51 protein-coding genes (2 of these 51 cut by a window edge) are annotated in these 56313 nt (G+C 63.3%); 34 read left to right on the top strand and 17 right to left on the bottom strand.

The window, feature by feature from the left end; all coding sequences use genetic code 11:
• The 8 genes from AC04SH_RS06380 to AC04SH_RS06345 all read left to right on the top strand — a co-directional run.
• Nucleotides 1–379: the 3' portion of an MATE family efflux transporter gene (locus tag AC04SH_RS06380; protein ID WP_488574388.1), read on the top strand. 1025 nt of this gene lie to the left of the window's left edge; the window shows 379 of its 1404 coding nt (coding positions 1026–1404); its start codon lies beyond the left edge, outside the window; its stop codon occupies nucleotides 377–379.
• A gap of 140 nt (nucleotides 380–519) precedes the next feature.
• Nucleotides 520–2319, top strand: a complete 1800-nt coding sequence (locus AC04SH_RS06375; RefSeq protein ID WP_488574387.1) for a winged helix-turn-helix domain-containing protein — start codon at nucleotides 520–522, stop codon at nucleotides 2317–2319.
• A gap of 176 nt (nucleotides 2320–2495) precedes the next feature.
• Nucleotides 2496–2792, top strand: a complete 297-nt coding sequence (locus tag AC04SH_RS06370) for a nickel-binding protein (RefSeq protein WP_352562000.1) — start codon at nucleotides 2496–2498, stop codon at nucleotides 2790–2792.
• 129 nt (nucleotides 2793–2921) lie between these two features.
• Nucleotides 2922–3080, top strand: coding sequence for a DUF1127 domain-containing protein (locus AC04SH_RS06365; protein WP_112560041.1), 159 nt, complete (start codon nucleotides 2922–2924; stop codon nucleotides 3078–3080).
• A 29-nt stretch (nucleotides 3081–3109) separates the two neighbouring features.
• Nucleotides 3110–3331: a hypothetical protein gene (locus tag AC04SH_RS06360; RefSeq protein ID WP_112560017.1), complete on the top strand. Its 222-nt coding sequence runs from the start codon at nucleotides 3110–3112 to the stop codon at nucleotides 3329–3331.
• Nucleotides 3332–3524: 193 nt separating this feature from the next.
• The gene (locus tag AC04SH_RS06355) at nucleotides 3525–4205 is read left to right on the top strand and encodes an outer membrane protein (protein WP_488574386.1); all 681 of its coding nucleotides are present in this window, start codon (nucleotides 3525–3527) and stop codon (nucleotides 4203–4205) included.
• A 99-nt stretch (nucleotides 4206–4304) separates the two neighbouring features.
• Nucleotides 4305–5894, top strand: a complete 1590-nt coding sequence (locus AC04SH_RS06350; RefSeq protein WP_488574385.1) for a tetratricopeptide repeat-containing sulfotransferase family protein — start codon at nucleotides 4305–4307, stop codon at nucleotides 5892–5894.
• Nucleotides 5895–6040: 146 nt separating this feature from the next.
• Nucleotides 6041–7699: an adenylate/guanylate cyclase domain-containing protein gene (locus tag AC04SH_RS06345; protein WP_488574384.1), complete on the top strand. Its 1659-nt coding sequence runs from the start codon at nucleotides 6041–6043 to the stop codon at nucleotides 7697–7699.
• A gap of 46 nt (nucleotides 7700–7745) precedes the next feature.
• Here the strand turns inward: AC04SH_RS06345 and AC04SH_RS06340 are convergent, their stop codons facing one another.
• The 8 genes from AC04SH_RS06340 to speB all read right to left on the bottom strand — a co-directional run bounded on the left by AC04SH_RS06340 (nucleotide 7746) and on the right by speB (nucleotide 14917).
• Complete coding sequence (locus tag AC04SH_RS06340) at nucleotides 7746–8549, bottom strand: ABC transporter permease (protein WP_488574383.1); 804 nt, start codon at nucleotides 8547–8549, stop codon at nucleotides 7746–7748.
• A complete protein-coding gene (locus AC04SH_RS06335) occupies nucleotides 8546–9400 on the bottom strand; it encodes an ABC transporter permease (RefSeq protein ID WP_192255206.1) in 855 nt (284 codons plus the stop codon). Before AC04SH_RS06335 ends, AC04SH_RS06340 begins: the two co-directional genes overlap by 4 nt.
• On the bottom strand, nucleotides 9397–10434 hold the full coding sequence (locus tag AC04SH_RS06330) for an ABC transporter ATP-binding protein (protein ID WP_488574382.1): 1038 nt from the start codon (nucleotides 10432–10434) through the stop codon (nucleotides 9397–9399). Before AC04SH_RS06330 ends, AC04SH_RS06335 begins: the two co-directional genes overlap by 4 nt.
• Nucleotides 10435–10515: 81 nt before the next feature.
• Nucleotides 10516–11604 carry an ABC transporter substrate-binding protein gene (locus AC04SH_RS06325; protein WP_488574381.1) on the bottom strand — a complete coding sequence of 363 codons (1089 nt, stop codon included), beginning with the start codon at nucleotides 11602–11604 and terminating at the stop codon, nucleotides 10516–10518.
• Nucleotides 11605–11649: 45 nt separating this feature from the next.
• On the bottom strand, nucleotides 11650–12321 hold the full coding sequence (locus AC04SH_RS06320) for an amino acid ABC transporter permease (RefSeq protein ID WP_488574380.1): 672 nt from the start codon (nucleotides 12319–12321) through the stop codon (nucleotides 11650–11652).
• A complete protein-coding gene (locus AC04SH_RS06315; protein ID WP_488574379.1) occupies nucleotides 12318–12974 on the bottom strand; it encodes an amino acid ABC transporter permease in 657 nt (218 codons plus the stop codon). Before AC04SH_RS06315 ends, AC04SH_RS06320 begins: the two co-directional genes overlap by 4 nt.
• Nucleotides 12975–12980: 6 nt before the next feature.
• Nucleotides 12981–13775, bottom strand: a complete 795-nt coding sequence (locus tag AC04SH_RS06310) for a transporter substrate-binding domain-containing protein (protein WP_488574378.1) — start codon at nucleotides 13773–13775, stop codon at nucleotides 12981–12983.
• 80 nt (nucleotides 13776–13855) lie between these two features.
• Complete coding sequence (speB, locus tag AC04SH_RS06305; RefSeq protein WP_488574377.1) at nucleotides 13856–14917, bottom strand: agmatinase; 1062 nt, start codon at nucleotides 14915–14917, stop codon at nucleotides 13856–13858.
• A gap of 212 nt (nucleotides 14918–15129) precedes the next feature.
• On the opposite strand from speB, the gene gcvA reads away from it, so the two are divergent.
• The 8 genes from gcvA to AC04SH_RS06265 all read left to right on the top strand — a co-directional run bounded on the left by gcvA (nucleotide 15130) and on the right by AC04SH_RS06265 (nucleotide 24106).
• Entirely contained in the window at nucleotides 15130–16098 is a 969-nt protein-coding gene (gene gcvA, locus AC04SH_RS06300; protein ID WP_488574376.1) for a transcriptional regulator GcvA, read from the top strand.
• Nucleotides 16099–16267: 169 nt separating this feature from the next.
• A complete protein-coding gene (gene pncB / locus AC04SH_RS06295) occupies nucleotides 16268–17572 on the top strand; it encodes a nicotinate phosphoribosyltransferase (RefSeq protein WP_488574375.1) in 1305 nt (434 codons plus the stop codon).
• A 196-nt stretch (nucleotides 17573–17768) separates the two neighbouring features.
• Nucleotides 17769–19211, top strand: a complete 1443-nt coding sequence (locus tag AC04SH_RS06290) for a hypothetical protein (RefSeq protein ID WP_488574374.1) — start codon at nucleotides 17769–17771, stop codon at nucleotides 19209–19211.
• Between the two features lie 151 nt (nucleotides 19212–19362).
• Nucleotides 19363–20667 (top strand): ABC transporter substrate-binding protein, encoded by a 1305-nt coding sequence (locus AC04SH_RS06285; RefSeq protein ID WP_477232052.1) that lies wholly within the window; start codon nucleotides 19363–19365, stop codon nucleotides 20665–20667.
• A 157-nt stretch (nucleotides 20668–20824) separates the two neighbouring features.
• The gene (locus AC04SH_RS06280) at nucleotides 20825–21706 is read left to right on the top strand and encodes a branched-chain amino acid ABC transporter permease (protein ID WP_488574373.1); all 882 of its coding nucleotides are present in this window, start codon (nucleotides 20825–20827) and stop codon (nucleotides 21704–21706) included.
• Entirely contained in the window at nucleotides 21703–22665 is a 963-nt protein-coding gene (locus tag AC04SH_RS06275) for a branched-chain amino acid ABC transporter permease (RefSeq protein WP_488574372.1), read from the top strand. Before AC04SH_RS06280 ends, AC04SH_RS06275 begins: the two co-directional genes overlap by 4 nt.
• Nucleotides 22662–23387 (top strand): ABC transporter ATP-binding protein, encoded by a 726-nt coding sequence (locus tag AC04SH_RS06270; RefSeq protein WP_477232049.1) that lies wholly within the window; start codon nucleotides 22662–22664, stop codon nucleotides 23385–23387. The genes AC04SH_RS06275 and AC04SH_RS06270 overlap by 4 nt, the downstream gene beginning before the upstream one ends.
• Nucleotides 23384–24106 carry an ABC transporter ATP-binding protein gene (locus tag AC04SH_RS06265; protein ID WP_488574371.1) on the top strand — a complete coding sequence of 241 codons (723 nt, stop codon included), beginning with the start codon at nucleotides 23384–23386 and terminating at the stop codon, nucleotides 24104–24106. The genes AC04SH_RS06270 and AC04SH_RS06265 overlap by 4 nt, the downstream gene beginning before the upstream one ends.
• 22 nt (nucleotides 24107–24128) lie before the next feature.
• Here AC04SH_RS06265 and AC04SH_RS06260 read toward each other — a convergent pair whose 3' ends face one another.
• The 3 genes from AC04SH_RS06260 to pncA all read right to left on the bottom strand — a co-directional run bounded on the left by AC04SH_RS06260 (nucleotide 24129) and on the right by pncA (nucleotide 27323).
• A complete protein-coding gene (locus AC04SH_RS06260; RefSeq protein WP_488574370.1) occupies nucleotides 24129–25091 on the bottom strand; it encodes an ornithine cyclodeaminase family protein in 963 nt (320 codons plus the stop codon).
• A 163-nt stretch (nucleotides 25092–25254) separates the two neighbouring features.
• A complete protein-coding gene (locus AC04SH_RS06255; protein ID WP_488574624.1) occupies nucleotides 25255–26580 on the bottom strand; it encodes a sodium:proton antiporter in 1326 nt (441 codons plus the stop codon).
• 128 nt (nucleotides 26581–26708) lie between these two features.
• Nucleotides 26709–27323, bottom strand: coding sequence for a bifunctional nicotinamidase/pyrazinamidase (gene pncA, locus AC04SH_RS06250; RefSeq protein ID WP_488574369.1), 615 nt, complete (start codon nucleotides 27321–27323; stop codon nucleotides 26709–26711).
• A gap of 271 nt (nucleotides 27324–27594) precedes the next feature.
• Here pncA and AC04SH_RS06245 point away from each other — a divergent pair, with 271 nt between their 5' ends.
• Genes AC04SH_RS06245 through AC04SH_RS06220 form a run of 6 tightly spaced genes read left to right on the top strand, consistent with a single transcriptional unit; the run spans nucleotide 27595 to nucleotide 34731 of the window.
• The gene (locus AC04SH_RS06245; protein WP_488574368.1) at nucleotides 27595–28458 is read left to right on the top strand and encodes an FAD binding domain-containing protein; all 864 of its coding nucleotides are present in this window, start codon (nucleotides 27595–27597) and stop codon (nucleotides 28456–28458) included.
• Nucleotides 28455–31280: a molybdopterin-dependent oxidoreductase gene (locus AC04SH_RS06240; RefSeq protein WP_488574367.1), complete on the top strand. Its 2826-nt coding sequence runs from the start codon at nucleotides 28455–28457 to the stop codon at nucleotides 31278–31280. The genes AC04SH_RS06245 and AC04SH_RS06240 overlap by 4 nt, the downstream gene beginning before the upstream one ends.
• Nucleotides 31277–32818: a 6-hydroxynicotinate reductase gene (locus AC04SH_RS06235; RefSeq protein WP_488574366.1), complete on the top strand. Its 1542-nt coding sequence runs from the start codon at nucleotides 31277–31279 to the stop codon at nucleotides 32816–32818. Before AC04SH_RS06240 ends, AC04SH_RS06235 begins: the two co-directional genes overlap by 4 nt.
• Nucleotides 32818–33702, top strand: coding sequence for a UPF0280 family protein (locus tag AC04SH_RS06230; protein WP_488574365.1), 885 nt, complete (start codon nucleotides 32818–32820; stop codon nucleotides 33700–33702). Before AC04SH_RS06235 ends, AC04SH_RS06230 begins: the two co-directional genes overlap by 1 nt.
• Nucleotides 33695–34279: an amino acid synthesis family protein gene (locus AC04SH_RS06225; RefSeq protein WP_112563662.1), complete on the top strand. Its 585-nt coding sequence runs from the start codon at nucleotides 33695–33697 to the stop codon at nucleotides 34277–34279. The genes AC04SH_RS06230 and AC04SH_RS06225 overlap by 8 nt, the downstream gene beginning before the upstream one ends.
• The gene (locus AC04SH_RS06220) at nucleotides 34276–34731 is read left to right on the top strand and encodes a MarR family winged helix-turn-helix transcriptional regulator (protein ID WP_488574364.1); all 456 of its coding nucleotides are present in this window, start codon (nucleotides 34276–34278) and stop codon (nucleotides 34729–34731) included. Before AC04SH_RS06225 ends, AC04SH_RS06220 begins: the two co-directional genes overlap by 4 nt.
• A gap of 84 nt (nucleotides 34732–34815) precedes the next feature.
• Here AC04SH_RS06220 and AC04SH_RS06215 read toward each other — a convergent pair whose 3' ends face one another.
• Together AC04SH_RS06215 and AC04SH_RS06210 are read right to left on the bottom strand one after the other, a co-directional pair.
• Nucleotides 34816–35931, bottom strand: coding sequence for an aminomethyl transferase family protein (locus AC04SH_RS06215; protein ID WP_488574363.1), 1116 nt, complete (start codon nucleotides 35929–35931; stop codon nucleotides 34816–34818).
• Nucleotides 35932–36000: 69 nt separating this feature from the next.
• Complete coding sequence (locus AC04SH_RS06210; protein WP_488574362.1) at nucleotides 36001–36771, bottom strand: ABC transporter substrate-binding protein; 771 nt, start codon at nucleotides 36769–36771, stop codon at nucleotides 36001–36003.
• Nucleotides 36772–37024: 253 nt separating this feature from the next.
• Between AC04SH_RS06210 and AC04SH_RS06205 the strand changes: the two genes are divergently transcribed.
• Nucleotides 37025–37915 (top strand): SGNH/GDSL hydrolase family protein, encoded by an 891-nt coding sequence (locus tag AC04SH_RS06205; RefSeq protein ID WP_488574361.1) that lies wholly within the window; start codon nucleotides 37025–37027, stop codon nucleotides 37913–37915.
• A 39-nt stretch (nucleotides 37916–37954) separates the two neighbouring features.
• Here the strand turns inward: AC04SH_RS06205 and AC04SH_RS06200 are convergent, their stop codons facing one another.
• Nucleotides 37955–39640 carry a hydantoinase B/oxoprolinase family protein gene (locus tag AC04SH_RS06200; RefSeq protein ID WP_488574360.1) on the bottom strand — a complete coding sequence of 562 codons (1686 nt, stop codon included), beginning with the start codon at nucleotides 39638–39640 and terminating at the stop codon, nucleotides 37955–37957.
• Nucleotide 39641: 1 nt separating this feature from the next.
• Complete coding sequence (locus AC04SH_RS06195) at nucleotides 39642–41726, bottom strand: hydantoinase/oxoprolinase family protein (protein ID WP_488574359.1); 2085 nt, start codon at nucleotides 41724–41726, stop codon at nucleotides 39642–39644.
• Between the two features lie 222 nt (nucleotides 41727–41948).
• Between AC04SH_RS06195 and AC04SH_RS06190 the strand changes: the two genes are divergently transcribed.
• From AC04SH_RS06190 to AC04SH_RS06170, 5 genes are all read left to right on the top strand, one after another.
• Nucleotides 41949–42776: a ferredoxin--NADP reductase gene (locus tag AC04SH_RS06190; protein WP_488574358.1), complete on the top strand. Its 828-nt coding sequence runs from the start codon at nucleotides 41949–41951 to the stop codon at nucleotides 42774–42776.
• A gap of 219 nt (nucleotides 42777–42995) precedes the next feature.
• Nucleotides 42996–44045: a deoxyribose-phosphate aldolase gene (gene deoC / locus AC04SH_RS06185; protein WP_488574357.1), complete on the top strand. Its 1050-nt coding sequence runs from the start codon at nucleotides 42996–42998 to the stop codon at nucleotides 44043–44045.
• Between the two features lie 166 nt (nucleotides 44046–44211).
• Complete coding sequence (locus tag AC04SH_RS06180) at nucleotides 44212–46584, top strand: aldehyde dehydrogenase family protein (RefSeq protein WP_488574356.1); 2373 nt, start codon at nucleotides 44212–44214, stop codon at nucleotides 46582–46584.
• A 305-nt stretch (nucleotides 46585–46889) separates the two neighbouring features.
• Nucleotides 46890–47621, top strand: coding sequence for an SDR family oxidoreductase (locus tag AC04SH_RS06175; protein WP_488574355.1), 732 nt, complete (start codon nucleotides 46890–46892; stop codon nucleotides 47619–47621).
• Between the two features lie 151 nt (nucleotides 47622–47772).
• Entirely contained in the window at nucleotides 47773–48618 is an 846-nt protein-coding gene (locus AC04SH_RS06170; protein ID WP_488574354.1) for a fumarylacetoacetate hydrolase family protein, read from the top strand.
• A gap of 169 nt (nucleotides 48619–48787) precedes the next feature.
• Here AC04SH_RS06170 and AC04SH_RS06165 read toward each other — a convergent pair whose 3' ends face one another.
• Nucleotides 48788–49807: an LLM class flavin-dependent oxidoreductase gene (locus AC04SH_RS06165; protein WP_488574353.1), complete on the bottom strand. Its 1020-nt coding sequence runs from the start codon at nucleotides 49805–49807 to the stop codon at nucleotides 48788–48790.
• A gap of 331 nt (nucleotides 49808–50138) precedes the next feature.
• Here AC04SH_RS06165 and msuE point away from each other — a divergent pair, with 331 nt between their 5' ends.
• From msuE to AC04SH_RS06140, 5 genes are read left to right on the top strand one after another with little or no spacing between them, the layout of a single operon-like run.
• Entirely contained in the window at nucleotides 50139–50696 is a 558-nt protein-coding gene (gene msuE, locus AC04SH_RS06160) for an FMN reductase (RefSeq protein ID WP_488574352.1), read from the top strand.
• A gap of 46 nt (nucleotides 50697–50742) precedes the next feature.
• Nucleotides 50743–52119 (top strand): LLM class flavin-dependent oxidoreductase, encoded by a 1377-nt coding sequence (locus AC04SH_RS06155; protein WP_488574351.1) that lies wholly within the window; start codon nucleotides 50743–50745, stop codon nucleotides 52117–52119.
• Nucleotides 52120–52144: 25 nt separating this feature from the next.
• Nucleotides 52145–52993 (top strand): ABC transporter permease, encoded by an 849-nt coding sequence (locus AC04SH_RS06150; RefSeq protein ID WP_488574350.1) that lies wholly within the window; start codon nucleotides 52145–52147, stop codon nucleotides 52991–52993.
• A gap of 39 nt (nucleotides 52994–53032) precedes the next feature.
• On the top strand, nucleotides 53033–54031 hold the full coding sequence (locus AC04SH_RS06145; protein ID WP_488574349.1) for an ABC transporter substrate-binding protein: 999 nt from the start codon (nucleotides 53033–53035) through the stop codon (nucleotides 54029–54031).
• A 24-nt stretch (nucleotides 54032–54055) separates the two neighbouring features.
• Complete coding sequence (locus AC04SH_RS06140; RefSeq protein WP_488574348.1) at nucleotides 54056–54820, top strand: ABC transporter ATP-binding protein; 765 nt, start codon at nucleotides 54056–54058, stop codon at nucleotides 54818–54820.
• A gap of 48 nt (nucleotides 54821–54868) precedes the next feature.
• Here the strand turns inward: AC04SH_RS06140 and AC04SH_RS06135 are convergent, their stop codons facing one another.
• Nucleotides 54869–55255 carry a hypothetical protein gene (locus tag AC04SH_RS06135; RefSeq protein ID WP_488574347.1) on the bottom strand — a complete coding sequence of 129 codons (387 nt, stop codon included), beginning with the start codon at nucleotides 55253–55255 and terminating at the stop codon, nucleotides 54869–54871.
• A 308-nt stretch (nucleotides 55256–55563) separates the two neighbouring features.
• Between AC04SH_RS06135 and AC04SH_RS06130 the strand changes: the two genes are divergently transcribed.
• On the top strand, nucleotides 55564–56313 hold the 5' portion of the coding sequence (locus AC04SH_RS06130) for a site-specific integrase (RefSeq protein ID WP_488574346.1). The gene runs 591 nt beyond the window's last position; only the first 750 of its 1341 coding nucleotides appear in the window; its start codon is at nucleotides 55564–55566; its stop codon lies beyond the right edge, outside the window.

Genomic DNA, 56313 nt, shown 5'->3' with positions numbered 1-56313 from the left:
GCTGGTGATGGTGCTGTGGCCGCATCTTTTGATCAGCGCCTTCATCGACATAACCGATCCGGTCAACGCCAGGGTGATCGCGCTTGCCGTGTCGTTCCTGGCCTTTGCCGCGCTGTTCCAGATCTTCGACGGTGCGCAGGCCGTTGCCGCCGGCATGCTGCGCGGCCTGCACGACACCAAGGTGCCGATGATCTATGCCGCGATCGGCTATTGGGGCATAGGCCTGCCGCTCGGCGTGCTGCTCGCCTTCCATTTCGGCCTGCACGGCGTCGGCATCTGGATCGGCCTGGCGTCCGGTCTGGCGGTGGTGGCGGTGCTCCTCCTGGCCCGCTGGCTGCGGCGAGACCGCATCGCGCCGCCGCTCGTCTTCAGCCATTGATGGCGCACCAATCGGCCCGCCAGTTGCTGTCGCTAAAGCTGCCGTTGGCTACCGATCCAACCTAAGCCTGGCTATCGTTCGGCCCAGGCCTCTCCCCTAGTCAAAGCTGATAAGGTAGATTGTCGCATCGGGATGAGGCGATGCGACACTCATTTGGACAATTCGAACTGGATGAAGCTGCGCGCAAACTGTCGCTAGGCGGCGTTGGGCAGAAGATCCAGCCGCTCGTCTTTGACCTGCTGCTGTACCTGGTGCGCAATGCCGGCAGGGTGGTCCCCAAAGACGAATTGATGGACGCTCTTTGGCCGGATGTCATCGTGACGGAAGCATCGCTTCAGCGCGTGGTCAGCCTCACCCGAAAGGCGCTTGCAGCCGGCGGCCTGCAGGACGCGATACACAGCTACGTTCGTCACGGCTATCGCTTCGCCATCGATGAACCGGGGCTGGGATATGTCCGTCCCGCCTCGCTCCAGGGGGACGACATGCTTGCCGAGGCCCGCAGGCTGGCTGCCCTGCGCGATTGGAGCGCGGCTGCAAAACTTTTCGCGCATTTGGCGGACAGTGAGGGTCTCTCTCCTGCTGATGTCGATCTCTGGGCTCTGGTCGTCGAATGTGGTGGGCGACCGACCGAGGCGATCCCAGTGCTGGCCCGCGCGGTGGCGGCTCATATCGAGGCCGGTGATTTCGCGCGCGCCGCCAGATCCGCTGTCACGCTCGCAAAGATCCAGGCCGAACGCGGATCGGGTGCCGTTGCAGAGGGATGGCTGGAACGTGCTGCTTCGCTTCTGTCTCAGTCACCGGACGATGCTACGCAAGCATATCTGCTGTGGATGAGGTCGCGCCTGGCTTCCTCGGGCGGCCGTCCCGAGGAAGCGCTGCAACTGGCATCAGCCGCTTACGCGATAGCCGAAAATTGCGATGATCCCGGCCTGCGGGCTCTGACTTTGACATACAAGGGGTTTTTCAATCTCGCCCTCGGCAAGATCGAGGAGGGCAGCGAGCAGCAAAACCATGCGGCGGCGATCGCTTTGTCGAGCCAGGTCGACCCGATCACCGGCAGCCTGGTTTACTGCAATATCCTCTGGAGCTGCAGGACATACGCCGATTGGCCCCGTGCTCGCCAGTGGAGCGAAGGTTTTGAAAGCTGGTGCACCGCAAGTTTCGCGCAGACCTCAGGCGCGTGTGACCTTCATCGTGCCGAAGTGGTCGCGGCGCAGCAGATATTGCCTGAAGCCCTGACCTGCATAAACGACGCGCTTCCCAAACTCTCAGCGGAGGAATCCTGGTCGCTCGGGGAAGGCTTCCGCGTTCGCGGCGATATCTTTGCCATGATCGGCGACCTGACATCGGCGCGCGCCGACTACGACCAGGCTTATGCACTGGGCTGGGACGCGGAGCCGGGCAATGCCGTGCTTTTGTTCGAAACAGGCGATCTGGACGGGGCGCTTGCCGCGCTCGATCGGGCTCTGCAAGGGATGTCGTGGTTCCACCTGCAGCGGCGCGGAAACCTGCTGGTGAACGCAGCCTGCATTGCGGCGCGCGGCGGGCGCTCAGCCCAGGCGTCAATCTACCTCAACGAAATCGATGCGCAGCCAGAGCGCTGGCGGCAACCGGCAACGCAGGCCTTGATAGCCGAAACCAAGGCGGCGCTTTGCGAGCCAGACGACCCGAACGGCAATCGGCTTCTGCTGTTGGCCCGGCAGCTCTGGACCAGTGCAGGCGTCGATTATCACGCGGCAAGGGTTCGGCTGCGGCTCGCCAGCGCTTTGTTGAGTTCGGGCGACGTCAGTGGGGCGAAAGTGGAGATCACAGCGGCAGAGAGATCGGCCCGCCATCTGGGATCGCGGCGCCTGGAAGAGGAAGCTGCAATGCTTCGCCATAGCTTTTCGCGCGAGAGCCAGCCGCCCGGCGAAGGCTCCATGCAAGAACTCACCCTCTGATTCTGCCTGCCTCCTGATCGAGCTTGTCGGCGGTGGCGGCGAAAGATCAGCCAGAGATCAGGTCCCGATAAGGACGATCAGTCCCCCTCGAAGGTAATTTTTCCCCAGCCAGGCAGAAACGCCTGGCAATCAGCAGCGCCGGCGAAAGGTTGGCGCGAAATCGAAAGGGAAAGATCATGAACCTGTTTGTTATCCGCCGCCCGAGCGCGTGGGCATCCCTGCAGGAACTCGAAGCCGCCGGCGCGAAATCGGCAAAGGTCGCCAAGGAACAGATGGCGGGCACGGTCAGCTGGATCCGCAGCTACGTCGTGCACGAGCCCGACGGGCGCATCGGCACCTTCTGCATCTACGAGGCCAAGGACGGTGAGGCCATCCGGGATCACGCCAAGCGCGTCGGCATGCCCGGTGAGGAATTCTATCCCGTCGCCGACACGGTCATCATTCGCAATGATCCAATGACGGCGGCGGCCTGACGACGTCCAGTCGCTGCCTCGCGTGAACAAAGCGAGGCAGCGTCATTCAACCAGCAAACACTAACAGCACGGCGCCTGGGGCGGCACGCCGCGTTCCATGCGTTGCGATTCCCACGAATGGAGAAACCAATGTTTCACTACCTGAAGCGCGTTTCGATCGGGCTGAGAGCACGCAGGGCCGAGAGGGCCTTGCAGGAACTGCCCGACCACATCCTGAAGGACATAGGCATTCGCCGCGGCGCGATCGCCTTTGCCGTTCGGGAACACTTCAAGGACCGTCTCGTCTGAGTGCCCCGCACCCAATTGGAACCAGGGACATGGACCTTCTGATAAACATGGCGAACATCCTGTATGTGATCGCCTACTTCACGCTGGACATTTTGCGGCTGAGGATTCTCACCACGGCGGCTGCAATCTGTCTTGCCGTGTATTTCTATAGCCAGCCGGCGCCGCTCATGAACGTCGTCGGCTGGAACGTTTTCTTTGTTCTCCTGAATCTGGTCCAGATCGGCCGCATTTTGAAGTCTCGCTATGGTTGAAGCAAAGCTTGCTGACCTGCTCGGCGTAAACTTTGCGCCGATCACGACGCCACAGTCCGGTTGTTGCAGTATTGCAACTGGAACTGCTGTTAATCTCGGCCGAAAAATCAGGTTGCATGTTCAAAGGTTGACAGTTCGGCAATTGGCCGAGACTGATGTCTCCTGATGCATTTCGGTGTGGGATGGCGTGTCCATGAAACTGAACCTGATGGCCAGCGTGTCGACGTTAGCTCTGGCGCTCGGCTGGACCTCTGCTGCCCATGCTGCCGAGGCCGTAGAAATCCCCGCTGCCCAGGACCTTTGGTATGTCACGCTGTTCGGCGGCGCGAGCTTTCCCAGTGAGGTAAAGACCCACGCGGACTACTACAACAATGACTTCTCCATGGACTTCAAGACCGGCTTCATCGTCGGCGCGGCCGTCGGCAAACGGTTCAACGACGTATTTCGCGTCGAAGGTGAACTGTCCTATGCTCGCTACAAGGCGAGCACGTATTCCGAGGGTCCTTTTTCGGGGTACCCGGCCTCGGGTAATTTGTCAGCTACATATCTGCTTGCAAACGTCTGGGGCGACATTGCTCATTTCGGGAAGGCCACGGTCTACGCTGGCGGCGGCCTCGGCGCCGCCTATGTAACCGCCGACACCCACTGGGACGGACACTCGTACGGGTACGGGTCGGGCGGGTGGGGCTTCGCCGGTCAATTGGGAGCTGGCGTCAACTACGCGCTGGCGCAGAATATCGACATCGACTTTGGCTACCGGTTCAAGGCTGTCTCCAGTGTCGACTTCGATTCCAGTCGCGAAGGCGACGCCGTTTTTTCAAACGGCAAGCTGAATTCCCAAAACCTTCAGCTTGGCGTGACGTTCAAATTCTGATTGGTTGCAACTCGATCCGGCTGACTGTTGTCGGCTGTCCGGCAACCAGGAGTTAACGATCCCGTTGTCGCTGCTCCAGCAACCCGTGGCACCATAGCTATGGCCCAGAACTCGCACCCCACCACGGGGACATCTGCTCTGGAGACCTTACAGCGCGGTATCGACTTTCAACGGCGAAATCTCTTTCGCGAAGCAGAGTTTTGCTACCAGACTGTCCTGCGCCAGCAACCCAACAATGCCATGGCGCTTAACCTGATGGGCACGCTGGCAATCGAAGCGCATCGAAACGATGTGGCCATTGGCTACATGAAGCGAGCAGTCAAACTCGATCCCAACAACGCTGTTTTCCGAAATAATCTTGGTAACGTCTATAGTCTTGTCGGCAATGTCGATCTGGCGCGCAAGCATCTGAGAAAAGCGATCGATCTTGACGGCAGGCTGATCGAGGCTATGTGCAACCTTGGCCGATCCTATAGGGCTGAACTTGCGGGCGAGATTGCCGAGGGTTTCTACCGCAGGGCGCTGGAGGTCGACGGCCAGTCGCTCACTGCCCTTGTCGGCATGGGCGACCTCCTCACGGATATGGGCAGACAAGCCGAAGCGGTTGGATATTTTGAGCGTGCCATTGCCCTTGACCAGCGGAATGTCGAGGCACTGGCCGGGCTGGCGCTCGCACGACGGGCGATCAAGGGCGACCCCGCCCTGGCGCTGGTGCAGGCCCGCCTCGAGCTGCCGACGACCACCGATCGTGATCGGGTGATCCTCCACCATGCCGCCGGAAAGATGCTTAACGACCAAGACGAGTATCTGCCTGCGATACGCCATTTCACCAAGGCAAAGGCCATTTCCGGCAACGACTTCGATATTGGCCTGCACACGAGGCTTTACGACAGCTTCATCCACACTTTCGACGCTGGTTTTTTTGAAGCTCGTCAAGCATTTGGCAATCCGTCCGACCGACCTGTCTTCATCGTTGGCATGCCACGTTCGGGAACGACGCTGACCGAGCAGATATGCGCCAGCCATCGGAGTATCTATGGCGCTGGCGAACTGCCGATCATCCGTCTGTTGGCTGCAGAACTTGGGTTCGATCAGCTTGATCCTACGATCTTCACCAGGGCCATGGAGGCACTCACTCCGCAGAAGGCCAAAGACCTCGGTTCGAAATATCTCGGCTATCTCAACAAGCGCAACGACAAAGCGATACGCGTCATCGACAAGATGCCGCATAATTTCGAACTATTGGCTTTCATCAGCCTTGTTTTGCCGAACGCGCGTGTCGTCCATTGCATGCGCGACCCGATGGACAATTGCACATCCTGCTTCATGCACAATTTTTCGGATGCGCATGGCTACAATGCCGACCTCGCCAAACTTGGCCAGTATTATCGGCAATATGATCGCCTGATGAAACATTGGGCAAAGGTCCTGCCAATTGCTATCCATGACATGCAATACGAACGAACCGTGGCTGATCTCGAAACCCAGGCTCGCGGATTGATCGCTTTCCTCGGTGTGGAGTGGGACGCCGCCTGTCTGCAATTTCACGAGACTGAACGCACAGTCCGAACGCCGAGCCGCTGGCAGGTGCGCCAGCCGATCTATTCAACCTCGGTCGAGCGTTGGAAACTATATGGCGATGCTCTTGACCCGTTGCGGGCCGCGCTGGGGCCGCTCGCCCAAGTCTGAGATCGCGTTGAACACGTCCGAGTTAGTGGCTGCTCATGCCATAGCAGAGCTGTCGCACCAGCGGACGCATAAGATGAACCCGGACACCGTTGTAACATCCGCGATTCCAGCTCGCGCTCCAGCGACACAATCTGGGAACTGACTTCATGCAACCTCTTGTGGTAACCTCAGCCAAACCAAGGGTCATTGCCGTGACAAGCGCGCAACCGGCTTCAGAGGGAAATAACAGCGTGCGGGAGCGTCGCATCTGGCCGGCTGCGATCGCAGTAATCCTTCTCCTGGCGGCGCTTCCGGCTGCGGTCGTCCTCGACCTGCGTGACTTCACGCATCAACTATCCGAACGTCAAGCCAACGACATCAGCAAGATCATAACCGACATTCGCACGTTCTACGCCACCGACGTGGTCGGGCGGATCCTCCAGGCAGACCCGCATACGAAGATCACGGCAACAGATAACTACCGCGACGTTGCCGGCGCGATACCAATTCCAGCGACGTTTTCGCTGGAAATCGGGCGGCTCACGAGTTCGCGTGACAACACTGTCCGGTACGAATTTGTTTCCGACTATCCGTTCGCCGGGCGGCCTCCGCACAATCTTGATAACTTCCAATTGAAGGCATTGGCATCATTTCGCGCCGACCCGAATATTCAATCGCTTGAGGCGACGGAAGGGGGCTGGAGCCCGACCGTTAGGCTGGCTTCGCCGATCCGTATGACCGCCGCCTGCGTGGCATGCCACAACTCGCATCCGGACAGTCCAAAGAAGGATTGGAAGGTCGGTGATGTCAGAGGGATTCAATCTGTGTCTGTCTCGCAACCCCTGTCTCAAGGGTCGATCGGCTTCCACTATCTCTTCGCATATTTTGCGGCCGCCCTGGCCACTGGAGTTGCATTCATCGTGATGCAATGGCGGCAGTCGCGCGAGCTGGCCTTGGTCAACGGCGAACTGAAGGAGGCCAACAATTTCCTGGCAACAGTGTCGCTCAAAATCGCAAAATATCTCTCACCTGAGATCTACAAAAGTGTGTTCAGCGGCGAGCGCGACGTGAAGGTGACTGCGGAGCGAAAGAAACTGACCATCTTCTTCTCCGACATCGTGGATTTCACTGCCACGACCGAGCGTATGCAACCCGAGGAACTGACCGCCCATCTCAACGAATATCTGACCGAGATGTCGCATATCGCCATTTCTCATGGCGCCACCGTCGACAAGTTCATCGGCGATGCCATTCTCGCGTTTTTCGGCGACCCGCAGACGCTTGGCCCGCGCGAAGACGCACGTGCATGTCTGCGTATGGCCTTGGCCATGCAAAAGCGGTTGGAGTACCTGCAAGTCAAATGGCGGCAGCAGGGTATCGAGCACCCCTTCCGTGTCCGGATGGGAATAAACACCGGCTACTGCAATGTCGGCAACTTCGGCAGCGAAGATCGTATGGATTACACCATCATCGGCGCCGAAGCCAACCTCGCTGCCCGGCTGCAGAGCATTGCACCTGCCGGCGGGATAGTGCTCAGCTACGAAACATACGCCAACGTACGCGACATGGTCGATGCGTCGCCAGGTGAGCAGATCAGCATGAAGGGGATCAGCAGACCGATCGTGCCTTATATGGTGCGGGGTGTCCTGGAACAGGCGCGTGACGACACTGTCATAACGGAAACGGACGAGGGCATGTCGTTGACGCTCGATACTGCCGGGCTCGATCCCGCCAGGGGTGCGCGTCTGCGCGACAAACTCCAGTCGGCGCTAGCTCAACTCGAAGCTAAATTGGCTGTGCCTTCGCCAAAGGGAACGAGCGGTTAGCGCATCGGGGCCGTAAAAGCCCCGATGCTCATGCTACTACATGCATTCAGTTGCCGTCCGACGACATCGCGCCGAGCAGCCTGCGTATATCGCCGAACCTGGCGATCGAGCCGAACACCAGTGCCGCCACCGCCACGAAGAACACCGACACTGCGGCCATGGTCGGCGTGTAGCCGTAGCGCAGCGCGTTGAAGATCTTGATCGGCAGCGTCTCGGTGGTGAAGCCGATCGTCATATAGGCGACGATGTATTCGTTGAGCGACAGCACGAAGGCGAAGGCGTAGCCCGAGACGAGGTAGGGCAGGATCAGCGGCAGCACCACCGTCTTCAGCACGGTGCGGTCGTCGGCGCCCATGGTGGCGGCGGCTTCGACCAGCGAGCGGTCGATCGAGGCAAAGCCCAGCGACAACGTCACCAACGGCAGCGTCACAAAGAAGATGGCGTGGCTGATGATGGCGGTGAAGAACTGGCCGAACAGCCCGACCGTCGCCCAGAAGGAGAGGAAGCCGAGCGCGGTGATGACCGGTGGCAGGATGAAAGGGGCAAGCCCCAGTACCTGAAAAATGTTCGCCCATGGCGCGATGCGCCGCCACAGGAACCAGGCCAGTGGCAGCGCGACCGCAACGGCAATCGCGGCCGAACAAACGGCCAGCGTCACCGAATGGATCAGCGCCAGCCGCCATTCCGGATCGGTGAAGATCTGGGCGTACCAGGCAAACGAGAAACCCACCGGTGGGAAGGTGAGTTCCTGACGTGAGTTGATCGACACGCCCGCGACCACGATCAGCGGCGCGGCCAGGAACAGCGCGACGATGGTGAAATAGACACGGCGCAGCAAGGTCGCGGTCATAGGGCGTTCTCCCGGCGTCCGACGAGAAGGGTCAGTCCGACCAGCGCCAGCGAGATCAACACAAGGAACACGGCCATTGCCGCGGCAAACGGCATGTTGGACTGGTAGATCGCCTGGTCGGTGATCAGCACCGACAGTGTCCAGTGTTGCGGCCGCCCGAGGATCTGCGGCAAGAGATAGGAGCCGAGCGCGAAGACGAACACCATGATCAGCGTCGCCACGATCGTGTTGCGGAGCGCCGGGGCGACGACGTTGAAGAAGGCGCGGATCGGCGACGCGCCGAGCGTGCGCGCGGCCTCCAACAGTGTCGGGTCGAGGCGGACCAAAGCGGGGTAAAGCACAAGGATCGTATAGGGCAGCGCCTGGTAGACCATGCCGGTCAGCACCGCGCCGAAGGTCGGCAGCAGCGCCACCGGCTTGTCCATTAGCCCGATCGCCACGAACAAATTGGTGATGCCTGCGGTGCGCGAAAACAGCGTCGACCAGGCAAAGCCGATAATGACTTCCGACAGCGACAGCACCGACAAGAGGCCGACCAGCCACAGCGTCTGTACGCGGCGCGGCCGCCTTGTCAAAAGATAGGTGAAGGGGAAGGCGATGCAGATGCAGCAGACCGCGACCAGCACCGCTAGCATCAGCGAAAAGCCGAGCACGCCGCCGAAGAACACCGACAGGAAGCGGGCGTAATTGTCGAACACGAAATCCGGCGTGTAGAAGCCGGAAGGGTTGCGCTTGAAGAAGCTCACCGCGATCATCGTCGAGAACGGCACGACGAAGAAGACGATCAGCATCAGCGCCGGAAAGAACAGCGGCGTGTAGTCGGCTACAGACTTCGGAGCTTCGCGTCTCATGCGCCGAGCACCACGCAGCTCGCCGGCGGCAGCGTGACGCCGACCTTGGCGCCGACCGGCACGTCATGCCGCTCGCGCGGTGTCGTGACCGCAATGATGCTGGTGCCGCCGACATCGACGAAGGTCTCGATGGTGCCGCCGAGGTCGCGCACGAAGCTCACCTCGCCGGTAATGGCCGAGCCGCCAGGGCTGCCGAGATGCACGTCCTCGGGACGGACCGAGACAGAGGCCTTGGTTTGCCCGGCCGGCATGGTCAAGCCCGGAATGGCTGTACCCAAAATGGTGGTGCGCCCAGTGCTGTCGACTTCGGCCGGCAACAGATTGGTGATGCCGATGAAGTCGGCGACGAAGGCGTCGGCCGGCTTGCGGTAGATCTCGATCGGCGGCGCCGCCTGCAGGATCTTGCCATGGCCCATGACGACGACGAGGTCGGCCATGGTCATGGCTTCGCGCTGGTCGTGGGTAACGACGATGGTGGTGATGCCGAGCCGCTGTTGCAGCTGGCGCAGTTCCACCTGCATGGCCTCACGCAACTTGGCGTCGAGCGCCGACAGCGGCTCGTCGAGCAGGAACAGCTTTGGCGACAAGGCGAGCGCGCGGGCGATTGCCACGCGCTGGCGCTGGCCGCCCGACAGTTTGGCCACCGGACGGTCGGCAAAGCCGGTCAGATGGATCAAGCTCAGCAATTCGTCGACGCGTTTCTTCTGCTCCTCCTTCGAGGCGCCGCGAATGCGCAGCGCATAGGCGATGTTATCGCCGACGGAGAGATGCGGAAACAGCGCCAGCGACTGGAACACCATGCCGAGATTGCGCCTGTGCGTCGGCAGCGGCGTGATGTCCTCGCCGTCGAGCACGATGGCGCCGCTGGTCGGTTCCTCCAGGCCTGCAATCATGCGCAGCAGCGTGGTCTTGCCGCAGCCCGACGGGCCGAGCAGGCACACGAAGGTGCCGTGCGGCACGTTGAGCTGGACATTGTCGACGGCGGCGAAATTGCCGAACTTTTTGGTGATGCTATTGATGTCTAGTCCGGACATGCTCATCCCTCTCAGGCGGTAGGTAGTAAGAGGCCGCCGGACAATGCCCGGCAGCCAGTCAGGTTCAAGCGATTGGGCTGATCAGCCGACGATCAGCTCGGTCCACTTCTGGTTGATCCAGTCGGCCTTCGACGTATAGAGGTCGTAGCGCGGGATGATCGGATCGATATCCGACGACACCGCGGCGAACTCTTCCGGCTTGAGGTCAAGCACCTCTTTCTTCAAGGTTGGCGTGGTTCCGACCTTGCGCGACATGACGCCCTGCATCGACGGCTGGCTCATATAGTCGATGAAGGCATGCGCCTCGTCGACCTTGGTCGAGGCGCGCGTCAGCACCCAGTTGCCGGAATCCTGGATGCCGCCTTCCTTCGGGAAGGTCGAGCGGACATGGAAGCCGTCGGCGACCGCGAGCCCGGTGACGTCGTGATAATACTGGCCCATCGGGATTTCGCCCGACTTCAGCGCCTGCTCGAACTGCGCCTCGTCGCGATACCAGAGGCGAACGTTCGGCTTGACCTCGGCGAGCTTTTCGAACGCCTTGTTCAGCCCCTCTTCGGTGTCGAGCGCATTGGTGCCGCCCATGAAGGTCTTGGCCGTCACTTCGAGCAGGAACGAGTTGGAGGCAAGCGCCAGTAGGCCGAGCTTATCCTCGTTGGCCTTGTCCCAAAGGGCTGCCCATGATGTCGGCGCGTCCTTGTAGACGTCGGTGTTGGTAACAAGCGTGATCCACCAGGCGACGGCGCCGATGCCGGCGACGCGACCATCCGGATACTTGTTGATGAAGCGGGGCAGCAGGTCGCCATAGTGCTTGAACTTCGACGTATCGAGCGGTGTCCACAATTCCGTCGACTGGCCCTTCAGCGTCGAGGTCTGCGACATCATCGAAAGGTCGGCCGGGGCCTGGCCGGCCTTGGCCGCCTGCTCCAGCTGCACCAGCCAGGCCTCACCGGTCGGCTCGGCGACCGATTCCACGGCAATGCCGGTTGCCTTGGTGAACTCGGGGAAGACATGCTCGTCGAAGGATTTCTTGAAGTAGCCGCCATAGACGCCGACCTTCAGCGACTTGTCCTGCGCCCGCAGGATCGACGGCATGGCGAGCACGCCTGATATGGCGAGGCCCGCGCCAAGCACGCCGCGCCGTGTCAGGGATTTTCCGATCAGTCTGTCCATCCGATTTCTCCTCAGTTGGTGCCGGTCTGTCCCGGCAGGTTCCCTTCACGCACTGTCGCCATTCTGGCGTCGGTGGGCCGCCGCTCGTTGTTCGAGCGTACGGGCGTATTGCGTCAGTGGAAAGCACATGACGAAGAAGATCAGCGCCACCAGCCCATAAACCTTGAACGGTTCGAAGGTGGCGTTGTTGATGGCGTTGGACGTCCTGACCAGCTCCTCGAAACCGATGATCGAGGTCAGCGCCGTCGATTTGATCAATTGCACCAGGAAGCCGACGATCGGCGCCCTCGTGATCGAAAACGCCTGCGGCAGGATGATCAGCCTCAGTTCCTGCAGGCGGTGCAGGCCGAGGCTGGCGCCGGCATCCCACTGGCCGCGCGGCAGCGCGTCGACGCCGCTGCGCCAGATCTCGGCCAGATAGGCGCTGGCGAAGAAGGTGAGCCCGAGCACGGCGGCCGTCCACGGCTCAATGCGCAGGCCCAGCATCGGCAGGCCGAAAAACATCAGGAACAGTTGCATCAAGAGCGGGGTGCCCTGGAACAAAGCGATGTAGCCGGAAGCGATGCGGCGGCTCCATTTATTCTCTGCGATCCTGAAGAACAGCACCACCAGCCCGACCAGCGCCCCACCGACGAAGGCGGCCAGCGACAACAGCACCGTCCAGCGGCCGGCGAGCAAAAGGTTGCGAACGATGTCCCAGAAGGTGAATTCGATCATGACACGCCGGCTCCCAAAACGCGACGCCCGCCTGTGACCAGCAGCCGGCGCAAGGCCATCGACATCAAGAGATAGACCAGCGTCACGACGAAATAGGTCTCGAAGGAACGGAAGGTGCGCGCCTGCAGCATGTCGGCCTCATAGGTCAGCTCACGCACGGCAATCTGCGACACAACGGCCGATTCCAGCATCATGATGACGATCTGGCTGGTCAGCGCCGGATAGATCACCTTCAGCGCCTGCGGCAGCACGATCTTGATGAACACCTGGCGTGGCCGAAGCCCCAGTGAAAGAGCGGCTTCCGTCTGTCCGCCGGGCACGGCATCGAGGCCGGCGCCGACGATTTCAATCGTGTAGGCCGCCATGTTGAGCGTCATCGCCAACATGGCGGCCAGGATCGGATCGAGCCTTATGCCGAGGCTGGGCAGGCCGAAGAAGATGAAGAACAGCTGCACCAGAAACGGCGTGTTGCGCATCACCTCGACATAGACCGCGATCGCCCGCTTCAGGAATACCGGGCCGTTGCGCCGACCGGCAGCGCCCAGGATGCTGAGCAGCGTGCCCACGAACGTGGTCACGACGATCAGCAGGATCGTCGTGAGCGCACCGCGCGTGATGTCGCCTAGAGCACCTGGGAGCCAGGCAAAGGCCACGGGAACTCAATCCTTGAGGTTGTCGGGATTGAGCGGCGTCTTCAGCCAGGCCTTCGAGCTCTCGTCGAGCTTGCCGTCGGCCAGCATCTTGGCAACTGCGTCATTCACCGCCGCCTTCAGCCGGTCCTCTTTTTTGTTGAGGCCGATATGCGAAGGCGAGGTCAAAAGCTGGAACTTCTGCTCCGGCTTCAGCGCGTCCTGCTTGGCCAGCACCTGGGCGCCGACATCATTGCCGACCACCATCAACTGGGTCTGGCCGGAGATGAAGGCCTGGATGACGGAGTTGTAGTTGTCGAAGCGCTTGATGTCGGCGGAAGCCGGCGCCGCTTCGGTCAGCGACGTGTCTTCCAGCGTGCCGCGGTTGACGGCGATCGACTTGTCGGCAAGGTCTTCCTTGCCTTTGACCGAGAGCGCTGCCGGACCGATGACGGCGATGTAATAGGGCGCGTAGGCGGCGGCGAAATCGATCACCTCCTCGCGCTCCTTGGAGTAGCCGACGCTCATCAGGATATCGACGCGCTTGTCGGTGAGATAAGGGATGCGGTTCTGGCCGGTGACGCTGACCAGATTGAGCTTCACCTTCAAGGAGTCGGCGATCGCCTGCGCCACATCGATGTCATAGCCCTTGATGCTCATATCGGCGCTGGCGGAGGAGAAGGGCGGGAAGTCGGAGAAGATTCCGACATTGATGGCGCCGGCCTTGGTGATGTCGTCGACGGCGTCGGCATTGGCCTGAGAGGCGAGGCCGAGGCCGGCGAGCATCAGCGCGGCGGCGATGGTTGATTTCATGTGAAACGTCATTGTGGTTCCCTTCTGGAAGCTTGTTTGTTTTGAAACGGTCGCCGGCTCCAGCGCGGCGACCGCCTTGCATGTGAAGTCCGTTAGGCCCCCTTGCTCGTAATGGCCGGGCTGAACACCATCAGGCTCAGGATCTCGAAAAGGACCTGCGCGCCGACATGGGCGGTGTTGGTGGTGGCGTCATATTGCGGCGCCACCTCGACGACGTCGCCGCCGACAATGTTGAGGCCTTTCAGGCCGCGCAGCAGTTCGAGCACCTCGCGCGTCGTCAGGCCGCCTATCTCAGGCGTGCCGGTGCCCGGCGCGAAGGCCGGATCGACGCTGTCGACATCGAAGGAGATGTAGGTCGGACCGTCGCCGACAATCTTGCGCGCCTTCTCGATGATGGCGGGGATGCCGAGCCCGGTCACCTCTTCGGCGTGCACGACCGTCATGCCGGATTCGTAGGTGAACTCCCACAAATATTCGGCCGAGCCGCGGATGCCGATCTGGATGGTGCGGGTCGGGTCGAGCACGCCGTCCAGCACCGCGTTGCGGAAGGGTCCGCCGTGGTGGAACTTGGTCATGTCGAACAGCCCGCTGGTGTCGCAATGGGCGTCGATATGGATCATGCCGACCGGCGCCTTCTTGCCGACCGCCTTCAGGATCGAATGGCTGATCGAATGGTCGCCGCCAACGGAAAGAGGCAGCACGCCGGCATCGACGATCTGGTTGGTGCGGCGCTCGATGTCCTCATGGCTGATCTCCAGCCGGTAGCGGCTGCGGAACGGCGTATCGCCGATGTCGGCGACGCGCAGCTCATGCGTCGGCGCGCATTCCAGCACATGGTTGTAGGGGCCGATGCGCTCGATCGCGCGCAGCGCCCTGGGCCCAAAGCGCGAGCCGGGACGGTTGGTGACGCCGAGATCCATCGGCACGCCGATGATCGCCACCTGCAAATCGCCGAAATCCGGATTGTCGGCCGCGACTTCGCGATAGGGCGCGGCGAGGAAGGTCGGGATGCCGGAATAGGGCGCCAGCCTCGTGCCGCTCTTGGAGAAGATCTTGTCGGCGACCTTGCGGAATTTCGGGTCGAACATCTCGCCGCCATGGCTTTCGCCGTATTTGCGGCGCAGCGCGTCGAGCTTGCCACGATCATAACCCATGTCGGTCTCCTCCTGCCGGGCTGGTGCATGCGGTCGTGGCGGCATCTTGCGAACTGACCGTCATCCGGCCGGGTCGCTGTCCCGCTGGCTGCCTGCAGATTTCACGTCATTGATGCTGTCTGGGACAAAGTGTCCGGCAGCCGCATTGAAAAATCAATTGATATTGTTAGGGTGCTGGTTGTGAGAAAATCTCACAGAGTATCCGGTTGCCCATGGCCAAGCGTCTGCCGCCCCTAAATCCCCTGCGCGCCTTCGAAGCCACGGCGCGCCACGCCTCGCTGACCAAGGCTGCGAGTGAGCTGAACGTCACTCATGGCGCCATCAGCCACCAGATCAAGGCGCTTGAGCAGTCGCTGGGCGTAAAACTGTTCGAACGCACCGGACAGCGGGTAAAGCTCACACCGCATGGTGCCGAACTGCTGCCGGCGGTGTCGACCGCGTTCGACGGCATCGCCGCCGCCACCCAGCGCATGACCAGGCCGGCCAGCGCCGGCACGTTGTCGGTCTCCTGCGTGCCGGCGCTGCTGCTTTTGTGGATGACGCCGCGGCTGGGCAGCTTCATGGCGCAGTACCCCGATATCAGGCTGACGCTGGTTCCGTCCAACGATCCCAAAGACATCCGTGCGCCGCAGGTCGATCTCTGCATACTCTACGGGGATGGCAGCTGGACCGATTGCTGGATGCGCAAATGGTCGGGCCTCGAACTGTTCCCGGTGGTCAGCCCGACGCTGATCAACAACCGGCCGATCCGCACCTGCAGGGATCTTGCCGACCATGTCATCCTGCATGGCGATGACGGCCGCGAATGGCACACCTGGCTGGCCGCCGCGGACGGGCTGGACCTCGAGCGTGGCCGCCGTCACCATCTCGGCGACGCCCGCACGGCGATCGAGGCCGCGGTGCACGGCCATGGCGTGGCGCTCGGCGATTCCGTTACCGCCAGCATGCTGCTCGCCAGGGGCCTGCTGGTGGCGCCGTTCAGCCTGTCGGTGCCGGCGGTCGACGATTTCTATGTCGTGTGCCGCAACGAGATGCGCTCGGCGCCGATCGTGCAATTGTTTGTCGACTGGCTGTTTGCCGAGAAGGAGCAGGCCGACAGCCGCGCCGACGCGCCGGTGGCCGGCCGCGTCAACATCCGCCGCAAACGCCCGGCGCTGCGTGTGATCGGCGCCAAGAGTTGAGGCTGGACCGGAGCGGCCGCTTTTTGTCGGGCCAGTCGGGAAAGCGGGCAGCGCTTTCAAAAATTCAATGCTAGTAAGGTCTTGCCAGGCAATTCCAGGAAAAGTGTGCGGCGGTTTTCGATCCGGAATTGCGTAAGACAGACGTGAGCAGCGAAGGCGACGGCAAAACATGGCAAGAACCGATATAGCGCGGCGCGTCTACAACCACACCTGGAAGCTGGACCCGATCGTCCGCAGCCTGCTCGACACTGATTTCTACAAGCTGCTGATGTTGCAGATGATCTGGGGCATGTACCCCAAGGTCGACGCCACCTTCTCGTTGATCAACCGCACCACATCGGTGCGCCTCGCCGACGAGATCGACGAAGGCGAATTGCGCGACCAGCTCGACCATGCCCGCACGCTGCGCTTCTCCAAGAAGGAGATGATCTGGCTGGGCGGTAACAATTTCTATGGCCGCAAGCAGATCTTCGAGCCGGAATTTTTGGCCTGGCTGGAAGGTTTCCGACTGCCCGAGTACGAGCTCTCCAAGCGCGACGGCCAGTACGAGCTCTCCTTCAGCGGCCCCTGGATGTACACCACGCTGTGGGAAATCCCCGCGCTGGCTATTATCAACGAGATGCGTTCCCGTGCGGCGATGCGCGCTTTCGGCCCCTTCGCGCTCGACGTGCTCTATGCCCGCGCCAAGGCCAAGATGTGGGCCAAGACCGAGCGGCTGAAGGCTTTGCCCGGCATCCGCATTTCCGACTTCGGCACCCGCCGCCGCCACTCGTTCCTGTGGCAGCGCTGGTGCGTCGAGGCGCTCAAGGAAGGCATTGGCGAAGCCTTCACCGGTACCTCCAACGTGCTGCTCGCGATGGACAACGACCTCGAAGCGCTCGGCACCAACGCGCATGAACTGCCGATGGTGTTTGCCGCACTTGCCGATACGGAAAAGGAACTCAAGCAGTCGCCCTACAAGGTGCTGCAGGACTGGCAGCGCTATTATGGCGGCAACCTGTTGATCGTGCTGCCCGACGCCTTCGGTACAGCCTCCTTCCTGCGCGACGCGCCGGATTGGGTCGCCGACTGGACCGGCTTTCGCCCCGACAGCGCGCCGCCGATCGAAGGCGGTGAAAAAATCATCGACTGGTGGCGCGAGAAGGGCAAGGACCCCAGGCAGAAGCTGCTCATCTTCTCCGACGGGCTCGAGGTCGAGACCATCGAGGAGACCTACAAGCACTTCCAGGGCAAGGTGCGCATGTCTTTCGGCTGGGGCACCAACCTCACCAACGACTTCGAAGGCTGCGCGCCAACGGAAACCAACAGCCTCGATGCGATCTCGCTGGTCTGCAAGGTGACGGAAGCCAATGGCCGCCCGGCGGTGAAGCTGTCGGACAATCCGGCCAAGGCGACGGGCGACAAGAAGGAGATCGACCGCTATCTCAGGATATTCGGCGCGAAGGACCGCGTGGAGCAGCTGGTCAAGGTTTGAGGCGCGCGGTGCTCTGGCATCGCGATGCGAGTAGGCAAGGTTGGATAGGCTGAGTTCCTTCGTGCCCCCCTCTGTCCTGCCGGACATCTCCCCCACGAGGGGGGAGATTGCGCTCGCATCTCCGCCTTCGCCAATCTCCAACGCTGCAAGGAAAGAGCCGTCAGCGAAACCGCCAATCTCCCCCCAAGTGGGGGAGATGTCCGGCAGGGCAGAGGGGGGCGCCGTAGAGCGCCTTCGTTGTAGCCTAGCTTTTCTCGCCGCCGCCCTAGCGATTCTCCCCACCCCCGCCTTCGCCCATGCATCCGATCGCGGCCACGTCCTCCTGCTCCCCACCGGCTACTACATCGCCGCCGGCGCACTCGCCGTCGCCGTCAGCTTCCTCGTCCTGGCTTTGCTGCCACCGGATGCCCTCGACCGCTTCTGGCGTCGCCGCTTACAACTTTTCACCTTCAGCGAAGCCCCTCGCACAATCGTCAGCCTGTTCTCCTTTGCCGGCTTTGCAATCCTCATCGCAGCCGGCCTGTTCGGCAGCCGCGACCCGCTCTCCAACCCGCTTCCCTCAACCATCTGGACGCTACTCTGGGTCGGCCTCGCCATCGCGCAAGGCCTGTTCGGCGATCTCTGGTCGTGGCTGAACCCATGGTACGGCCCATGGCGCATCGCCACCCGCCTGATTGGCCGGTATGATGCCCAAGCGCAGGAAACGCGCCTTGCCGCATGGCTCGGCTGCTGGCCGGCCGTCATCCTGTTCTTCGCCTTTGCCTGGTTCGAGCTGATCGACCCGGCGCCCGACGATCCCGCGCGGCTGGCTTATACCGCCGGCTTCTATTGGTTGGTCATCTTCATCGCGATGCTCGCCTTCGGCTACTCGTACTGGAGCCGGCGCGGCGAATTCCTGACGATCTTTTTTGCCATGGTGGCGCGCTTCGCCCTGCTTGAGCGCGACGAGGCGGGCCGGCTCAATCTTTGCTGGCCCGGTGCAAAACTACTCGCCGCCACGCCTCTACCGGCAAGCGGCATCACCTTTCTGCTGCTGGCGCTCTCCTCTGTCTCCTTCGACGGCCTGTCGAAAACCTTCTTCTGGCTCGGTCTGTTCGACATCAATCCGCTGGAGTATCCCGGTCGCACCGCGCTGATCGGCATCGGCAGTTTCGGCCTTGTGCTGACCTTCGTCGTGCTGGCGGCGGCATTCATGCTGGCCGTCATCCTCGGCCAGCGTCTTGCCGGCAGCCGGCATTCCCTCGGCGAGGCCGCTGGACTGCTCGTCTGGTCGATCGTGCCGATCGCGCTCGCCTACCATGTCGCGCATTATCTGACGGCGCTGCTGGTCGACGGCCAGTATGCGATGGCCTCTCTGTCCGACCCGTTCGCACTGGGCTGGAACCTGTTCGGCACCGCCGACATGCAGATCGAAGCCGGCATCGTCGCCGGCGCCGACTCCGCCTGGTGGCTGTGGAATGTGCGGGCGGGCATCATTGTCGCCGGCCACATGCTGGCGGTGCTTGTCGCCCATGGTCTGGCCTGGCGGCTGCACCCGGTTCCATCGCGCGCCGCACTCAGTCAATTGCCGCTCAGCGTGCTGATGATCGCCTACACGATCTTCGGCCTCTGGTTGCTTGCCACGCCGACGGCCGGATGAGAAAAGGCGACCGGCATGCCTTTGCGGAAAGCCCGCTTGCCAGGTCGAAGCTTTGGTGATTTAGTTTGTATACATGCGATTTTCGCCCCTTCCGCAAGGGAGTGGCCTTGCCTCGTTACAGCCAGTCAAAACTCAAAACAGGGGAACTGCCGTGACTGACAAGAATGGGTTTTTCGATCTCTCCAAATCCACGCTCTCTCGCCGCACGGCGCTGAAAGGTCTCGCCGCTGGCGCTGGCCTGACGCTCGCGCCCGGCTTTGTCCGTTACAGCCAGGCGCAGAGCTCGGCGCCGGTCAAGATCGGCTTCCAGTTGCACCGCACCGGCATCGGCGCCGCCTATGGCCGTTGGTACGAAAAGACCAGCGCGGCCGCGGTCAAGGCGATCAACGATGCCGGCGGCATCAATGGCCGGCCGGTCGAACTGGTGATCGAGGATGACGGCACCGATCCCGGCCGCGGCGCCGAAGTGGTCGGCAAGTTCGCCACCCAGCACAAGACCGACATCGTCTTCGGCACTTTGTTCTCGCATGTCGTGATCGGCTCGGCGCCCGCCGCCGGCGAAAACAAGATCCCCTATTTCGTCGTCAGCGAGGGTCACCACGTCGCCTCGACCAAGCTCAACCGCTACGTCTTCCAGCCCGGCATCACCGATGTGAAGAGCCAGATCCAGTCGATGGCGCCATGGATCGCCGCCAATGCCGGCAAGAAGGTGACGCAGATCTTCCCCGATTTCGCCTTCGGCTACGACCACCGCGACTACCTGCCGCCGGCGCTGAAGGCGCAGGGCGCCGAGGTCATCGCCCAGATCGCCATCCCGCCGACTGAATCGTCCTTCACCAAATATTTCCCGCAGATCCCGGCCGAGACCGAGGTGATCTACCACGTCATGGTCGGCCCGGCCGTGCTCACCTTCGTCAAGGAGCTCGGCGAGTTCTACGGCTCCAACCGGCCGCAGCTGTTCGGCTTCATGGATTCACTCGAAGCCACCGACATCAACAGCCCCGGCCTCGAGTTTTTGGATGGCAGCCATTTCTGGGAAGGCTCGCCACGCTATGCCCAGGCCAATGACTCAGCCGCGCAAAAAGCCTACCGCGCCGCCGTCGGCATCGACGACAATGGCGCTGCCGTCGGCGACCCCAAGGACGTCTCCACGGCCTCGCACATGTTCGGTTGCTGGGAAACGCTCTATGTCGTCAAGAAGGCGATGGAAGACGCCGGCTACAAGGGTCCGGAAGACCGCGCCAAGCTGGTCGAGGCGACCGAAGCGCTGACCGAATTCGCCGAGGGGCCGGAGCATCCGCAGGGGCCAAAGACCTTCAACGGCAAAATCCACCAGTGCTTCGGCATCCAGAACATCTCCAAGGTCGAAGGCGGCAGGTTGAATGTCGTCCACAAGACCAAGATCGAAGATGGGCTGTACGAGGCCGAGGGCGATTACACGACGCAGGCGCTGTAGGCGCTCACCCTCCCACTTGTGGGGAGGGTCGGCATGCAAGCTTCGCACTTTGCGAAGTTTGTGAGACGGGGTGGGGGTCACGACGGCCCGTGCCCCACCCCCCACCCGACCGCTGCGCGGTCACCCTCCCCACGAGGGGAGGGTAAGGGCGCCCTGAATGCATTTCGGTCCCCATCTCCTCCTCGCCGCCCTCGAAGGCCTCGTCACCTCAGCCGTGCTGGCGCTGACGGCGCTTGGGCTGTCGCTGGTTTTCGGCGTCATGCGCGTCGTCAACGTCGCCCATGGCGAGTTTTTCATGCTCGGCGCGGTGCTCGCCTGGGCGATCTCGACAGCCGTCCCCGGCCATCCCACCGTCGGCTTCCTGGCCGCACTGGTGATTGCGCCGCTGATCGTCGGCGCCGTCGCGCTGGTCGCTGAGCGGCTGGTGCTGCGCCGGCTCAATTACAATCCGGAGGCCACCATCGTCGCCACCATCGGCATGCTCTACATCATCCAGCAGCTGGCGCTGAGCTTCTACGGCCCGGAAGCGCGGCCGGTGGAGCCGCCCTTCAGCTATCGCATCCTTTTGCCCTGGTTCGGCTATTCCGGCTACAAGCTTTCGGTCATCGCCGCCTCGGCGCTCCTGCTGGTCGCCACATGGCTGGTGCTGACGCACACCAAGATCGGCCTCATCATGCGCGCCACCCAGTACGACAGCGAGACGGCGCAGGCCTTCGGCATTCCGGTCGACCGCGTCTATGCCGGTGTCTTCGCGCTCGGCGCCATGCTGGCAGCCATCGCCGCGGTGCTGATCGTGCCGATCAGCCAGGCGCATTATCTGATGGGGCAGGACCCGCTGCTGTTATCCTTCATCGTCGTCATCATCGGCGGCCTCGGCTCGCTGCGCGGCACCGTCGTTGCCGCCGTGCTGATCGGCCTCTCCGACGGCATCATCTCGGTGTTCTTCTCGCCGACCTTGGCCAAGATCATCGCCACGCTGCTGGTGGCCATGGTGCTGGTGTTCCGGCCGCAAGGCCTGTTCGGGACGGCATCGCGATGAGCGAAGCCTCTCCGGCAAAGGCCTATTCCCTGCATCTCGGCGTCATCGCGCTGCTCTTTGCGCTGAGCTTCGTCCTGCCGGAGTACCATCACGGCCTGCTCGCCCGCATCATGGTGCTGGCGGTGTTCGCCATGGGCTACAACATGCTGTTCGGCTATGTCGGCCTGCTCAGCCTTGGCCATGCCATGTTCTTCGCCGCCGGGCTCTATGGGGCCGGTCTTGCCGTCATCCATCTCGGCTGGAGCGTGCCGCTGGCTTTCCTCGCCGGCATCGCCTGCGGCGCGCTGCTTTCGCTGGTGATCGGCCTGCTGGCGCTGCGCACCACCGGCGTCGCTTTCATGATCGTCACCATGATGTTCGCGCAGGTCTTCTATCTCATCATCCTCTATTTGGCCGCCTGGACCGGCGGCGACCAGGGCCTGGTGGTGCCGCAGCCGGCGCGCGTTCTGACCTTCGGCGCGACATCGCTCGACCTCACCAACCCGACCGTGCGCTACGTGAGCGCGCTGGCGCTGTTCTCGGTCGTTCTGCTCGTCACGCTCGCCATCGTCCGCTCCCGCTACGGTCGCGTTCTGGTCGCCGTGCGCGAGAACGAGGAGCGCACGAAAATGCTCGGCTACGACACCTTCTCCAACAAGCTCATCGCCGTCGTCGTCTCCGGCACCATCTGCGCGGCCTCGGGTGCGGCCTATGCGCTGTTGTTCGGCTATGTCGGTTCGAGCTTCGCCTCAGTGCAGTATTCCATCCTGCCGCTGCTCTGGGTGCTGCTCGGCGGCGCCGCGACGACGCTGGGAGCGCTGATCGGCACGGTGTTCATGTACTATGTCATCGACATCGCCAGCGGCTACACCTCCGCCTATCTCTTGATCGTCGGCATCGCACTCATCCTCTTGGTGCTGTTTTTCCCCAAAGGCATTTTGGGCACCATCCGCAAACGCTGGCTGGGGTGGCTGCCATGATGCCGCTGCTGACCACCAAGGGCCTATCGCGCAATTTCGGCGGTCTGCGCGCCGTCGACGGTGTCGATTTCCAGCTGATGCCCGGCGAAATCCGCGCCGTCATAGGCCCCAACGGCGCAGGCAAAACCACCTTCGTCAGCCTGATCAGCGGCCGCATCCAGCCATCCTCCGGCATGATCGTCTTCGACGGCGCCGACATCACCGGCCGGCCGGCCTATCTCAGGGTGCGCCAGGGCATCGCCTACACCTTCCAGATCACCAGCGTCTTTGCCAATTTGTCCGCCTACGACAATGTCGCGCTGCCGGTGCAGCGCACGCTGACCGATGGCCGCTCGAAAGGCGCCGTGCGCACCGGCGTCATGGCCGCGCTCGAGCGCACCGGCCTTGCCGACCGCGCCCATATGCCGGCCGGCCAGCTATCCTACGGCCATCAGCGCTTGCTAGAGGTGGCGATGGGCCTGGCGCTGAAGCCGCGGCTGTTGATCCTCGACGAGCCCACGCAGGGCCTGGCCGACAGCGAGATCGATAATTTCATCGAGCTGGTGCGCGAGATCGCCAAAAGCGCCACCGTGCTTTTGATCGAACACAACATGCCGGTCGTCATGCAGCTAGCCGACCGCATCACCGTCTTCAACGCAGGCAGGATCCTCGCCGAAGGCACGCCCGAACAGGTCCGCGCCAACACACAGGTGCAGGAAGCCTATCTGGGGACGGCGCCATGACCGAAGCCCCCACGACTGAAGCGCTGACCATCTCCGGGCTCGACTGCTTCTACGGCGAGGTCCAGGTGCTCTATGGGCTCGACCTTGTGCTGAACAAGGGCGAGGTGCTGTGCCTGTTCGGCCGCAACGGCGCCGGCAAGACGACCACGCTGAAGGCGATCATGGGGCTGGTCCCGTCGAGCGCCGGTTCGATCCAGCTCGCCGGCAAGGAACTGACCGGGCTGCCGGCGCATGAGGTGCCGAAGGCCGGCGTCGCCTATGTGCCGCAAGGCAGGCGGCTGTTCGCCGAGATGACGGTGGCGGAAAACATCGAGATCGGCCTGATGGCGCGCGGCAAGGGCAAGGCCGTGCGGGAAAATGTCCTCGACCTTTTTCCATTGCTGCGCCAGCGGCTCAGGCAACGCTCCGGCACTTTGTCCGGCGGCGAACAGCAGATGCTGGCCATGGCCCGCGCGCTCTGCCTCGAACCGCAGGTGCTGTTGCTCGACGAGCCAACCGAAGGCCTGATGCCGTCGATGATCGCCAAGATCCGCGAAACGGTGGTGAAGCTGCGCGAACTTGGTGTCTCGACCATCCTGGTCGAGCAGCGCGTCGATGCCGTGCTGTCGGTCGCCGACCGCGTCTGCTTCATCGAAAACGGCCGCAACCGCGAGACCGTCGATGTCGAGCAACTGCGCGCCGACCCGTCGGCGGTCAGGCGTTATGTAGGGGTGGGCTGAAGCAGGCCTGGACCTCTGAACTCTAATCGTCCAGCGCACCGATCGCTTTCGCGCGCACAAATGCCAGGCCGGCCAGTGCGAGATCGCCTACCGCCATGCCGCGGAACGCGAATGCTGTCCGCTCATTTGCGCCCTGACGACCGGGCACGTCACCGCCGACCAAACCCGTCAGGTCGCCGGCAACGAGCTCGGGTCTCACCATCGGGTTGCTCATTTGCGCCTCTTGCACCAAGTCGTCTATGACGATGCGATCGAAGACAGTCATGGTCTCGGGCAGCCAGGGCAAAGCCAGATCGGTCATGGTCGCGAAGGCTCCCGCCTTCAGCCATCGGGCATCCAAAAATGGAGTGGGCTCTGGCACTAGAGTGACTGTCGTCACCACAATATCGGCAGGCTCGACCGCCTCTTTGGCAGTATCGCTGGGTACTGGGGTTAGACCGCGAATCTCGGCCAACCGACACAATGCGTCACGATTGCTTTTGCCCCGACCAAAGGCGCGAATCTCTCGCAACGGAAAAAGATCGGTCAGGACCTCGAGATGACCGCGCGCCTGAACGCCGCATCCGATGAACGCGACGCAGGCCGAGTCGGCCCGAGCCAGACGCTTGGCGGCCGCAACGCTTAGACCGGCCGTCCGCTTCGCAGTCACCCAATTGCCGTCGACCACTGCAAGCGGCAGACCCGTCTCAGCGTCGAGAAGGGTTACGAGCGAGTTCAGGGTTGGAAGTCCCCTTTCGGCGTTGCGGGGGTTGACCAGCAGCGATTTGGTCGCCAGCACCCGGGGCTCCGTCGCGACTCCGAGAGTGGCCATGATGTAGCGGTTATCACCCGGCAGAACGACTGCCTTCGGCGCACACCATACCTCGCCCCGCCTCTGACCGACGATCTGTCGCTCGATTTCGTCGACGATGTCGGACGTGGAAATTGGCAGGCTATCCAGGAATTCGCCCGACAGATAAGGCAGGCGGTCGGCTTGGATGGTCATTGTCTCCCCAACGATGGCTTGTTTCGGTACGCATTCCTCGGTTTCAGCGTGCAGTCGACCCCTATCCTCGTTGATAGCAGAAATTGCTGACCCCGCATACGCATGCGCTGTCGGCTCCATGCCGCTCGCAGATGGATCCCGGTCCCCGAAGCCGATGGCTGCCTCAGCTAAAAAACAAAAAGCCCGCGACCAGAAATACTGGCACCAGCACCAGCCCCGACCACGCCATGTAGCCGAAGAAGCCAGGCATCTTCACGCCGCGATGCCGGGCGATGGCGTAGACCATGAAGTTCGGTGCGTTGCCGATATAGGTGTTGGCTCCCATGAACACGGCGCCGGCCGAAATCGCAGCCAGCGTCGAGGCAAACTCGTGCATCAGATGTTGCGGATCGCCGCCGGCCAGTTCGAAGAACACCAGATAGGTCGGCGCATTGTCGAGGAAGGACGACAGCCCGCCGGCCAGCCAGAAATAGGCGAGATCGTTAGGCTGACCGGTGGGCGAAGTGACCAGCGCGACCAACGGCGCCAGCGCGCCATCATGGCCGGCGCGAAGGATGGCAATCACCGGCACGATGCAGACGAAGATGCCGGCAAACAGTTTTGCCACTTCCGCGATCGGGCCCCAGGTGAAGCCGTTGGCCTTGCGATGACTTTTGTAAGAAACGACAAGTGACAGCCCGGCCAGCCCCAGGATGATCGCGTCGCGTACCAGGTTCTGCAATTCGAGGCTGACGCCCAGCACTGGAAAGCTCACGCCTGGCTTCCACGCCGCCGACAGCAGGATCGCGCCAATGACGCCGGCCAGCAGCGGCAAATTGGCGAGGCCGCGAATGCGCACCTTCGTATCCGGCGTCGGATCCGTGATCTTCGGTGCACCGCCTTCGCGGCGGTGCAGCACGATGTCGATGGCCAGGAAGACAATCAGCACCAAGCCGCCTGTGAACAGCGTCTCGCGCCAGAGGTTCGCCGTCGTCCAGAAGAAGTCGACGCCGCGCAGGAAGCCGACGAACAAAGGTGGGTCGCCCAAAGGCGTCAGTGAACCGCCGATGTTGGACACCAGGAAAATGAAGAAGATGACGACATGGGCGTTGAACGGCCGGTTGTCATTGGCGCGCAGCACCGGCCGGATCAGGATCATCGAGGCGCCGGTGGTGCCGATCACCGAGGCCAGCATCGCACCGACAAGCAGCAGCCCGGCATTGACCAGTGGCGTGCCGTGGATGTTGCCGGCAACAAGGATGCCGCCCGAGATGGTGTAGAGCGCGAACAGCAGGATGATGAACGACATGTATTCGGTGAGCAGCGTGTGCAGCACGGCCTCGCTCGCCAAAGGCATGCCGAAGGCGATCGCCATCGGCATCACCACAAGTGCTGCCCAGGCGGCGGCGATCTTGCCGTAGTGATGCTCCCAGACATGGTGGAACAGCAGTGGTCCGGTGGCGATCGACAGCAGCAGCCCGGCAAACGGCAGACCCCACCAAAGCGACATTGCAGCACCCGGCAATTCGTGGGTTTCCGACGCGAAAGCCAGTTCGGGAAACAGGAGAATGGCGACGGTCAAGGTGCCAGCCACCAAAACTGCCAACGATCGTGTGAAACTCCCCCGACGCCTCACGGTCAGGCCGAGGTCGGGTCTTCGAGCCTTACCCCGGCGTCGCGCATCCGCTTCAGCATCGCCTCGACCGAGCCGTTGAGATCGATGCCGCGGCAGGCGTCGAGCCGCACCGTCGTCTTGAAGCCGTGCTTGACCGCATCGAGCGCCGAGAAGGCGACGCAGAAATCGGTTGCCAGGCCGACCAGGGTCACAGTGTCGATACCGCGCTCCTTGAGGTAGCCGGCGAGTCCGGTTTGCGTCTTGTGGTCGTTCTCGAAGAAGGCCGAGTAGCTGTCGATCGCAGGGCGAAACCCCTTGCGGATCACCAGCTCGGCCTTGGTCCAGGCGAGCCCCGAATGGAAATCCGAGCCGAGGCTGCCTTGAATGCAATGGTCGGGCCACAGCGTCTGGGGCCCATAGGGCATCTCGATCGCGCTGAAAGGCTGCGCCCCCGGGTGGCTGGAGGCAAAGCTTGAATGTCCGGCCGGGTGCCAGTCCTGCGTCAGCACGACATGCTCGGCGTGCCGGATCAGATCGTTGACCAGCGGCACGATCTCGTCGCCGCCGGCAACCGCCAGTGCGCCGCCGGGGCAGAAGTCGTTCTGCAGGTCGATGACAACAAGCGCTTCGTCGGCCATGGCGCCTCTCCTCTTTCTTCGTCTCGAGCGGGGATCGAGTGAAAAACGCCGCGGATGCGACCGGATGCAGAAACTTGACCAGATGGCGGCCTGCGTCAACCTCTGCAAGCGTAACAAATGCGTGGTGACCAGCTTCCCGCAAACTCCGGCTTTGACAATTTCCACCAGCTTGATATCATTTGCATACGAATGAATTTGGCCAGATCGAGTACTGGCGGGGTTTCGGGAAGACCCCACTTTTTGGGAAGGCCCATTTTTTGGGAAGGCAGGCGTGATCCGTTACGCGAAACCCACCGCGCTGGACGAAGCGCTCGCCCTGTTGAGCGAGGGTGCCTGGCGCGTGCTTGCCGGCGGCACCGATTTCTATCCGGCGCAAAGCGCCAAGCCCTTCCGCGACAATGTTCTCGATATCAATGGTCTGGCTTGCCTGCGCGGCATTGTCGAGACCGAAACCCATTGGGTAATCGGCGCCCGTACCACTTGGACCGATCTCGTCCGCCATCCCTTGCCGGCGGCGTTCGATGCGCTGAAGCAGGCCGCGCGTGAGGTCGGCTCGCTGCAGATCCAGAATGTCGCCTCGATCGCCGGCAATCTCTGCAACGCCTCGCCGGCCGCCGACGGCGTGCCGGGATTGCTTGTGCTCGACGCCGAGGTCGAACTGCGCTCAGTCGCAGCGACGCGCTACCTGCCATTGCAGGATTTCATTCTCGGCAACCGCCGCACGGCGCTGCTGCCGGGCGAACTGGTCACCGCCATCCGCATCCCGAAACGCGCGGCGGCCGGCAGCTCAGCCTTCGTCAAGCTCGGGGCGCGGCGTTATCTTGTCATCTCCATCGCCATGGTGGCGGCGCGCCTCGTTGTTAAGAATGGCATAGTCACGGAAGCGGCCGTTTCCGTCGGCTCCTGTTCGGCTGTGGCCAGGCGGCTCGCCGGTGTCGAAGCTGTGCTGCGCGACAAGCCTGCCGGCCCGGCGCTCGCCGATGCGGTCCTTTCCGCGCGGATGGCGGAGCTGTCGCCGATCGCAGATGTGCGCGGCAGCGCCGAATACCGGCTTGACGCGGCGCGCGAGCTCGTCGCCCGCGCCGTGCTGGGAGCCTGCGGTCTGACGAACGACAACAGCATGGTGGCGGCATGAGCCAGGTTCGGTCTGAGGCGATAGAAGCTCTGCCCGACCTCGTGCCGGGCTTCGGCCTTGAGCGTGCGGATATCGCTTTCGCCGTCAATGGCGCCGCCGTCTCGGTCAATGTGCCGCCGCTGCGCCGGCTCTCGCAGGTTTTGCGCGACGAATTGCAGCTGACCGGCACCAAGGTCGGTTGCGATGCCGGCGATTGCGGCGCCTGCACGGTGCTGGTCGACGGCGACGCCGTCTGTGCCTGCCTGATGCCGGCGGCCTCGGCAGCCGGGACATCGGTGACGACCGTCGAAGGCCTCGCCAATGGCCGCCTGTCGGCGCTGCAGGCATCTTTCCTGGCGCATGGCGCGGCACAATGCGGCATCTGCACCCCGGCCCTGCTGGTCGCGGGCACGGCGCTGCTGGAGACAAAGCCGAACCCGACCGAGGTTGAGGTGCAGGATGCGCTGGGCGGCATCCTCTGCCGCTGCACCGGCTACAGGAAGATCATCGCGGCGGTGATGGATGCCTCCTTGCAGGCAGCAAGCCTCGATTTCCTCCTGCCTCAGTCGGGTCATGCGATCGGTGCCTCTCCAGTTCGGCTCGACGGCATCCCAAAAGTCACCGGCGCTGAAAAATTCGGCGGCGATTCCTTCCCCACCGATGCGCTGGCGGTGCTGGTGGTGCGTTCGCCGCACTATCACGCCAGCTTCGCCTTTGGCGATCTCGACGGCTGGGTGAAGAGGCATCCCGGCATCGTCAGTGTCTTCACCGCCGCCGACATTCCCGGAAAGAACTGTTTCGGCGTCATCGGCCCGTTTGCTGACCAGCCGGCGCTGGCCGAAGGCTTTGCCCGCCTGCGCGGTGAGGCGGTGGCGTTGGTCGCCGGCGAGCGCGAGGCGATGCTCGATCTTGACCTCAGTGATTTCCCGGTCCGCTGGACCGAACTGCCGCATTTTCTGCAGCTCGGCGACGCGCAGGCCGAAGGTGCTGCGCTGATCCATGCGAGCCGCCCCGACAATTTGTTGACCAAGGGCTTTGTCGAACGCGGCGACCCGGAAGCTGCCATTGCCAGCGCTGCCGTCACCGCCACCGGTGCCATCGACACCTCCTATGTCGAGCATGCCTATATCGAGCCGGAAGCCGGCCACGCCTATATGGATGGCGACACGCTGGTCGTCGTCGCCTGCACCCAGGCGCCTTACATGGACCGCGACGACACGGCCAAAGTGCTTGGTCTGCCCGTCGACAAGGTGCGCATCGTGCCGACCGCGACCGGCGGCGGCTTCGGCTCCAAGCTCGACGTTTCGCTGCAGCCTCTCATCGGCCTTGTGGCGCTGAAGACCGGCCGGCCGGCGGCCCTTGCCTACACCCGCAACGAATCGATGATGTCGACCACCAAGCGCCATCCCTCCGAGATGAAGGCGACGATCGGCGCCGACGCCGAGGGTCGCGTCACCGCCATGATCTTTACCGGCGATTTCAACACCGGTGCCTATGCCAGCTGGGGCCCGACCGTCGCCAACCGCGTGCCCGTGCACGCCTCCGGCCCCTATGTGACGCCGAACTATCGGGCCGAAGGCCGCGCCATCCACACAAACGGGCCGATCTCCGGCGCCTTCCGCGGCTTTGGCGTGCCGCAGGCGACGATCATGCAGGAGACGCTCTACGACGAGCTCGCCGGCAAATTGGGCATGGATCGGCTCGATTTCCGCTTGAAAAACTGTCTTCGGAACGGATCCGAAACGGTTACCGGGCAAAAGCTGGAATCGGGGCTCGGTATTTTCGAGTGCCTCGACGCTTTGCGGCCGCATTGGGCGCGCGCGACGGCCGACGCAGATACATTCAATTCCTCCAATACGAGCAAAAAGCGTGGCGTCGGCATCGCGTCGTGCTGGTATGGCTGCGGCAACACCTCGCTGCCCAACCCGTCGACCATAAGGGTCGGCATCGCGCCAGCGGGCGAGGTCATCCTGCATCAGGGCGCCGTCGATATCGGCCAGGGCTCCAACACCGTCATCACCCAGATTTGCGCGGACGCCCTCGGTCTGCCGCTGGAAAGATTCCGGCTGAAGAGCGCCGACACCGCGATCAGCCCCGACGCCGGCAAAACATCGGCCTCGCGCCAGACTTTTGTGACCGGCAAGGCGGCCGAAAAAGCCGGCCGCGTCTTGCGCGAAAAGATCCTGCGCTTTGCCAATGTCTCGGAGAACGCGGCCCTGCAGTTGGACGGCCCGGCGATCGTCATCCGCGAGGGTGAAGCCACGCGCCGCATCGATCTCGCCGCCCTTGATGTCGATGCGGACGGTTTCGTCTTCCGCGCCGAGGAGACCTACGATCCACCAACGCTGCCGCTCGACGCAAAAGGCCAGGGCAAGCCCTACGCGGTCTATGGCTACGGTGCGCAGATCGCCGAGCTCGAAGTCGATCTCAAACTCGGCACGGTGAAGCTGATAAAGATCACCGCCGCCCACGATGTCGGCAAGGCGATCAATCCGCTGCTGGTCGAAGGCCAGATCGAAGGCGGCATCGCGCAAGGCATCGGCATGGCGCTGATGGAGGAGTATATCCCCGGCCGTACCGAGAATTTGCACGACTATCTCATCCCGACCATCGGCGATGTGCCGCCGATCGAGCACATCCTGATCGAGGTTCCCGATCCGGAAGGCCCGTTCGGCGCCAAAGGCCTGGGCGAGCATGTGCTGATCCCGACCGCGCCGGCGATCCTCAACGCCATCCGCCACGCCACCGGCGTGCTCATCACCAAGGTCCCGGCGACGCCGACGCGCATCCGCGCTGGCATCCGCGAAAAAGATGGCATCCGCGACAAGGAGGCACGCGCATGAGCGAGCTTGCCGAACGCTTCGAAACCCACGATCCCGGCGAGAAATTGGTGGCGGAAAAGATCCGCTGCGATGCCTGTCCGGTGATGTGCTACATCGCAGATGGCCGCACCGGCGCCTGCGACCGCTACGGCAACTCGGGCGGCCGCATCGTGCGCATGGACCCGCTGACCATCCTCGACCATGCGGCCGAAACCGGCGGCGCCGTCGTGCCTTTCACGGCCGAAGGCGAGCAATGGGACGGCGAACTCGTCAACACCGGCCGCCGCTTCGTCACCGCAATAGGCGCCGGCACCACCTATCCCGACTACAAGCCGGCGCCGTTCATCGTCAGCCAGGAGGTCGAAGGCGTCGATCTGGTGACCGTGGTCACCGAGGGCATTTTTTCGTACTGCGGCGTCAAGGTGAAGATCGACACCGACCGCCATCTCGGCCCCGAAACGGCAATCGTGCGCTCGCAAGGCGAAGCGATTGGCCATGTCACCACAGGCGAATACGGCTCGCAGATGCTGTCGCTGGGCGGCGTGCATCATCTGACCGGCGGCTCCAAGTCGGAGGGACGCGCCACCTGTGACGCGATGCTCAATCTGTGCAACCGCAAGCCGGTGGAACTGACCATCGACGGCGGCGCCACCATCATCGTCGAAGCCGGCAAACCACCTGTGATCGACGGCAAGCAGGAACACCGCATGCGCGTCGGCTGCGGCTCGGCCACCATCGGCATGTTCGCCACGCAATGGCGCGGCCTCGTCGACGAGGTGGTGGTGGTCGACGACCACATCACCGGCGTTGTCTCCGAGCATCAGGCCGGCAAGGTTCTGGGCTGGCAGGAGACCGGCATCAAGATCATCGGCCGCCGCTCGACGCCGGGCCGCTATTTCAAAGTGTCCGAGCCCGGTCTCGGCTGGGGCGGCACCTCGATTTCCGACCCGCTGTCGATCCTCGGCGAATGGAACGCCAAGAAGGGCGCACGCCCCGGCTTGTCGCTGCTGATGGTGTCGACGACCGGCGAGCAGTTTGCCTATTACGAACTCGATGACGATCTGAAGCCGGTCGAAAAGCCCTTCCCGGAACGGCTGCAAAAATCGGTCGGGCTGATCGAGGACAATTGTGAGCCGGCGCTCTGCACGGTGCTGTTCATCGGCGGCGCCGGCGGTTCGCTGCGCGCCGGCGTCACCGAAAACCCGGTCAATCTCACCCGCTCGGTGCAAGGCCTGAAGACCTATGTGACCGTCGGCGGCGCGCCGGTCTATGTCTGGCCGGGCGGCGGCATCACGCTGATGGTCGATGTCACCCGGGTGCCGGAAGGCGCTTTCGGCTATGTGCCGACGCCGGCGCTGGTGGCGCCGATCGAATTCACGCTGCGTCGCGACGACTATGTCAGGTTGGGCGGCTACGAGGCCGAAATACGCAGCGTCGACGACATCGTCGCCAAGGGCGGCGAATATCTCAATCCGCGCCGCGGCACCGGCGCCGAGGCCCAAAATCCTTGGCCGCCGCTGGCGCAGTTGCGCCGCGCCGGTTCGAATGGGGCCGGGTGATGCAAGGCCCGCAAGTAACCTGGCTGCAGGACGGCAAGCGGCTGCACCTCAACCACGGGCCGATCGACCTCATCGTCGAGGCCTTTGGCGAGGCGGATGAGTGTCGTGCCGCCTACGACCAGGCGGTCGCGCGCTTCCAGACGATCCTGGTCGAGTTGGTCGAGGAGCTTCCCGAATTGCGCCTCCCGGCATTTTTCCTGGCGCCACGCACCTTCGCCGGCCCGACGGCGCGCCGCATGGAAGCAGCCGTCATACCCTTGGCGGAATGCTTCATCACGCCGATGGCCGCTGTTGCCGGGTCGGTAGCCGACGAAATGCTCGCCGCACTGCTTGCCGGCCGCAAGCTCGATCGCGCCTATGTCAACAACGGTGGTGACAGCGCGCTTAATATCGGCAAGGGCCAGTCGATGAACCTGGCGATCGCCGGCACCGGCAACGGTATGGCCGACCGCATCACCATTCGCTCGGCAGACAATGTGGGCGGCGTCGCCACCAGCGGCTGGCGCGGCCGCTCGTTTTCGCTGGGCATTGCCGATGCCGTCACGGTGCTGGCGCGCACCGGCGCCGAGGCCGATGCTGCGGCGACGCTCATTGCCAACGCCGTCGACCTGCCCGGCAATCCCGCCATCAAGCGCATTCCCGCGCACGAATTGGCGCCCGACAGCGATCTCGGCGCGCGGCTGGTGACGCAAGGCGTCGGCATACTCGCCCGTGGCGACGTGGAACGGGCGCTGGACAATGGCCTTGCCGTCGCCGAAGATTTTCGCCGGCGCGGCCTGATCGCGGCATCGGCGCTGTTTCTTGGCGGGGAAGCCCGCATCAGTGGTTCCATGGCGCTTGCCGCGCCCAACAAAAGTCCTGGGAAGGAAGTTGCCCATGCCTGAGTTTCCGATCCGCAAGATCGCGGTTCTGACCGAAGAGATCTTTCACGATGGCGGACCGGTCGCAGCCGCGCCGCGCCGCCGCGCCGCCGCCGTGGCGCTGGTCAAGAACCCGTTCGCCGGGCGTTACGTGGAAGAACTGCAGAGCGCCATGGACGATCTGAAGCCGCTTGGCCTGCTGCTCACCGACAAGCTCATTGCCGCATTGGGCGGCGACATCAAGCAGATCGACGCCTACGGCAAGGGCACTATTGTCGGCTCGGCGGGTGAGCTCGAACACGGTGCGCTCTGGCATGTGCCGGGCGGCTATGCCATGCGCGAGCGGCTCGGCGACGCCAAGGCGATCGTGCCGTCGGCAACCAAGGTCGGCGCCTTCGGCTCGCGGCTCGACGTGCCGCTCGGCCACACCAACGCCGCCTATGTGCGCAGCCATTTCGACGCCATGGAAGTCGGCCTCAGCGACGGGCCGCGCCCCGACGAAATCCTGTTCTGCCTCGCCATGAGCTGCGGTCCGCGCGTGCATGATCGCATGGGCGGCCTGGCGGTTGGCGACATCAAGGCCTGGGATGGCTTGCGATGAGTGGCGGCGAGCTCAAGCTGGTCGAGGCCGACGAGCCCGACGATCATGATTACCGGCTGCAAGAGCAGGTAGGCTTCATCCTGCGCAAGGCGCATCAGCGCCATGTCTCGATCTTTGCCTCGCAAATAGGCGACCTGACGCCGCCGCAATTCGCAGCGCTCGCCAAGCTGCACGATGTCGGCGAGACCTCGCAGAACCAGCTCGGCACGCTGATCGCCATGGATGCGGCGACGGTCAAGGGCGTCATCGACCGGCTGAAAGCACGCGGCCTGGTCGATCTCACCAAACACGAGGTCGACAAGCGCCGACTGCTGGTCAATCTGACGCCGGAGGGCCGCGAGGCGATCGAGCGCCTGATCCCGCTGGCCCGCGCCATCACCCAGGAGACGCTGGCGCCGCTGACCGCCAAGGAGGCGGCGACGTTCATGCGGCTGCTGGCGAAACTCGCCTAAGCAATTCCAGGAAAAGTGCGAAGCGGTTTTCCCGGGAAAAGCGCGTAGCGCTTTCTCTTGGGAATTGCGTCAAACAAGGAAATTTCAAGCGCGCAGCCGCGCGCCTTCTGGATCGAAGAACGGCATCGGCGACACAATCGCGCGGGTCGGCTTGCCGTCGATGTCGATGCTGAGTTCGGTGCCGATGGCGGTGAACGGCAGCCGCAGATGCGCGGTCGCCAGCACCTTGCCCAGCGAATAACCGTGGTCGCTGTAGGTGACCACACCTACATCCTCGCCATCGGCTACAACCCTGGCATCGGTCGCCGCAGGCCTGTCGCCGTCGAAGATCAGCCCGGTCCAGCGTTCGTCGAGCCCCTTGTCGCGGATTTTGAGCAGTGCGTCGCGGCCGATGAAATCGCCCTTGTCGAATTTGATCCAGCGATCGAGGCCGACATGGAACGGCGTGCGGCTCTCGTCCATGTCGATGCCGTGCGCCGGATAGGCCTTCTCCAGCCCGAGCGTGAACATCGCCAGCACGCCGTAAGGTTTCAGCCCGAAATCGGCACCGGTCCGCATCAGCGCGTCCCAGACCGAAGTCGCCTCGTCGGCCGGCACGAACAGTTCGAAGCCGAGTTCGCCGGTCACGCCGGTACGCGAGATCAGCACCTTGGTCTCGCCGAGGCGCCCCGCGGTGAACGTCCAGCGTTTCAACCCGTCCAGATCGGCGTCCGAAACCAGCGCCTTCAGAAGCTCGCGCGAACGTGGGCCCTGTATGGTCGGGAAGGCGACGGCCGCGGTGATGTCTGTAACATAGGCCTTTCGTCCCTGCGCATGCTGCTGCAGCCAGGGCAGCATCTTCAGCCGGTTGACCGATCCGGTCACCAGCATGAAATGCTCCGGCGCCAGCCGGAACACGGTGAGGTCGTCCATGATGCCGCCATCGTCGCGGCAGACAGTGGAATAGCGCACCTGGCCCGGCTTCATGGCGGCGGCATCGTTGACGATGACATGATTGACCAGCGTCTCGGCCTCCGGCCCCTTGATGTCCATCTTGCCCATGGTGCTGAGGTCCTGGACGCCGACATTCTTGCGCGTGTTCAGATGCTCGTCGGCTATGCCGGAATAATATTTAGCCGAGACGAAGTCGCCGCCGACCCGGCCCATCGTGGCGCCGAGCCCAACGATGCTGTTGTAGAAAGGGGAGCGCCGCCCAACCAAGAAAGTTCTCCTGCATGAAAAAAACGGCAGCGCCCTGATGGCGCTGCCGGAGGGCGTTTGTCGTCGGCTTCAGTTGCCGTAGACGTCGAAGGAAAAATACTTGTCGTTGATTTCCTTGTATTTTCCGTTGGCGCGCAGCGCGTCGATCGCGGCGTTGAACTTGTCGGCCAGTTCCTTGTTGCCCTTCTGCAGCGCGATGCCGACGCCGGGGCCGTGAATGGCTGGGTCGGCCGTCAGCGTGCCGAGCAGCTTGCAGCAGGCGCCGTCCGGCTTCTTCAGCCATTCGGTCAGGATGATCGAGCCGTCCATCATCGCGTCGAGGCGGCCATTGGCCATGTCGGTGCGGGCGTCGTCGCCGGTCGGATAGGCTTTCACGGTCGAGCCCGAGTATTTCTTCTCGGCGAAATTCTGATGGATGGTGGCGCTCTGGACCCCCAGCACCTTGCCCTTCAGGTCGTCCGGCGACGTCCCGGCAATGGTCGAATCCTTCGGCACGGCGATGGCCGGCGGCGTCTGGTAATATTTGTGGGTGAACTCGACCTTCTCGGCGCGCTCGGGAGTGATGGTGATGTTGATGATGGCGTCGAACTTGCCGGCCTGCAGCGCCGGAATGGAACCATCGAAATCCTGCACGGAGAATTCGCACTCGGCCTTCATTTCGGCGCACAGCGCCTTGCCGAGGTCGATGTCGAAACCGCCCAGCGTGCCGTCCGAATTGGCATAGTTGAAGGGCGGATAGGCGCCCTCGGTGCCGATCCTGAGTTTCTCGGCAGAGGCCGCACCGGTGGCGAGCAGCAGAGCGGCGGAAGCGGCAAGCACGAAACGACAGAAAGGACGCATGTTCTGGTTCCCCGTTGACCAAAGCAATTCCAGGGAAAGTGTGGGCGGTTTCCCCCAGGAATTGCGCAAAAACAAGATAGAAGTCTACGGTCTTTGCAGTGCGCGGCGGAGACGGAAACGACATGCTCTGCGGCGATCACGGCGCGGCGGGCCGTCCTTCCCAGGGAATCTTACTGTGATCTAAATTACAGATCGATCACGTACCTCGGCGTATGCTCAGCCAGACACAGACGGTCGTGGGAGGGACCTGGGGATGGACCAGCAGGAATTCGTGCAGGAAGCCGCGCAACGGCGCATCGACGACGACATCGCCAAGCGCATAAAGGTCCACCAGGCCAACATCGAGCGGCTCGAAACCGCAAGGGAAAGCGCCGGCAATCTCGAGGCGGCCGTCGCCAACCGCCCGCTGGTCATGCTGGCGCAGGGCGATTCCTGGTTCGACTATCCTCTGACCGGTAATGGCTTCCCGTTCGTCGACACCGACGTGATCGCGCAGCTGCGCCGGATCGGCCCGATGCCGCCGACCATCCTCAACCTTGCCCATCACGGCGATGCGGCAACCGACGAGATGTCGCTGCCCAAGCAGCAACGGATGATTTCAGCCTTGCGCAACAAGGCGAATTGGATCGACGGCAAGCCCGACGCCATCCTGTTCTCGGCCGGCGGCAACGACATTGCCGGCGACCAGTTCTGCATCTTCCTCGATTTCAACGACGGCCATGCCGCCGGGCTGAACAAGGACCGCTTCGCCAAGGCGCTCGGTATGGTCGAAGCCTGCTATCTCGATTTGTTCGCGCTGCGTGACCGCGTCGCGCCCGGTGTGCCGATCTTCGGCCATTGCTACGACTTTCCGATCCCGAACGGGGCGCATCCGTCCTGTGCCGGTCCATGGCTGAAACCGTCGCTCGATTTCTGCAACTGGTCGGTGGCCAAGGGCACGGTCATCGTTCACGACACGCTGGCGGCATTCCGCAACGTGGTGAAGCGCCTGGCGGACGTGCCCGCAAACAATTTCCATCTCGTCGACACGCAAGGCACGCTGAAGCCCGCGGACTGGGCCAACGAGCTGCATCCCGATCCCGCAGGCTTCAAGAAGATCGCGCAGAAATTCGCCGACGCGTTGAAGGCGAAGCTGCAGACCTGATGATTGGATGGCCTCTCGACAGCGCCAGCGCCGTCGAACTCATTTGGTCTCGAACAGGTGCTTGGCTTGCTCTGCCGTGTAATAGCCGAGCCTGACATCCTCGGCGACCAGTTTTGGATCGCGCTGGGACGGATCACCATAGCCGCCGCCGCCCGGCGTGCCGACGCGCACGCGGTCCCCGGCCTTGAGCGCGATGTCCTGTTCCTTGGACAGATGCGGCGGCACGTGTTCCTCGCCGCCGCGGAACACGGTCACCGTATTCACCGCGCCGTCCTTGCCGCCGAGCGCGCCCTGCGGGCCGAAACGGCCATGGTCCATGACGAAGGAGGCGCGTGCCTCACCGCGCAGGATCTCGACCTCGTAGGCAAGGCCAAAACCGCCGCGCTGCTTGCCGGCGCCGCCCGAGCCTTCGCGCAAGGCATAGTGGCGGTAGAGCACGGGGAAAGCCTGCTCCATGATCTCGACCGGCGGCGATTTGGAAATGCCGATGGTCGAGCAGCCATTGGTCAGGCCATCATGACCGGAATTGCCGCCATAGCCGCCGCCGGAGATCTGGTACATCACATAGTCGCGGCCGCGCGCCGGATCGTTGCCGCCGAGCGCGAAATTGCCGCTGGAGCCGGCCGGAGCCGCCGTCACCTTGTCTGGCAGCGCCTGCACCATCGCCGCGAACACCGCTTCGGCGATGCGCTGCGACACCTCCGCCGCACAGCCGGAAACCGGCCGTGGGTACTTCGCGTCGAGGAAGGTGCCCTCCGGCCGCTTGACGATCAACGGCTCGAAAGCCCCGGCGCTGATCGGCACATCAGGGAAAATGTGGCGCATGGCGAGATAGACCGAGGACAAGGTCGTCGCCAGCACGCTGTTCATCGGCCCGGCGCAAGGTTTTGACGAGCCGGCGAAATCGAAGGTCAGCGTATCGCCCTTTTTCTCGACAGCGAGCGCGATGGTCAGCGGCTCGTTGACCACCCCGTCGGAATCGACAAAGGCGGTGGAACTGTAGGTGCCGTCTGGAATGGCAGCAATGTTGGCGCGCATCTGTTCGGCGGCGCGGCGGCGCAGTTCGGCGATCGCCTCGACGACAGTTTCGTCGCCGTAACGATCGAGGATTCCGTTGAGCCGGTCCTGGCCGATCAGCAATGCGGCGGCCTGAGCGCGGATATCGCCGATGCGCTGGTCGGCAACGCGGATGTTGGAGCAGATGATGGCGTAGATTTCGGTGTCCAGCACACCCTTCTTGAACAGCTTTACCGGCGGCAGTCGCAGGCCTTCCTGCTCGACGGCGGTGGCGGAAGCGGAGAAACCGCCCGGCACCGAGCCGCCGATATCGGGCCAGTGGCCGGTGTTCGATAGCCAGCAAAATATCTTGCCACCGCGATAGACCGGCATGGCGAAGCGCACATCCATCAGATGCGTGCCGCCGAGATAGGGATCGTTGACGATGTAGATGTCGCCCGGCTCCGGCGCTAGGCAACGGCCGTCGGCGATCATCTCGATCACCGTCTTGGTCGAATATTGCATGACGCCGACGAACACCGGCAGGCCCTGGCTGCCCTGTGCGATCAGCGAACCGTCGACGGCGGAATAGATGCCGTCGGAACGGTCATTGGCCTCGGCGATGACCGGCGAGAAGGCCGCGCGCGAGAAGGTCAGGTCCATCTCGTCGCAGACTTGCTGCAAGGCTGCCTGGAGGACCGAAAGCGTGATGGCGTCGAGCTTTTGCATCTCAGGCCTCGCCGATGTCGATGATGATGTTGCCGTCGGCATCCGAACGTGCGCGGTCGCCGGGTTCAAGCACCGTGGTGGCGTCCATCTGTTCGAGGATCGCCGGTCCCTCGATGACGGCATCGAGCGGCAGTTTTTCACGTGCGTAGACAGGCGTGTCGTGCCAGCGGCCGGCGTACCAGACTGGCCTTGTCTCGCGACGCGCCTCGTCGAGCGTCTTGGCGCGTCCGGCCGGGTCAATCAGTCGCGATAGGTCGATCGCCGGTCGCACGCCGGTCACCGAGGTGTTGAGATTGACCAGATTGGCGCGGATCTCCGGCAGCTCGACCTTGAAGCGGGCGAAATAGGCCTTTTCGAAAAGCGCCTGCAGCTCGCTCCGGGTCACCGAGGACGACGGCAGCGGCACGTTGATGATGTGGGTCTGGCCGACAAACTGCATGTCGGCGGAGTGGGTAACGCGGATCGTCTCCGGCTTCACCGCTTCCTTGCCGATCAGCTCTTCGCCTTCGTTTCGGTGCCGTTCCAATACCACATGGAGCTGGGTTTCATCGAGCACAGCCACCGGCTGGTTGATGGTGTTGACGAAATCATGGCGCAGATCGGCGACGACGCAGCCGAGCGCGTTGGTGATGCCCGGACGCGCCGGCACCAGCACCCGGGGCAGGCCGAGTTCACGCGCCAGCGCGGAGGCGTGCAGCGGCCCGGCGCCGCCGAAGGCGAACAGCGCGAAATCGCGCGGATCATGGCCACGCGACACCGAGACCATGCGGATGGCGCCGGCCATTTTCATGTTGCCGAGCCGCAGGATTGCGCCCGCCGCCTCGACGCCGGAGAGCCCGGTGGTCTTGCCGATTTTGTCTTCGAAGATGCCGGTGACGCGCTCGACGGTGACCGGATTCTCGACCGCCAGCAGCTTTTTCGGCGCCAGCCGCCCGAGCACCAGATTGGCATCGGTGATGGTCGGCTCGGCGCCGCCGCGGCCGTAGCAGATCGGGCCGGGATTGGCGCCGGCACTTTCGGGGCCGATCTGGATCAGCCCGGCCGCATCGACGCGGGCGATCGAGCCGCCGCCGGCGCCGACCGTATGCACTGCCACCATCGGCACATGGATCGGCATCGCATATTCGATCTCGATCTCGTTCGACACCGCCGGCTCCGCATTGCGGATCAGCGCCACGTCGGTCGAGGTGCCGCCCATGTCGTAGGTGACGAGGTTCTCGAAGCCTGCGCGCTTGCCCGTATAGGCGGCGGCGATGACGCCGGAGGCCGGGCCCGACATCACGGTCTTTGCCGACTCCCGGGTGACGAAACGGGCCGAGATCATGCCGCCATTGCCGTTCATGATCAGGAAGTCGCGGGCGTACCCTTTGGCAGCCAATTCCTTGCGCAGCCGTTCGACATAGCGCTCGAGGATCGGCTGCACCGAGGCGTTGACGGCGGCTGTCACCCCGCGCTCGAATTCGCGCGCTTCCGACAGCAGAGCATGGCCGGTGGTGATGTAGTTGTTCGGCCAGAGCTCGGCGGCGATCTCGGCCGCACGCCGCTCATGTGTGGGGTTGGCATAGGAGTGCAGGAAATGGATCACCAGCGATTCGCAGCCGGTCGCGATCAGCGCCTTCACCGCGTCGCGCATCTCGTCCTCGTCGAGCGGCGTGCGCACCGCGCCCGACGCCTCGACGCGCTCCGACACTTCCAGCCTGAGATCGCGCGGGATGATCGGAACGAACGTGCCGGTCATGCCATAGGGCTGCGGCCGGGTGCGCCGGCCAAGCTCGATCACGTCGCGAAATCCCCTTGTGGTGATCATTCCGGTCTTCGCCAGCCGGCGTTCCAGCACCGCATTGGTGGTGGTGGTCGTGCCGTGCACGATGAGGTCGATGCCGTCTATGGCAAAGCCGGTGGCGCCAAGCGCTGAAACCACGCCGAAAGCCTGGTTGTCGACCGTGGTCGGCGTCTTGGCGATATGCACCCTGCCGCCGTCTTTTCCATCGATCAAAATGAGGTCGGTGAAGGTTCCGCCGACATCGATGCCGGCAACGACGTTACCCAGGGAATCCGGCTGTTGCACCGAAAAATTCTCTTTCATTGTCGAAACCCGAAATGACAGGACTACGAATATGCCGCAGTTTGGAAAGCTGTTTTAGCGTGGTATCTTGACACAAATATCGTTTGTATACTAATAAATTTCGGACACAAGAGCTTACCGCTTTGGAGTGTGTGAACGGCACGCTGGGACCTGATTGGTCCGGGCGCGCAGGAAATGGTTTGGCGCCCGCATATGTAAGTGGGCAAGACAGAGTTGGATTTGATGAACACCACATCCGCATTCAACACCGCCGGCGCCCGTCCGCTGCAGTTCCCGATTCCGGCCAATGTCTATGCCGAAACCGTGGTGTCGGTGAAGCACTACACCGACCGCCTGTTCTCGTTCCGCATCACCCGTCCGCAGTCGCTGCGCTTCCGCTCCGGCGAGTTCGTCATGATCGGCCTTCCCAATGCCGAAAAGCCGGTGTACCGCGCTTATTCGGTGGCGAGCCCGGCCTGGGACGAAGAGCTGGAATTCTTCTCGATCAAGGTGCCGGACGGCCCACTGACCTCCGAACTGCAGAAGATCCAGGTCGGCGACACCGTCATCATGCGCCAGAAGTCGACCGGCACGCTGGTCGTCGACGCGCTGACCCCGGCAAAGCGCCTGTTCATGATCTCGACCGGCACCGGCATCGCGCCCTTCGCCAGCCTGCTGCGCGATCCCGACACCTACGAAAAGTTCGACCAGCTCATTCTGACCCACACCTGCCGCGACAATGCGGAGCTGGTCTATGGCCAGGAGCTGGTGGCTGCTCTCGAAAGCGATCCGCTGATCGGCGAACTCACCGGCGGCCGCGTCACCCTCTACAATTCGACGACCCGCGAAGAATCGGCGCGCATGGGCCGCATCACCGCGCTGATCGGCTCCGGCAAGTTCTACGCCGATCTCGGCATCGAGAAGCTCAACCCGGAGACCGACCGCATCATGATCTGCGGCTCGATGCATATGCTGAAGGACGTCAAGGAACTGGCCGAAAGCCTCGGCTTCCACGAAGGTTCACTCAGCCATCCCTCCACTTTCGTCGTCGAGCGCGCTTTCGTCGGCTGATATCTGCCGGCGCCTCGGCGCCGGCGCTCTCGGATCGACGTTTTGACCATACGGTCAAAATTCAGCTGCCTTTGCCGCCTTTTTCCGCTATGAGCCCTTGAAGGACTCGTGAAGCATCGATTCACGGGCTATCTTCGGCGCGTGTCGCCCAAACCGCTTTGCGGTCCGGGAGCAACGACACGCACCACGACGTAGAATCGTCGAGCGAAAGGGCAGGAGATGAGCAGCACAATCCGCGAAGCCGATCTCGGCGCATCCAAGGTCACGCCGCTGCCGGCGCGTGCGGCAGCCAACACGCCCGTCCCGCAAACCCACAGTATTGCCCGCAATACCGGCATGCGGCTCGATCTCGGCTTCATGGAATCGGTGCGCAGCGTCAACCGCTCGGCGCTGGAACGCCGCGTCGCCAGCCTGACTAAAAGGCGCTCGATCAAGGCCGACAACCAGGCGGCATGGCTGCTGCGCGCCGTTTCCTGCATGGACCTGACGACGCTGAATTCCAACGACACCGAAGAGCGCGTGCGCCGTCTGTGCGCCAAGGCGATCAACCCGTTCCGCCGTGACATTGTCGAAGGACTTGGCATAGAAGGCGAAAAAATCCGCCCGGCGGCGGTCTGCGTCTATCATCCGTTTGTTGCTACCGCCGTCGACGCGTTGCGCGGCACCGGCATCCATGTCGCCGCCGTCTCCACCGCTTTTCCGCACGGCCTCGCACCGCTGTCGACGCGCCTGCAGGAGATCGAGGCTTCGGTGCGCGATGGCGCCGACGAAATCGACGTCGTCATTCCGCGCGGCCTGGTCTTCGGCGCCAAATGGCAGGAGCTCTACAACGAGATCGTCTCGATGCGCGAAGCCTGCGGCGATGCGCATCTCAAGGTCATTCTGGGCACCGGTGACCTCGCCACGCTGCGCAATGTCATGCTGGCCTCGATGGTAGCGATGATGGCGGGCGCCGATTTCATCAAGACTTCGACCGGCAAGGAAAGCGTCAACGCCACGCTGCCCGTTGGCCTTGCCATGGTGCGCGCCATCAGGGCCTATTTCGAGGAGACCGGCTTTCTCATCGGCTTCAAGCCCGCCGGCGGCATTTCCACCGCCAAGGCTTCGCTCGACTGGCTAGTGCTGATGAAGGAAGAGCTCGGACGGCCATGGCTGGAGCCAGACCTGTTCCGCTTCGGCGCTTCGAGCCTTTTGACCGATATCGAACGTCAGCTCGAGCACCACCTGACAGGGCACTATTCGGCCAATCATCGCCACGCGATGGCTTGAGCTCCCACCCTCCCCCTTGTGGGGAGGGTCGCCGCGCAGCGGCGGGGTGGGGGTCAGGAAACCAGATCCGCAGTCGAATGAATCGAACAGACAGAAATTTACCCCCACCCCGATCGGCTTTGCCGATCGACCCTCCCCACGAGGGGGAGGGTGAAGGAGGCACCACATGAACATCCTCGAACGTTATCACGCCATGGAATACGGCCCGGCGCCGGAAGCCCGCACCGAGGCCGATGCGTGGCTCGCGGCGCGCGATTTCGGCAAGGCGCTGTTCATCGACGGCGCCTGGAAGGCCGCCGCCAGCGGCAAGACTTTTGACACCAGCGAGCCCTCCTCCGGCAAGCTGCTGGCCAAGGTCTCCGATGCCGGCGCCGCCGACATCGACGCAGCCGTTGCCGCCGCCACCAAGGCACTGCCGAAATGGTCGGCGTCCTCAGGCTACCAGCGCGCGAAGGTGCTCTATGCCATTGGTCGCGCCATGCAGCGGCATCAGCGCCTGTTCGCGGTGCTTGAGACAATCGACAACGGCAAACCGATCCGCGAAAGCCGCGACATCGACGTGCCGCTGGCCATCCGCCATTTCATCCATCACGCCGGCTGGGCGCAGGCGCTGGACAAGGATTTCCCTGGCCATAAGGGTGTCGGCGTCGTCGGCCAGATCATCCCGTGGAATTTCCCGCTTTTGATGCTGGCCTGGAAGATCGCGCCAGCCCTTGCCGCCGGCTGCACGGTGGTGCTGAAGCCGGCCGAGTTCACGCCGCTCACCGCTATCCTGTTTGCCGAGATCTGCGAGCGCGCCGGCGTGCCGAAGGGCGTCGTCAACATCGTCCAGGGCGGGCCTGAAGCGGGCGTCGCTATCGTCAACCATCCCGGCATCCAGAAGATCGCCTTCACCGGCTCGTCCGAGGTCGGCAAGATCATCCGCAAGGCCACGGCGGGATCAGGGAAAAAAATATCGCTGGAGCTTGGCGGCAAGTCGGCCTTCATCGTCTTCGAGGACGCCGATCTCGACAGCGCCGTCGAGGGTCTGGTCGACGGCATCTGGTTCAACCAGGGCCAGGTCTGCTGCGCCGGGTCGCGGCTTCTGGTGCAGGAAGGCATTGCCGAGGCCTTGATCGCCAAGGTCAAGGTCAGGATGAGCCGGCTGCGCGTCGGCAGCCCGCTCGACAAGAACACGGACATCGGCCCGCTGGTCGACGCCACACAGCTCGACCGGGTCAAGGGCCTGGTCGCCGAAGGGGCGAAACAGGGCGCTGTCTGCTGGCAGCCGGATGCAGCATTGCCGTCTTCCGGCTACTACCATCTGCCGACGCTCGCCACGGGTGTTTCGCCGGCTAACATATTGGCGCAGGAGGAAGTGTTCGGCCCGGTGCTGGCCACCATGACCTTCCGCAACACCGAGGAAGCGATCGAGCTCGCCAACAATACGCGCTATGGGCTGGCCGCCTCGGTGTGGAGCGAAAACATCAACCTCGCTCTGCATGTTGCCCCGCAGCTGAAGGCCGGCGTGGTCTGGGTCAACGGCACCAACATGTTCGACGCCGCCTGCGGCTTCGGCGGCTACCGCGAAAGCGGCTTTGGTCGCGAAGGCGGGCGCGAGGGCATGTTCGAATATCTCGCGGCAAAGCTACCGCTCGGCCCGGTGTTCAAGCCGGCGACGTCTTCCGCGCAGCCGGTCGAGCAAGCGGACGGCGGCGCCATCGACCGCACGGCAAAACTGTTCATCGGCGGCAAGCAGGTCCGCCCGGACGGCAACTACTCGCTGGCGATAGCCACTGCCAAGGGCAAGCTCGCCGGCGAAGTCGGCCTCGGCAGCCGCAAGGATATCCGCGATGCCGTTTCTGCCGCTCGCGCCTGCAAGGCCTGGCCGGAGGCGACCGCCTACAACCGTTCCCAGGTGCTCTATTACCTCGCCGAAAACCTGTCCGGCCGCACCAGTGAGTTTGCCGCACGCTTGACCGAACTCACCGGCGTCAATGCCAAGGCCGCCCGGGAAGAAGTCGAACAGTCCATAGAGCGGCTGTTCCTCTATGCCGGTCTGGCCGACAAGTTCGAGGGCAGGGTGCATCAGCCGCCGGCCCGCGCCGTCACGCTGGCGCTGCACGAGCCGGTCGGTGTCGTCGGCATCGTAGCACCCGACACCGCGCCGCTGCTCGGGTTTATCTCGTTGATCGCCCCGACCCTTGCCATGGGCAACACCGTGGTCGCCGTGCCATCCGAGCGCTATCCTCTGCTCGCCACCGATCTCTACCAGGTGATCGAATATTCCGACGTTCCGGCCGGCGCCATCAACATCGTCACCGGCCGCACGGCGGAACTTGCAGGCGTTCTGGCCAAGCACGACGATGTCGACGGGCTCTGGCTGTTTGCGGATGCCGACACCTGCGCCAAGGCGGAGGCCGACTCCATCGGCAATCTCAAGCGCGTCTGGACCGGCAATGGCCGCAGCCTCGACTGGGCGTCCGATGAGGCCGCCGGCGATGCCCTGCTGCGCCGCGCCGTCGAGGTCAAGAACGTCTGGGTGCCTTACGGCGACTGATCGTTTCGTGCTTGAGCGAACCAGGCAGCGTGACTTGTTGCCCGGTTGTCATCCATGTTGTTGCATCAGAAGAGCCAGCGATGTGCATTACATCTGCCGTCGCGAAGGTGATCGCGTTCGGGCTTGACGCCCTGGCGTGTGTTCTTTAACCAGAAAAAACATATTTTATTCATGGACTGATGGATTGTGCAGGCCGCATAGTCGCGCCTGTCTGGCACAGGACGCCTTGGCCAAGCGTCAGTAAATCGGGCGTCAGTAAATCGGGCTGAGCCCAGGAAAGCGGCACAAGCGCCGAGGAGAAAAGCATGGCGGATCTGGCAGGCAAGGTCGTTGTCGTCACGGCGGCGGCGCAAGGCATCGGCAAGGCGAGCGCGCTGGCCTTCGCCAAGGCAGGTGCCATTGTCCATGCCACCGACATCAACGAAGCGCTGCTGGCCGAACTCGCCAGGACCTCTGGCATCAAGACCCGCAAGCTCGACGTTCTCAACGACGATGCGGTGGCATCGGGCTTTGCTGAAATCGGCCGCGTCGACGTGCTGTTCAACTGCGCCGGCTTTGTCCATTCCGGCTCGATCCTCGAGATGAAGGATGCCGATCTCGATTTCGCCTTCAACCTCAATGTCCGCGCCATGATCCGCACCATCCGGGCCGTGCTGCCCGGCATGCTGGAGCGAGGCGACGGCTCCATCATCAACATGTCATCCGTCGCCGGCGCCGGCAAAGGCGTGCCCAACCGCTTCGCCTATGGCGTCACCAAGGCAGCCGTGATCGGTCTCACCAAGGCAATCGCCGCCGACTATGTCGCCAAGGGCATTCGCTGCAACGCCATCTGCCCCGGCACCGTCGAAAGCCCGTCGCTGCAGGATCGCATGCATGCGCAGGGGGATTATGAGGCCGCCCGCGCGGCCTTCATCGCCCGTCAGCCGATGGGCCGTCTCGGCACGCCCGAGGAAATCGCCGACCTTGCCGTCTATCTCGCCGGCGCCACCTACACGTCGGGGCAAGCCTACAATATCGACGGCGGCTGGTCGATCTGAGCACTATTCCCGATCCGAAGGTCCGGGATCGAGCAGGCCTAAAGTCCGGCTTGTCCGAGGTCGGATCCGATAGCCAGAGTCCGGCCCAGTCCCTCGTGGCTTTGGCTGAGTGAGTTTGAAAACGGCCTTGGGCCGCAATTTGGAGAGCAAGATGAAACTGCTGCGCTATGGCGAGGTTGGGAGCGAGCGCCCCGGCCTGCTCGATGCGGATGGAACGATCCGCGATCTTTCGGGTCATGTCCCTGACATTGCCGGCAAGGCGCTCGATCCGGCGTCGCTCGAGACATTGTCGAAGCTCGATCCGAAGTCGCTGCCGGCGGTGTCCGGAAAGCCCCGGCTCGGCCCTTGCGTTGCCGGCACCGGCAAGTTCATTTGCATCGGCTTGAACTATTCCGACCACGCCGCCGAAACCGGCGCCACCGTGCCGCCGGAGCCGATCATCTTCATGAAGGCAAGCTCGGCCATCGTCGGCCCGAATGACGATGTGCTGATCCCGCGCGGCTCGGAAAAGACCGACTGGGAGGTCGAGCTCGCGGTGATCATCGGCAAAACGGCGAAATATGTCAGCGAGGCCGACGCGCTGGACTATGTCGCCGGCTATGCCGTCGCGCATGACGTGTCCGAGCGCGCATTCCAGGCCGAGCGCCAGGGCCAGTGGACCAAGGGCAAGTCCTGCGACACGTTCGGCCCGACCGGCCCGTGGCTGGTCACCAAGGACGAAGTGGCCGATCCACAGAACCTCAAAATGTGGCTGACCGTCAACGGCAAGACCATGCAGAACGGCTCGACCAAGACCATGGTCTACGGCGTCGCCTATCTCGTCTCCTATCTCAGCCAGTTCATGTCGCTGCATCCCGGCGACATCATCTCCACCGGCACGCCCCCCGGCGTCGGGCTGGGCATGAAGCCGCCGGTGTTCCTGAAAGCCGGCGATGTGGTGGAGCTCGGCATCGAGGGGCTCGGCCAGCAGAAGCAGACCTTCAGGGCGGATCTCTAGCCGCCTCTTCTCCTGGAGCAGTTCACCGTTTCATCGAAACGGCGATCTGCTCCAACTCTTTGTTTTGACGCAATTCCCAAGGGAAAGCGCTTTGCGCTTTCCCGGGAAAACCGTTTCACACTTTTCCTGGAATTGCTCTAAGTCTGCGTGCCCGAGGGCTGGCGCCGCGTCAGCGCCAGCCGAGAGCCGGCGCGACGTGCTTCAGGATCGCCTCGATGACATGGGCGTTGTACTCGACGCCGAGCTGGTTGGGGACGGTCAGAAGCAGCGTATCGGCCTCGGCGATCGCCTCGTCCTCTTTCAGTTGCTTGACCAGCACATCCGGCTCGGCGGCATAGGTGCGGCCAAAGACGGCGCGCTTCTCCGGTTCGATGTAACCAAAGTGGTCCTCGCTATCGTTGCCGCCGAAATAGGCGCGGTCACGGTCGTCGACCAGCGCGAAGATACTGCGGCTGACCGACACGCGCGGCTCGCGCGCATGCCCGGCTTCCTTCCACGCCGCGCGGAAGGCGCGGATCTGTTCGGCCTGCTGGACGTGCAGCGGCTGTCCGCTCTCGTCGAACTTCAGCGTCGAGCTTTGCAGGTTCATGCCGAGCTTGCCCGCCCATTCGGCGGTGGCGTTGGTGGCGGCGCCCCACCAGATCCTGTCGCGCAGGCCGGCCGAGAATGGTTCGAGGCGCAGCATTCCGGGCGGATTGGGAAACATCGGCCGCGGATTGGGCTGCGCAAAGCCTTCACCGCGCAGCACGTTCAGGAAAACCTCGGCATGGCTGCGTGCCATGTCGGCGTCGCTCTGGCCTTCCTGCGGCACGTAGCCGAAGTAGCGCCAGCCGTCGATCACCTGCTCCGGTGAGCCGCGGCTGATGCCGAGCTGCAGCCGGCCGCCGGCGATCAGGTCGGCAGCACCCGCATCCTCGGCCATATACAACGGATTCTCGTAGCGCATGTCGATGACGGCGGTGCCGATCTCGATGCGGCTGGTGCGGGCGCCGACCGCGGCCAGAAGCGGATAGGGCGAAGCGAGCTGGCGGGCAAAGTGATGTACGCGGAAATAGGCACCGTCAGCGCCAAGTTCCTCGGCTGCCACCGCCAGGTCGATCGACTGCAAAAGCGCATCGGCAGCCGAGCGCGTCTGCGATTGCGACGAAGGCGACCAGTGGCCGAAGGAAAGAAAGCCGATCTTTTTCATGCGTGCATCCTGTTCTTTGCAGGTCCCTACTTCGTCGCCCGTGCGATTGGGTTCAATCGTATCTGACGCAACGCAGTGTCAATGGCGCCGACCCTTGACGGTCTCGCGACGATACCCATCGGCGTGCAAAGCACCAGGATTGTCTATTTGTCAGAGCCAGCGGATATCGAACCGGATCTGCCGCGCCGCTTTTGGGCCAAATGAACCAAGGAAAGGCGATGTGCCGCAAACTCCATTCGCTTGACGGGCCGGTTTTGAAATCTTCTCGCTCATTTAATTCTACAAAATCGGTAGCCTTAATGCACATACCATGGTGCAAGGAGCCGCAAAAATGTCGAGAAAGCTGGTGGTGGGGTTGTCTGGCAACCTGACCCGTCCGTCCAAGACCAAGGCTTTCGTCAGCCACATCGCCGGTGAGGTGGCGAGCCGTGCAGGTGCTGCCTTGAGCGTTTTCGACATCGAGGATCTCGGCCCGTCCTTTCCGCTCGCAAAGAAACTTGACGATCTCGATGCGGCGGCCCGCGCCATTGTCGACCAGCTGTTGGCCGCCAACGTGCTGGTGGTCGGCTCACCGACCTTCAAAGGCAGCTATACCGGGCTGTTCAAGCATTTCTTCGACCTGCTCGACCCGTCATCGCTGCGCGGCAAGCCGGTCATCCTCGCGGCGACCGGCGGCGGCGAGCGCCATTCGCTTGTCGTCGAACACCAGTTGCGGCCGCTGTTCGGCTTCTTCGAAGCGCAGACCTTGCCGACCGCGATCTACGCCTCGGACAAGGATTTCGCCAATGGCGTGCTGGTGTCCGAAGCTGTCCAGGCGCGGGCCCGGCAGGCGGTGGCCGAGGCATGCCGGGTGGCCGGCGTGCCGTACAGCGTCGTTCGTGCCGCCTGAAGATCAGCAACGCAACTCTTCCCGTATAGACCGAAGGACGCCTGCAATGACCCGAGCCAGCAAGTCCGATAGCAAGCCGCGGCAGATCAAACTGGGCGCCTTCCTGCCCGGCGGCGGGCAGCATATCGCCGCCTGGCGCCATCCCGATGCGCCCGCCGACGGCGCCACCAATTTCGAGTTCCACAAGCAGCTGGCGCTGACCGCCGAGCGCGGCCTGTTCGACGCCTATTTCCTGGCTGACAACCTGACCGTCGGCCTCGGCGCCCGCGAAGGCGGCAATGCCAAGATCGCCGGCTTCGAGCCGGTGACGCTGTTTGCGGCGCTGGCGCCGCTGACCACGCATCTCGGCTTCATCGCCACCGCCTCCACCACCTATGAGGAGCCCTACACGCTGGCGCGCAAGTTCGCGTCGCTCGACCTGTTGTCGAACGGCCGCGCCGGCTGGAACGTGGTGACCTCGGCCGGCGACGAAACGGCGCGCAATTTCAACCGCGACGTCCAGCCCAACCATGCCGAGCGCTATGCGCGGGCGCATGAGCATGTCGAGACGGTCAAGGCGCTGTGGGACAGCTGGGAGGACGACGCCTTCATTCGCGACAAGCAGTCGGGCCGCTTCTACGACAAGGACAGGTTGCACGACATCGACCACAAGGGCGAGCATTTCAGCGTCAAGGGTCCGCTCAACGTGCCGCGCCCGGTGCAGGGACATCCGGTTGTCGTACAAGCTGGGCAGTCCGAAGACGGACGCGGGCTTGCCGCGCACTCGGCCGAAGTCATCTTCACCGCCCATCAGAAGCTGGAGACGGCGCAGGAATTCTACCGCGACATCAAGGCCCGCGTGGCGGAAGTCGGCCGCGATCCCGACCAGGTGCTGATCATGCCGGGCGTCGCCCCCTTCGTCGGCCGCACCGAGGAGGAAGCCCGCGCCAAATACCAACAGCTCAACGACCTCATCCTGCCCGAGGACGGTGTTGCGCTGCTCAACGGGCTCGCTGGCCAGACGCTCGACATCCGTGGCTACCCGCTCGACGGCCCGCTGCCGCCAAGCAAGGAAACCGAAGGCATGAAGAGCCGTCAGGCGCTGATCCGCCAGATTGCCGACGAGCACAACTTCACCATCCGCCAGCTCTATCAATGGGTGGCGACGGCGCGCGGCCACTACACCATCGTCGGCAGCGTCGCACAGGTCGCCGACCAGCTGGAGGAATGGTTCACCAGCGAGGCGGCAGACGGCTTCAACATCCTGCCGCCCTGGCTGCCCGGCGCGCTCGACGATTTCGTCGACCTGGTCATTCCCGAACTGCAACGGCGCGGCCTGTTCCGCACCGCTTACGAGGGCCGCACGCTGCGCGAGAATCTCGGTCTTAGGCGGCCGGAAAATCCATGGACCGTCGCCCGCTCGACCGTCCTTGCCGCCGAATGATCCTCGTAGCTGAAGGGATGACGCCATGACATTGCAGCACATCGATCGGCCGATCACGATCCGCGCCAGTCGCAGCGAAAGTGGGCCTAGCGACGACTTTCTGCGCCTCAGCGGCAGGGCGGCTGTCCGCTTCCTGTCGCGCTACGGTGTGCTTGTCGGTTTCCTGGCGCTCTGGCAGGTGGCGAGCAGCGTCGGATGGGTCAACGCGGCGGTGCTGCCGCCGATCGACATGATCATAGCTGCGCTCTGGAAGGGGCTTGCCGGCGGCAGCCTGCTCGGCGACATCGCCATCAGCCTGCAGCGCGCCGGCATTGCTTTTGCGGCAGCGGTTGCGGTCGCCATCCCGCTCGGCCTGTTCATGGGTCAGGTGCGCCCCGTCGAAACCGCGCTCGACCCGATCCTGCAGGTGTTCCGCCAGACATCGGCGCTGGCGCTCTACCCGGTGTTCATCCTGCTGCTCGGGCTCGGCGAAACCTCGAAGATCTTCGTCATCTTCTGGGCAACCCTGTTTCCGCTGCTGCTCAACACCACCAGCGGCGTCAAGGAAGTCGATCCCAAGCTGCTCGAAATGGCGCGTGTCTACGGCGCGAGCCGACTCACCGTGTTTCGCCGCGTCGTGCTGCCGGGCGCCGTGCCGTCGATCTTCGTCGGCCTGCGGCTGAGCGCCACCACCGCGCTGCTGCTCCTGATCGCGTCCGAGATGATCGGCGCCAACAAGGGCATCGGCTTCCAGGTGATGAACGCGCAGTACAATTTCCAGATCCCGCTGATGTTTGCGGCAATCGTCATCCTCGCCGGGCTTGGCCTGATCGCCAACCAGGCGTTGGTCGCGCTGCAGCGGCGGCTCTGCCGCTGGAGCAACCCAGTCAACTAGCAGCCCGTCCCTCACCCTCCACTCAGGAAAGACCGGATCATGAAAATCACCCGCCGTTCCCTGCTTGCCGGCGCACCGCTAGCCGCCGGCCTCATCGCCGCCGGCCTGCCGCGCTTGGCCTTTGCCGAAACCGCACCGGTGAAATTTCGCTATCTCGCCAGCCGCGGCAGCATCTCGCCGCATGAGCTCGCCGCCGAGCTCGGCTACTACAAGGGGCTCGGCGTCGAGCTGGAAAATGTCGGCTATGCCTCCGGCGGACCGGAATCGCTGTTTGCGCTGTCCTCCGGCAGCGTCGACATCGGCTCTGCCGCCACCGCGGCGGTGATCAATTCGATCTCGGGCGGCAACGACTTCGTCGCGGCGTATCCGAGCAACGGCATCAACAAGGACGTCAAAAGCGTCTTCTATGTGCTGGAAGACAGCCCGATCAAATCGATCGCCGACATCGCCGGCAAGACCATCTCGGTCAACACGCTCGGCGCCCATCTCGACTATACGGTGCGCGAGGCCCTGCACAGCGTCGGCCTGCCGCCGACTGCCGCCAACCTCATTGTCGTGCCCGGGCCGCAGCTGGAACAGACCTTGCGCTCGCGCCAGGTCGATATAGCCGGGCTCGGCTACTGGCAGGCGACGTTCGCCGGAGCGCTGGTCGCCAATGGCGGCGTGCGCGGCGTGTTCGACGACACCCAGGTGCTCGGCGAACTCGCCGGCGGCTTCGTGGTGCTCAGGCGCGACTTCATTGCCGCCAATCCGGATGCGGCGCGCAACTTCGTCGAACAGTCGGCGCGCGCTTCAGACTGGTCGCGCCAGAACCCGGACGAAGCCCGCAAGGTGCTGGCCAATATCCTCAACAAGCGCGGCGAAAACGGCGATCTCGCCCGCTACTGGACCGGCTTTGGCTTGCGTGAAGGCGCGCAGGCGACCGACCACGACATCGATTTCTGGGTCGCCGTCCTGGAGCGCGACGGCCGTCTGGCGAAGGGCAAGTTGAAGGCCGCCGACATCCTGTACCGGCCCGGCGAAACCAAGACGAACTGAGCTCTGGAATAGCTGGGAGATGAGATGACCGGTTCCAACCGTGGCGGAGAGGTCTCGATCCGCGACCTCTCCAAATCCTTCAGCCTCGGCGGGCGCCAGCTTGCCGTGCTGCGGACGCTCAACCTCGACATCCGGTCGGGGGAATGCCTTGTCATCGTCGGCGCCAGCGGCTCCGGCAAGACCACGCTGCTGCGTATTCTGGCCGGACTCGAGGCTGCCGACAGCGGCGGTGTCGCGATCGACGGCCAGCCGGTGCATGGCGTCGGCGCCGAGCGTGCCGTGATCTTCCAGGAGCCGCGCCTGCTGCCGTGGCTGAGCGTGCTCGGCAACGTCGCCTTCGGCCTCGAAGTGCGCGGCGTGCCCAAGAGGCAAGCCGAGGAACGCGCCCGCTTCTACGTCGCGCTGGTCGGGCTTGCCGAATTCGCCGATGCCTTTCCGAACCAGCTTTCCGGCGGCATGGCGCAACGCGTCGGCATCGCCCGGGCGCTTACCGTCCAGCCCGAGATTCTTCTGCTCGACGAGCCGCTGGGAGCGCTGGACGCCATGGCCAAGATCGGCATGCAGGAGGAACTGGCGCGTATCTGGAGCGAGGAGAACGTCACCATGGTGATGGTCACCCACGATCTGGAAGAGGCGATCTATCTGGCCGACCGGGTGCTGATCCTGCCCAAGGAGAAAGGCGGCGCGGCGCGATTGATCGACATCGACCTGCCACGCCCGCGTGAACGCAGCGAAAGCCGCTTCGTGCGCTATCGCGAAGAATTGCTGCGCGAATTCGGATTGCACTGATCGAGGCAGGCGCCAGCCGGGGCTGACACCGGAGATTCGCTCTCGCGACTACTGCTTGGTGAACGTGCCCGTATAGTTGCGGTCGGCAAGCCCATAGGTGACGGTCAGCGTTCCGTCCGCCTGCATGACCGCGCTGACGTCCCCGCCATTGGGAAGCCGCCGCAGTTTCAACGTGTTGCCGAAAATCTTGCCTTCGCCGTCGGCCACGCCAGGCTTGTTGTCGGCGATATCGCCCCAGGCGTAGGTGGCGGTGACATTGCCGCTGCGCGAAATCGTCAGCACGGCGAGCTTGCCGTCATACATCCCATCGAGACGTCCGCCCCATATGCCGGAAAATGCGACATATTTGGCCGGGATGCCCTCGCCGGGGGGCATGACCCTGACAGACGGATCGAGGACGGCTGCGCCGTCAGCAGAGATCGCGGCAGGGGCCATGGGCTGAGGTGCGGGCGCTGGCGGCGGGGATGATGGTTCAGGCGCCGACTGGCAGGCGACAAGCATGAATGCCACCAAACCGAGCGTCGGAAAGTGACTGTTTGGTGGAGCCAATCGGAATCGAACCGACGACCTCTTGAATGCCATTCATAGGGCCTTTCTTTCGTTCTGTTTCCGTTCGTTGCCGCCAGTGTCCGGAAAGCTATTGTTTTCAACGCAAATCAGCTACTGTGTTTCCGTGAGTGTCGCCGGGTTTCCTATTTTATGGTGCCCCGGCGGTGCCCCGACCCTCTCAGTGGTGGCACAGTATGTCCGAAGGCGCGAAGTCAGTCAAAATCACAAAGCGCGTGGTCGATGCCACGAAGCCCAACGGCACAGACTTCTACGTGTTCGATAGCGAGCTGATCGGTTTTGGGCTCCGCGTGCGCGCGACTGGTGGAATGTCCTACATCGTCCGCTACCGCGCGGGCTCCGGACGATCCGCCCCGGTCAAGCGGGTGACGATTGCAAAGGTCGGCAAGGTGACGCCCGATCAGGCCAGGGACGTTGCGAAAGACCTGTTGGCTTCAGTGGTCAAAGGCCAGGACCCTTCGCGAGATAGAGCCGAGGAACGCGGCGCCATCACATTCGCCAAGCTGGCCGACGCTTTCCTGCACCACGTCGAAGCTCTCAAGAAGGCGAACACCCACGCCCAGTATGCCCATATGCTCAACGCCTATGCGGTGCCGCAGTTCGGTACTCGCAAGGCTGTGGCAGTTACCCCGAGCGATATCGCCGGCCTACACATCAGCCTGAAGGCGAAGCCGACTACAGCGAACCGCATCCGCGACGTGGTCAGTTCGATGTACGGCTGGGCGATCAAGGGCAAGATCCTGCCCAAGATGGAAAACCCTGCCGCTGGTATCGCGAAGTATCGAGAGGCCAAGCGGGAGCGTTTCTTGTCTTCAGAGGAAATCCTGCGGCTCGGATCCGCCATCCGCGAGGCCGAGACAGTTGGCATCCCTTGGGAGCCCGACCCAACCAGGAAGACCAAGCATGCCCCAAAGGCTGAAAACCGG

The sequence above is a fragment of the Mesorhizobium sp. CNPSo 4688 genome, from assembly GCF_057784295.1.
Note: the sequence above shows the minus strand (reverse complement) of the source record. Positions and strands in the feature narration are given on the sequence as shown.

What these genes read in the sequence shown, in the direction of transcription:
- AC04SH_RS06375 (WP_488574387.1), top strand. Translation starts at nt 520, where the DNA reads ATGCGACACTCATTTGGACAATTCGAACTGGATGAAGCTGCGCGCAAA.
- AC04SH_RS06370 (WP_352562000.1), top strand. Translation starts at nt 2,496, where the DNA reads ATGAACCTGTTTGTTATCCGCCGCCCGAGCGCGTGGGCATCCCTGCAG.
- AC04SH_RS06365 (WP_112560041.1), top strand. Translation starts at nt 2,922, where the DNA reads ATGTTTCACTACCTGAAGCGCGTTTCGATCGGGCTGAGAGCACGCAGG.
- AC04SH_RS06360 (WP_112560017.1), top strand. Translation starts at nt 3,110, where the DNA reads ATGGACCTTCTGATAAACATGGCGAACATCCTGTATGTGATCGCCTAC.
- AC04SH_RS06355 (WP_488574386.1), top strand. Translation starts at nt 3,525, where the DNA reads ATGAAACTGAACCTGATGGCCAGCGTGTCGACGTTAGCTCTGGCGCTC.
- AC04SH_RS06350 (WP_488574385.1), top strand. Translation starts at nt 4,305, where the DNA reads ATGGCCCAGAACTCGCACCCCACCACGGGGACATCTGCTCTGGAGACC.
- AC04SH_RS06345 (WP_488574384.1), top strand. Translation starts at nt 6,041, where the DNA reads ATGCAACCTCTTGTGGTAACCTCAGCCAAACCAAGGGTCATTGCCGTG.
- AC04SH_RS06340 (WP_488574383.1), bottom strand. Translation starts at nt 8,549, where the DNA reads ATGACCGCGACCTTGCTGCGCCGTGTCTATTTCACCATCGTCGCGCTG.
- AC04SH_RS06335 (WP_192255206.1), bottom strand. Translation starts at nt 9,400, where the DNA reads ATGAGACGCGAAGCTCCGAAGTCTGTAGCCGACTACACGCCGCTGTTC.
- AC04SH_RS06330 (WP_488574382.1), bottom strand. Translation starts at nt 10,434, where the DNA reads ATGTCCGGACTAGACATCAATAGCATCACCAAAAAGTTCGGCAATTTC.
- AC04SH_RS06325 (WP_488574381.1), bottom strand. Translation starts at nt 11,604, where the DNA reads ATGGACAGACTGATCGGAAAATCCCTGACACGGCGCGGCGTGCTTGGC.
- AC04SH_RS06320 (WP_488574380.1), bottom strand. Translation starts at nt 12,321, where the DNA reads ATGATCGAATTCACCTTCTGGGACATCGTTCGCAACCTTTTGCTCGCC.
- AC04SH_RS06310 (WP_488574378.1), bottom strand. Translation starts at nt 13,775, where the DNA reads ATGACGTTTCACATGAAATCAACCATCGCCGCCGCGCTGATGCTCGCC.
- speB (WP_488574377.1), bottom strand. Translation starts at nt 14,917, where the DNA reads ATGGGTTATGATCGTGGCAAGCTCGACGCGCTGCGCCGCAAATACGGC.
- gcvA (WP_488574376.1), top strand. Translation starts at nt 15,130, where the DNA reads ATGGCCAAGCGTCTGCCGCCCCTAAATCCCCTGCGCGCCTTCGAAGCC.
- pncB (WP_488574375.1), top strand. Translation starts at nt 16,268, where the DNA reads ATGGCAAGAACCGATATAGCGCGGCGCGTCTACAACCACACCTGGAAG.
- AC04SH_RS06290 (WP_488574374.1), top strand. Translation starts at nt 17,769, where the DNA reads ATGTCCGGCAGGGCAGAGGGGGGCGCCGTAGAGCGCCTTCGTTGTAGC.
- AC04SH_RS06280 (WP_488574373.1), top strand. Translation starts at nt 20,825, where the DNA reads ATGCATTTCGGTCCCCATCTCCTCCTCGCCGCCCTCGAAGGCCTCGTC.
- AC04SH_RS06275 (WP_488574372.1), top strand. Translation starts at nt 21,703, where the DNA reads ATGAGCGAAGCCTCTCCGGCAAAGGCCTATTCCCTGCATCTCGGCGTC.
- AC04SH_RS06270 (WP_477232049.1), top strand. Translation starts at nt 22,662, where the DNA reads ATGATGCCGCTGCTGACCACCAAGGGCCTATCGCGCAATTTCGGCGGT.
- AC04SH_RS06265 (WP_488574371.1), top strand. Translation starts at nt 23,384, where the DNA reads ATGACCGAAGCCCCCACGACTGAAGCGCTGACCATCTCCGGGCTCGAC.
- AC04SH_RS06260 (WP_488574370.1), bottom strand. Translation starts at nt 25,091, where the DNA reads ATGACCATCCAAGCCGACCGCCTGCCTTATCTGTCGGGCGAATTCCTG.
- AC04SH_RS06255 (WP_488574624.1), bottom strand. Translation starts at nt 26,580, where the DNA reads ATGTCGCTTTGGTGGGGTCTGCCGTTTGCCGGGCTGCTGCTGTCGATC.
- pncA (WP_488574369.1), bottom strand. Translation starts at nt 27,323, where the DNA reads ATGGCCGACGAAGCGCTTGTTGTCATCGACCTGCAGAACGACTTCTGC.
- AC04SH_RS06240 (WP_488574367.1), top strand. Translation starts at nt 28,455, where the DNA reads ATGAGCCAGGTTCGGTCTGAGGCGATAGAAGCTCTGCCCGACCTCGTG.
- AC04SH_RS06235 (WP_488574366.1), top strand. Translation starts at nt 31,277, where the DNA reads ATGAGCGAGCTTGCCGAACGCTTCGAAACCCACGATCCCGGCGAGAAA.
- AC04SH_RS06230 (WP_488574365.1), top strand. Translation starts at nt 32,818, where the DNA reads ATGCAAGGCCCGCAAGTAACCTGGCTGCAGGACGGCAAGCGGCTGCAC.
- AC04SH_RS06225 (WP_112563662.1), top strand. Translation starts at nt 33,695, where the DNA reads ATGCCTGAGTTTCCGATCCGCAAGATCGCGGTTCTGACCGAAGAGATC.
- AC04SH_RS06220 (WP_488574364.1), top strand. Translation starts at nt 34,276, where the DNA reads ATGAGTGGCGGCGAGCTCAAGCTGGTCGAGGCCGACGAGCCCGACGAT.
- AC04SH_RS06210 (WP_488574362.1), bottom strand. Translation starts at nt 36,771, where the DNA reads ATGCGTCCTTTCTGTCGTTTCGTGCTTGCCGCTTCCGCCGCTCTGCTG.
- AC04SH_RS06205 (WP_488574361.1), top strand. Translation starts at nt 37,025, where the DNA reads ATGGACCAGCAGGAATTCGTGCAGGAAGCCGCGCAACGGCGCATCGAC.
- AC04SH_RS06200 (WP_488574360.1), bottom strand. Translation starts at nt 39,640, where the DNA reads ATGCAAAAGCTCGACGCCATCACGCTTTCGGTCCTCCAGGCAGCCTTG.
- AC04SH_RS06195 (WP_488574359.1), bottom strand. Translation starts at nt 41,726, where the DNA reads ATGAAAGAGAATTTTTCGGTGCAACAGCCGGATTCCCTGGGTAACGTC.
- AC04SH_RS06190 (WP_488574358.1), top strand. Translation starts at nt 41,949, where the DNA reads ATGAACACCACATCCGCATTCAACACCGCCGGCGCCCGTCCGCTGCAG.
- deoC (WP_488574357.1), top strand. Translation starts at nt 42,996, where the DNA reads ATGAGCAGCACAATCCGCGAAGCCGATCTCGGCGCATCCAAGGTCACG.
- AC04SH_RS06180 (WP_488574356.1), top strand. Translation starts at nt 44,212, where the DNA reads ATGAACATCCTCGAACGTTATCACGCCATGGAATACGGCCCGGCGCCG.
- AC04SH_RS06175 (WP_488574355.1), top strand. Translation starts at nt 46,890, where the DNA reads ATGGCGGATCTGGCAGGCAAGGTCGTTGTCGTCACGGCGGCGGCGCAA.
- AC04SH_RS06170 (WP_488574354.1), top strand. Translation starts at nt 47,773, where the DNA reads ATGAAACTGCTGCGCTATGGCGAGGTTGGGAGCGAGCGCCCCGGCCTG.
- AC04SH_RS06165 (WP_488574353.1), bottom strand. Translation starts at nt 49,807, where the DNA reads ATGAAAAAGATCGGCTTTCTTTCCTTCGGCCACTGGTCGCCTTCGTCG.
- msuE (WP_488574352.1), top strand. Translation starts at nt 50,139, where the DNA reads ATGTCGAGAAAGCTGGTGGTGGGGTTGTCTGGCAACCTGACCCGTCCG.
- AC04SH_RS06155 (WP_488574351.1), top strand. Translation starts at nt 50,743, where the DNA reads ATGACCCGAGCCAGCAAGTCCGATAGCAAGCCGCGGCAGATCAAACTG.
- AC04SH_RS06150 (WP_488574350.1), top strand. Translation starts at nt 52,145, where the DNA reads ATGACATTGCAGCACATCGATCGGCCGATCACGATCCGCGCCAGTCGC.
- AC04SH_RS06145 (WP_488574349.1), top strand. Translation starts at nt 53,033, where the DNA reads ATGAAAATCACCCGCCGTTCCCTGCTTGCCGGCGCACCGCTAGCCGCC.
- AC04SH_RS06140 (WP_488574348.1), top strand. Translation starts at nt 54,056, where the DNA reads ATGACCGGTTCCAACCGTGGCGGAGAGGTCTCGATCCGCGACCTCTCC.
- AC04SH_RS06135 (WP_488574347.1), bottom strand. Translation starts at nt 55,255, where the DNA reads ATGGCCCCTGCCGCGATCTCTGCTGACGGCGCAGCCGTCCTCGATCCG.